Below are 41,103 nucleotides of genomic sequence, written 5' to 3' on the forward strand. Positions count from 1 at the left end.
CGAATTTGAAGTTCCTATCAGTATCGCGGCACGTTCATAATAGGAACTTCAAATTCAAAGTCGCACCAGAAACCGATATTTTGCCAGAGCTCCTTTGATTCCGGAGTTCGCATCAGAGGTTGCCGCAATCATTTGCGAACTCCGGAATCGGAGCTCTGGGTTGCCTACTGCGTTGCCCGCTGGATGCTTGCCTCGGATACCCCGACCTCACGGGCGGTGTTGACGATGGCAGCCCAGGTATCGTCCGGCAGGGGAATGCCGTTTTGGGTTCGCTCGGCCCGCATCTTGCGCTCGACGTCGCCGGGGATCAGGACCGGCTCGCCGGCCGCAACCGGCTTGGTGCCGCGGATAAAGTCCACATAGCGCGAGACCTCGCCGTCGAAGAAATGCGAAGGGTCGACCACCTTCGGATCGATGTAGAAGGCGAGCATGCCGTTGGCGAAACGCCGGTTGGGCGCGGTCGCGCCGGTGCCCGTCAGTGCGCCGCCAAGCAGCTCGCACATGAACGCAAGGCCTGATCCCTTGTGATCGCCGAAGGCGCGGATCGCGCCGGTCCCCTTGGTATGGTCGCGCGGACCGTCGGGCGTGTAGGGCCCATAGAGCACATGCGGATCTTCGCTTAAGCTTCCGTCGGCATCGATCAGCGCGCCCTTCGGCAGCTTCTTGCCGCCGCGGCTTGCGACCAGGCACTTGCCTTCCGCGACGATCGAGGTGGCGAAGTCCAAGATAATCGGGTCCTGCCCCTCGCGCGGCACGCCGACGCAATAAGGCGCGGTCGACAACCGCTTCTCGACGCCGCCGTAAGGCGCAACCAGCAGCGAACCGGCGGCATTGACGAAGTGCACGGAAACCAGCCCCTCGGCCGCAGCCGCCTCGGCCCAGTCGCCGACACGGCCGATATGCCCGGCATTGCGCAGCGCGACGGCGGCAAGCCCCGCCTTCTTGCATTTCTCGATGCCGATCTTCACCGCCACCGGTGCCACGGTCTGACCGTAGCCGAACTTGCCATCGACCACCGCGAGTGACGGCGTATCGACGACGACCTCCGCGGTCTGGTTCGGAACGATCGAGCCCATCTTCTTCCAGCGAATGTAGACGGGAACGCGGATCACGCCGTGGCTGTCATGGCCGGTGAGATTGGCCGTGGTCAGATAGGTCGCGATGCGCCGCGCCTCTTCTGTCGAGGATTCGGAATGGCTGAAGACATCGGCAACAAAGTCGATGAGATTTGAAAGCTTGATCGTGACCATTTTAGTCGCTGCTCTTGTTGGTTTGGCGCTTGAGTCGCAGGGCGCTTACGCGCTCGCTTTGGCGTGTCCGCCGAGATAGGCGGCGCGGATGGCTTCATTGCCCCAGAGATCGTCGGGCTTGCCGCCAAGCACGATCCGCCCCGTCTCCAGGACGTAGCCGTGATCGGCCACCGACAATCCCATGCGCGCGTTCTGCTCGACAAGCAAGACGGTGGTGGTGCGCCGGATTTCCGAGATGATCCGGAACACCGCCTGCACGATGACCGGCGCGAGACCGAGCGACGGCTCGTCGAGCAGCAGCAGCCGGGGCTTGGCCATCAGACCGCGCGCAACCGCCACCATCTGCAACTGGCCGCCCGACAGCGTCCAGCCGAGTGCGTTGGCGAAGCTTCTGATGTCCGGAAACAGGTCGAACATGGCATCCGCCTCGCGCGACAGTTCGGCTTTGCCGGCGCGGCGGTTCGAACCGCCCAGCATGATGTTTTCCTTGACTGTGAGGCCGGGAAAGACCCGCCGCCCTTCCGGCACGTGTGAGATGCCGAGCCGCACGATCGCCTCGGGCCCAAGGCCCGCGATCGGCTTGCCGTCGAACAGGATTTCGCCGGAGGCGGGCCTTGTCAGGCCGGAAATCGCCCGCAGCGTCGTCGATTTGCCGGCGCCATTGGCGCCGAGCAACGTCACGACCTGGCCTTGATCGACCGCGAGCGAGACGCCGCGCAAGGCTTCGATTTCGCCATAGCGCACCACCAGATCGTTGATTTGAAGCAGCGCCATTATTCGGTTCCAAGATAGGCGGAGACGACGTCGGGATGGCGCAGCACAGCCAAAGATTCGCCATCGGCGATGCGTTTGCCGAAATTCAAGACCGTGATGTGCTGCGCGGCTTCGCTGACCAGCGTCATGTCGTGGTCGATAATCAGGATGGTGAGGCCCTGGGCGGCGATGCGCTTGAGTAGCGCATGCAATTCGAGCTTCTCGCTGGAGTTCAATCCGGCCGCAGGCTCGTCGAGCAGCAGCAATGTCGGATTGGCGGCGAGCGCACGTGCGATTTCGATCAGGCGCTGGTGCCCATAGGAAAAGCTCGAAATCAATTCATTGGCGCGCGGGCCTAGTCCGACGAAGGTCAAGGCCGACATCGCCCGCGCGGTGAGCGCGGCATCGTCGCCCTTGCCGGCCAGCGTGTTGCCGGGCCGCTCGGCGCCGATCACGACATTTTCCAGCGCCGTCATCGAGCGAAACAGGCGGATGTTCTGGAAGGTGCGGCCAAGGCCCGCGGCGGCGCGCTGGTGCGGCGGCATATCGGTAATGTCGGTGCCGTCGAGCATCACCTTGCCGCTGGTCGCCTTGTAGATGCCGGAGAGCACGTTGAGCGTCGTGGTCTTGCCGGAACCGTTCGGCCCGATCAGCGCGTGAACGCCGCCGCGCCTGACGTCGATGTCGACATTGTCGACGGCCTTGAGGCCACCGAAGTGCTTGGAGAGGCCGCGTACGGAAAGCACGATATTGCCGCCGACCGTTGCCGGCGCCAGTTGCAGCGCAGGTCCGGCCGCAAGCGCCCTCGCCTTCAGCCACCACCGCTCGGTCGCGAGTTTGACAAAGCCCCAGATGCCATCGGGCATGTAGCGGATGATCAGGATCACCGACAGGCCGTAAATGGCTAAATAGAGCCCCGGCACGCTCTTGAGGAAGCGCAGCCATTCCGGGATCAGGATCAACAGGCCGGTGCCGATCGCCGATCCGATCGGCGACGCCACGCCGCCGAGCAGCGACATGGTCAGGAACACGACGGACTCGGCAAAAGAGAACTGATCCGGGCTGACATAGGCGAAGCCACCGGCGAACAGCCCGCCCGCCAGACCACCGAGCACGGCGCACAGCGCGAATGCGAGCACCTTGGTGCGGAACACGTCGATGCCGACCACGCCGGCCGCAAGTTCATTGTCGCGTACCGCCCGCATGGCGCGGCCAAGCCTGGTGTCGGCGAGATGCCAGACGATGTAACCGACCAGCGCCAGCATCGCGACACAGAACGCCAGATAAGACTGCGAGGATTGAAACAGGTCCGGCCGGCCGATGCGCGACACACCATCGGGTCCGTGCGTCAGCCAGATCGAGTTGATCATGACGAGCGTGACGATCTGCTGGAACGAAATCGTCACCATCGCAAGGTAATGGCCGCCGAGCCGCAGCGTCGACATGCCGAGAAAGGCGCCGGCGAGCAGCGCGATCACGCAGCCGCCCGCAAGGCAGAGCCAGTAGCTCAAATGATAGTCGGCGGTGCCCAGCCCGACCGCATAGGCGCCGAGCCCGAAGAACGCCGCCTGCGCCAGGTTGATCTGGCCGCACAGGCCGAGCACGACCGAGAGACCGAAGACCGCAATCGCGAACGTCGTCGCCTGCATCAGGATGTTATGAATGTAGCCGTCGAACTGAACCGTCGCGGCTAGCGCGACCAGAATGGCGCAGCCGGCAAAGTACGGCAGATGCCGCAGCCACAGCGGTCTTGCACGCACCGCGGCGGCCGCCATCGGCATGTTTTCGCTCGGTGCGCTCATGCCTTCTCCGCGACGCGTTCGCCGAAGATACCCTGCGGCCGGAATACCAGGAAGGCGACCAGCACCAGAAAGGCAAAGCCGTCTTTATAAGGTACCGAAACATAGGCCGCGCCGAAGGTTTCGATGATGCCCAGCGCAAGCCCGCCGATGATCGCGCCGGCGACATCGCCGAAGCCGCCGATGATGGTCGCCGCGAACGCTTTCAGCGCGATCGTCGAGCCCATCTGGATCGACACGAACAGCACCGGCGCCACCAGAATGCCGGCGAGCCCGCCGAGCACCGCCGAATAGATGAAGGTGATCATGATCATGGCCGAGACGGAAATGCCGAGCAGCGAGGCCATTTCCTTGTCCTGCGAGGTCGCCTGCAATTTCTTGCCCAGCATCGTGTGTTCGAAGAACCAGTAATTGAAGATCACGAGCGCGATAGTCACCGCGATGATGAGAAGATACTGACTGTCGAGATAGACCGGGCCGAGCTGAATGCCTGGTGTATCGAACCAGCCTTCCAGCACCTGCGGCTGCGGCCCGTAGATCGCCAGCACCGAGTTGGCGAGCAGGATCGATGCGCCGATGGTTGCGATGATGACAGGCAGAAAGGTGCGATGGCGCAGCGGATAATAGACGCCGAGATTGAAGATCACCCCGAGTAGCGCCATGCCGGCAAGCGCGAGCAGGAACGACAGCCAGTAAGGCCAGCCGAGATCGACTGCGAACACCACCATCAGGTAGGCCGCGACCATCGAGAACTCGCCTTGCGCGAAATTCACCACATTGGTGGCGCGAAAGATCAACACGAAGCCGAGCGCGACCAGCGCATAGACCGCGCCGATGCCGATGCCGGTAAAGAGCAGTTGCAGAATGAGGTCCATGAAGGTGCGGGCCACTCTGGAGGCAAACGAAGAAGCGGCCTCCCCGTTTTGCCGGGGAAGCCGCGTCAAGCGATCAATCGTTGAATTCGATGTGCTTGTCGAAAACGATCGTGCCTTTCTCGTTCCGCACGACGTTATAGCCGTGCAGGCCGTCACCGTTCTGGTCGAAGTTGTATTCGCCCTCGGCGCCTGGGAATTTCTTCAGCCCGAGAATGGCCTCGCGGATCTTGCCGGGATCGGTCGAGCCCGCCTTGTTGATCGCGGCCGAAAGCACGGTCACGGCGTCGTAAGTCCAGGAGCTCTGCAGGTCCGGCGCGGTCTTGTAGGCCTCGCGATAGGCTTTGCCGAACGCCTTTGACGCCTCGCTGGACTCTTCGGCGTAGTCGGCGACGCCATAGGTGCCGTAAAGCGCGGGTCCCGCGAGCTTGGTTGCGGAGACCGCAACGGTCGACGGCGAGCCGACCCAGGGGATGTTGACGCCAAGCTGTTTGAGCTGCCGCGCAAAAATGCCGATGTCGTTTTCGAAGGTGAAGTAGGATCCGAGCACGTCGGCGCCTGACTGCTTCACCGCGAGCACGACCGGCGTGAAGTCCTGGCTCTGGTTCGCATAGCCCTGATCCAGCACCGGCGGCGTTCCCATTTTCTCCAGCGCCGCCGACAACGCCTTGCCGCCCGCCGTTCCGAACGCGTCGGTCGAATGCACGATCGCCCACTTCTTCTTGCCGAGCGTGTTGGCGCCGAAATCGGCGATCACGCGCGCCGAGTAGGTGTCATTTGGCCGAAAGCGGAACAGCCATTGATTGCCCATATGCGTGAGAGTGGGATCGGTGCCGCCGATCATCACGGGCTTGCCGAGCTTGAGCACATCCGGCGCCATCGCATGGACCTGGGTCGAGCGGACCGAACCGAGAAAGCCCACGATGTCGGATTGTGCCGCCAGTTTGGAGAAGGCGAGCACGACGCCCGGGTTGGTGGTCTGATCGTCCTCGATGACGAGTTCGACCTGCTTGCCAAGAACGCCGCCGGCCTTGTTGACCGCCGCAAGCGCGAGCTTGGCGCCGTTTTGCGCCCAAAGCCCCTGCTCGGCGGCCGGCCCGGTCACGGGCGCGCACATGCCGATCTTGATCGTCGAAGCCTGCGCGTTCGCGCGTGTGATGATAGAGGGCGCCGCAATCGTCGCCGTAATGCCCGCCGCGAATTCGCGTCTCGTCAGTTTCATACAATCCCTCCCTGGAACCGTGCTTTTTGCCGGCTCTCGTTGGTTATCGCGCCGCACGCGAGAAAGTGCGGCGCACCGTCTGGTACTTACGAAGTCTTGAAGCGCGAGTAAATTGATATTGCAGCGATTTAGACCGCCGGCTCAAGCCTGCGGGACGCAATGGCATCTCCTTGTCCTGCAATGGGCCATCATCGGTGCCTATTTGCGCGGCACGATGTAAATGTTGCCTATCGCGCGTCTTCTGAAGGCGCCACCTCGGTAACGTGGAGTGTCGCCAGACTGCTCTCGAGCGAGGCCAGCATATTCTGCAGTTCGGCCAGTTTCTGAGCGCCGTAGCGCTCGGCAATGGCCGCGTAAATGAATTCCGACGTGGGCGCGACGAGTTCGATCAAGCGCAATCCCTTTTGGGAAATCGACACGACGCCTCGCCGCAAATCGGCCTTGGCGGCGCGGCGCTCGATCAACTGGCGCGCCTCGAGATCGCGCAAGATCCGCGACAGGCTGGGACCAAGAAGGCAAGCGCTGCGGGCCAGTTCCGTCACCTCGATGGCATCGACGGCCGACAATGCCCGCAAGATCCGCCATTGCTGCTCGGTCAGTCCATGACGGCGCAACGAGGGGCGAAACTGCCGCATCACGGCTTCCCGCGCGCGCAGCAGCGACATCGGCAGCGATTTGGAAAAATCGCGCATCGGAATCCGGCGCTCGGGCGGCGCGTCGCGGTCGGCGGATTTTTTCGGCGTTGCCATTCGAATATTCGTTTGCGTTGCACAAATTTTCGGTCGATTGCTGACAAGAACTTAACATGTTAATCAAATCCCGGCACGCGGATTTTGCGAACAGCGCCCGCGACCTTGGCGACCCAACCGGTGCCGATCGGGACTGCCTGGTGTCCGCGGGCAGCCGTGATCAGTGCCAAAGTGAGGTGATTCCGATGCCGCATTTCACGATCGAGTACTCCGCCAATCTCGATACCCGCATCGACATGGCAAAGGTGGTCGAGGTCGTCCGCAAGGCCGCGGTCGAGACCGGCATCTTTCCACTTGGCGGCATCCGCGTGCGTGCGGTGCGGTGCGAGCATTACGCGATCGGCGACGGCAATCCGGAATTTGCCTTCCTCGACATGCTGCTCCGGCTCGGCGAGGGTCGTGATCTCAAGACCCGAAAAGCGGCGGGCGAGCACGTCTTCCGTGCGCTTTCCGCCTATCTCGATCCGGTTTTCGCCGATGGCCTCTTTGCTTTGTCATTTGACATGCAGATCAATGACAAGGAAACCAGTTGGAAGCGCAACAACATTCATGAAGCCTTGAAGACGGCGACCGCCCATGGATAAAGGACCACCAGCAAATGTAGGTTTGTAGTGGAGTTTAGCATTTGACGCTTGGTTGTCGGGCTGGGCAGCCAGCGAGTGTCAAATCCACCCCACGAGCCGGCAAGAGATTTCCTGATGCCCGTTCCGCAACACATCTTCGATCCGCCCTTCAACATCATCCGAAGCAGCCACGTGGTGCTCGATGTGGTGGATTTGAAGGCGAGCAGCGAATTCTACGAGAACGCCGTCGGCCTGCACGTCGAGGAGCGCGGCAACACGACCATCTACTTGCGCGCCTGCGAGGAGCAGCAACATCACTCGCTGGTGCTGCGCAAGTCGCCGCACCCCGCCTGCCGACGGCTCGGCTTCAAGGTCGGTAATGAAGAGGACCTCGACAAGGCGGCGGCGTTCTTCTCGGACAATGGCATTGCACATGCCTTCGCCGATCAGCCGTTTCAGGGACGGACGTTGCAGTTTTCCGATCCGTTCGGCTTTCAGATCGAGCTCTATGCGACGATGGACAAGCGCCCGCACCTGCTGCGCCGCTACGATCTTTATAAGGGTTGCCATCCGCAGCGGCTCGACCATTTCAACGTCTTCGCCGCCGAAGTTCAAGACACGGTCGACTTCTATGCCCGGCTCGGCTTCCGCCTGACCGAATATGCCGAAGAGGATGGCGAGAATGGGCGGATCGCGGCCGCCTGGCTGCATCGCAAAGGCAACGTTCACGACTTCGCCATCACCAACGGCAAGGGCCCTCGCCTGCACCACTTCGCCTATTGGGTGCCGACCGCGATGAACATTCTGCACCTGTGCGACGTGATGGCTACCAGCGGATATCTGAAGAACATCGAGCGCGGCCCCGGGCGGCACGGCATTTCGAATGCATTCTTCCTCTATGTCCGCGATCCCGACGGCCATCGCCTTGAACTCTACACCAGCGATTATTTCACCGGCGACCACGACCATGCCCCTCAGCGCTGGTCGCTGAACGATCCGCGCCGCCAGACGCTGTGGGGCGCGCCTGCCCCGCGCTCCTGGTTCGAGCAGGGATCGCCCTTTCCGGATCAGGCTGTGCGCGAACCACAGTTTGTCGCCGATGTCACAGTTGCCGATTGAAGCACGGATCGAACTACGGAGAACTCATGAAGATGTCCTTGATCGTCGCAGCCGCGTCCATGCTGGGCCTTGCGCCCGGCGTGTCAGCGATCGGCGGCGCGCATGCCGCCGAGTTGAAGGTGCTGGCGGGAGGATCGCTGCGAAGCGTGCTGACCGAACTCGCGCCGCAATTCGAACGCGCCTCCGGCCACAAGCTGGTCATCGACTTCGACACCACGCCCAACCTGATCAAGGCGGCGACATCGGGCGAGCCGTTCGATCTCGGCGTGGTCCCGATCGATGTTTTCTATGACGCCGCCGCCAAGGCTCACTTCACCCCGCCGATCCAGTTTGCGCGGGTCGGATACGGTGTCGCGGTGAAGGCAGGTGCGCCGCGGCCGGATATCAGCACGCCGGAGGCGTTCAAGAAGACGCTGTTGGAGGCCAAATCCATCACGTTCCTGCCGGCGAGCGCGGCCGGCTCCTACATTCTGAAAATGTTCGAACGGCTCGGCATTGCCGAAGCGATGAAGGCCAAGACCATCGTGCAACATCAGCCGACCGGAATCGTGCCGGCCGTGGTCTCCGGTCAGGCCGAGCTTGCGGTGTTCGTGAACAATGTGCTGACCGCGCCTGGCGTCGACATCGTCGGTCCGTTCCCGCCGGGACTGCAGCAGGAGCTGGTTTTCCCGGCCGCGCTTGCCGTCGACACCAAGCACAAGGACGCTGCCAAGGCCTTTATCGATTTTCTGATGTCGCCCGAGGCCACGGCCGTCGTCAAATCCAAGGGCATGACTCCGGGCCAAGGCTGAGCGACGTCGAAATCGCTGGAGGATCCATGGCGCCATCCCGTATCGCCACATTCGCCGCCAACAACGGCACCACCGGCTACGGCGCCGTGACGGAGCGCGGGATCGTCGATCTCTCCGCGCGCTGGGGCACGGAGTTTCCGACCTTGCGCGAGGTGATCGCGGCGGGCGCCTTGCGAAGACTTGCGGAAGAGGCAGCACGCTACCCGACCGACTACGCGCTCGACGCGGTCACTTGGCTACCGCCCATTCCCGCGCCGGACAAAATCATCTGCATCGGCGTCAACTATCCCGACCGCAACGCCGAATATAAAGACGGCTCCGACGCGCCCAAATATCCGAGCATGTTCTTCCGCACGGCACGTTCTTTCGTCGGGCACAAGGCTCCGCTGGTCCGGCCGAAGGCATCGCCACAGCTCGACTATGAAGGCGAACTGGCGTTGGTGATCGGCAAAGCCGGCCGGCACATTGCGGAACGCGACGCGCTCGATCATATCGCAGCCGTCACGCTCTGTAATGAGGGCACCATCCGCGACTGGGTGCGTCACGCCAAGTTCAATGTCACTCAGGGCAAGAATTTCGATTCCACCGGCAGCCTCGGCCCGTGGCTTGTCCCCTACGTCGATGAATCCCAGATCGCCGACATCAGGCTGACCACGCGGGTCAATGGCGAGAGCCGACAGGACGACCGCACCTCGCGGCTAATCTTCGGCTTCCGCTATCTGATCAATTATATCTCGACATTCACGACGCTGGTGCCAGGCGACGTCATCGTTACGGGCACCCCGACCGGCGCGGGCGCGCGGTTCGACCCGCCGCGCTTTCTGAAGCCCGGCGACGTGATCGAGGTGGAGGCCGAAAATATCGGCGTGCTCGAGAACGGCGTGGTCGACGAAGCATCATGATACGGGACCACACATGCCCCTAAACTCCGGCGGCGAAGCCATTGTCAGCAGTCTGGTCGCGCACGGCGTCGACACCGTATTCGGTCTGCCGGGCGCGCAGATCTACGGCCTGTTCGACGCCTTCCATCAGGCGCAACTGAAGGTGATTGGCGCGCGGCACGAGCAGGCCTGCGGCTACATGGCGTTCGGCTACGCGCGATCGACCGGCAGGCCCGGTGTTTTCAGCGTGGTGCCCGGGCCGGGGGTGCTGAACGCCGGCGCGGCGCTGCTGACGGCGTTCGGCGGCAACGAGCCGGTGCTCTGCCTGACCGGGCAGGTGCCGACGGCTTTTCTTGGCAAGGGCCGCGGCCACCTGCACGAAATGCCGGACCAGCTCACGACCTTGCGCACCTTCGTCAAATGGGCCGATCGGATCGAATATCCGGCGAGCGCCCCTGCCCTCGTCGCCCGCGCGTTTCAGGAGATGCTGTCGGGGCGACGCGGCCCTGCGTCCCTGGAAATGCCCTGGGACGTGTTCACGGAGAGGTGCGAGGTCGGCTCACCCCAGATTTACGATCGCTTTCCGGCGCCGCAGCCCGATCCCGATCGCATCAAATCGGCGGCAGGCCTGATCGCGGCCAGCAAGGCGCCGATGATCTTTGTCGGCTCCGGCGCGATCGACGCCGGCGATGAAATCCTTGAACTCGCCGAGCTGATCGATGCGCCGGTGGTCGCCTTCCGCAGCGGCCGCGGCATCGTCTCCAACGCCCACGAACTCGGGCTGACCATGGCTGCGGCCTACCGGCTGTGGCCAACGACCGACCTGATGATCGGCATCGGCACGCGGCTGGAATTGCCGGCGATGACGCGCTGGCCGTTCCGCCCCGATGGGCTGAAGTCGATCCGCATCGATATCGATCCGGTCGAGATGCGACGTTACGCGCCGGATGCTGCCGTTATCGCCGATGCCAAAGCGGGAACGTCGGAGCTGGCGGCTGCGGTCAATAAGATCGGCTACACCAGAAGCAGCGCGCGGCGCACGGCGATCCGCGAGGCCTCGGCGGCAGCGTTGAAAGAGATCCAGACCATCCAGCCGCAGATGGCATACTTGAACATCTTGCGCGAAGTGCTGCCGCCGAACGCGATCGTCACCGACGAACTATCGCAGGTCGGTTTCGCGTCCTGGTACGGCTTTCCGGTCTATGAGCCACGGACGTTCATCAGTTCGGGCTACCAGGGCACGCTCGGCTCAGGCTTTCCCACTGCGCTCGGCGCCAAGATCGCGCATCCCACCCGGCCGGTGGTGGCCATCACCGGCGACGGCGGCTTCATGTTCGGCGTCCAGGAACTGTCGACCGCCGTGCAATTCAAGATCGGCGTCGTCGTACTCGTCTTCAACAACAATTCCTACGGCAATGTGCGCCGCGATCAGCGCGAGCGCTTCGATGGGCGGGTGGTGGCGTCGGACCTGGTCAATCCGGATTTCGTCAAGCTTGCGGAGTCCTTCGGCGTCGGCGCCGCGCGCGTCACCTCGCCCGATCACTTCCGCACCTCGCTGGAGAAGGCGCTGGCCGACGGCGGTCCCTATCTGATCGACATCGAAGTGCCGCGCGATTCCGAAGTCAGCCCCTGGGCTTTCATTCACCCGCCGAAGCCTTAAGCCCGGGTTCCACACCCCTCAACTTGTACCAATGGACGACCGGATCTGATGACGTTGTCATCTGGCCGTCGTCCGCGGTTGGTATTCGGGTTTATCGAACAGAGCGGAACTTTGTTCGGAAAATTGGATCAGCCGGTCCCAAAGGCGATCCGCCGCGAGACCTCACCGATGCTGCGATTGCACGACATTGCAGTAACCTTTCCAAACGGCGTGCGGGCTGTACTGCCCGTCAACCTGTCGGTGCCGAAAGGCCAGTTTCTGGTGCTGCTTGGCCCTTCCGGTGCCGGCAAATCGACGCTGCTTCGTTGCCTCAACGGGCTGGTGAAGCCGACGCAAGGCGACGTCACGGTCGAAGGCCTCGGCTCGATCTTTGGGGATGCGCGCACTTTGCGCGAACATCGCACCCACACGGGCATGATCTTCCAGCAGCATCATCTGATCGGCCGCCTCACCGCTCTGCAAAACGTCATGATCGGCCGGCTCAGCGCCCACAGCACCTTGCGATCCTTCTTTCCGCTGCCCAGGGCAGACCGGCTGCTCGCCCTGCAATCGCTCGAACGGGTAGGCCTGATCGACCGTGCGCTTGATCGGGCAGACCAGCTTTCAGGCGGTCAGCAGCAGCGCGTCGGGATCGCGAGAGCGATGGCGCAGCAGCCGCAGATCGTCCTCGCCGACGAACCCGTCGCCAGCCTCGATCCCGCAACCGCCGAACACGTGCTCGCCGATCTCCACCGCATCTGCCGGGAAGACGGCATCACGGCGATCGTCAGCCTCCACCAGATCGATCTTGCCCGCCAGTTCGCCGATCGGGTGATCGGCCTCGCCAACGGCCGCATCGTCTTCGAGGGCACGCCCTCACAACTGAGCCAGAGCATCCTCGATCAAATCTATCTCGCCGCTCCTTCCCGGAAGGCGGCAGCCTGAACGACAACGCCAGCGCATCGGATTGGATGAATCATGGAACGCAGAACTTTCTTATTTGCCGCCACGGTCGGCGCCCTGTCTCTTCGCTTCGGCGCCGCTTCGGCCCAACCGGCGCCCAACCCGGCCAGACTGCGCGTCGCGCTTCTCCCTGACGAGAACGCATCCACGATCATTCAGAATGCGGCGCCGTTGAAAGCCTATCTGGAGCACACCCTCGCCAAGGACATCGAGCTCGTCGTCACCACCGACTATTCCTCGATGATCGAGGCGATGCGCTTCGGGCGCATCGAGGTCGCGTATTTCGGCCCGCTCTCCTACGTGCTGGCCAAATCGAAGGCTCCCGAGATCGAACCATTTGCCGTCGGCGTCTCGAAGGGATCGCCGACCTACAAGAGCGTCATTATCGCGCGGACCGATGGCGGCGTGAAATCGCTCGCCGACATCAAGGGAAAACTGGTTGGATTTGGCGACTTCGCCTCCACCTCCAGCCACCTGATTCCGCGGGCGTTGCTCGCGCGTAACGGGCTGATCGGCGACACCGACTACAAATATGTTCTGCTCGGCGCCCATGATGCGGTCGCACGCGCGGTCCAGTCGGGCCAGGTTCAGGCCGGCGGGCTGAGCCAGGAGATTTTCAAATCGCTGGTCGCCAAAGGCTCGATCGACGGCGACAAACTGATCGTGCTGGCGGAAAGCGATCCCATTCCGAACTATCCGATCACCATGCAGGGATACCTTGCTCCCGAGCTCAAGTCCGCCATCAAGAAGGCGTTCCTCGAACTTAACGACAAGGACATTCTGAAAACGTTCCGCGCGGAAGCCTTCGTGGCGACGAACGACCACGCCTACGACATCCTGCGCGAAACCGCCAAGCTGCTCGAACTCGATCTGGCAAAGTTCAAGGGATGAGCGCCTCCGCCTCCTCGCTCTACGACGCCATCCTGGCGCGCGACGGCACGATCCGGCTCAAACGCGGCGCCGCTGTTCTCGTCGTCGTAGCAATGATTGTCGTCGCGATGGCGCTGACCGGCCTGCTCGATCCCCGGCGTTTTTCGGACGCCTGGCCGGCCATCAGGCAATTATCCAGCGAAATGTTTCCGCCGGATTTCAGGCGATATCAGCATTGGCTCAGGCCGCTCGCCGATACGCTGGCGATGTCGGTCGCGGGCACTGCGCTTGCCGTCTCGCTTTCGACGGTGCTGGCGCTGTTTGCGGCGCGCAACACCACGCCCAACATCGCCGTCTACCACGCCACACGCGCGCTCCTGAACCTGCTGCGGTCGATCCCGGAACTCATCATGGGCATTATCTTTGTCGCCATGGTCGGCTTCGGGGCGCTGCCGGGCGTGCTCGCGGTCGGCATTCACTCGGTGGGAATGATCGGAAAATTCTTCGCCGAAAGCATCGAGCATGTCGATCCGAAGCCGGTCGAGGCCGCGCGCGCCGCCGGCGCTTCGCCCCTGCAGGTGGTTTTTCATGCGGTGCTGCCCCAGGTGCTGCCGCAACTCGCGGATACGGCGATCTATCGCTGGGAATATAATTTTCGCGCCTCGACCGTGCTCGGCGCGGTCGGCGCCGGTGGCATCGGCTTCGAACTGATCGCGGCGCTGCGCGTGCTGGAATACGCGCAGGTGTCGGCTCTTCTCATCTGCATCCTGATCTGCGTGACTGTTGTCGACGGCATCGGCGGTGCGCTGCGAAACTATCTGAAATGAACGAGCAAGCCTTGACCGGAAAACCGAAGATCGTCGCGACCAATCCTGTTTTTCCCGAAACACGCGCGTTGCTCGAACAACATGCAACGCTCGAGGTCAATCCCGCGCTCGAACCCTGGAGCCATGAGGAAATTCGAAGCCGATGCCGCGATGCGGCCGGACTGCTTGCCTTCATGACCGACAGCATCGACGCGGAATTCCTGCTCGCCTGCCCCAACCTTCGCGTCATCGGAGCCGCGCTCAAGGGCTTCGATAATATCGACGTTCAGGCGGCGACCGATGCCGGGGTCTGGCTCACCATCGTGCCGGATCTGTTGACCGTGCCGACCGCGGAGCTCACGATCGGTTTGATGCTTTCGCTCGGAAGAAACATCGTGGCCGGCGATCGCAGCATCAAGCAGAACGGCTTTCACGGCTGGCGCGCCGAGCTCTATGGCGCGGGGCTGGCCGGCGCCACCGTCGGCGTCATCGGCTTTGGGCTTGTTGGACGCGCGATCGCCCAGCGCCTTGCCGGATTTGAATGTCGGTTGCTGGCCTATGACCAATCGATATCGCGAGAATTGGAAGAGACGCTTCCGCCTCAAGTCACCTTGGCGAGCTTCCAGGATCTGATCACGCGTTCCGACTACATCGTGCTGGCATTGCCGCTCACGGCCGAGACCAGGCACATCATCAACTCAAAAACCATCGAAGAAATGAAAGCCGGCGTCAGGATCGTCAATCCGGCGCGTGGATCACTGGTCGATGAGGCCGCCATCGCGGACGCGATCGACCGCGGTCACGTGTCGGGCTACGCCGCGGACGTATTCGAATGCGAGGACTGGGCATTGAAGGACCGCCCGACCGGCATCGACCCGCGGCTCACCAATGCATCGGCTCCGACCGTATTCACACCGCATATCGGATCGGGCGTGACGGAGATCAGACGCCAGATCGAGCTCTCGGCCGCGCGCAGCATCCTGGATGCGCTTGCCGGCCGCGTTCCGTTTGGCGCCGTCAATCATCCGGTCAACCAATTCCGTCATGCTCAATCTGGTGCACGCTAACACCTTTCTTGCGGTTCTCCGCGAGCGCGGCTTTCGGGCTGCGGCGCGCGACCTCAAGCTGTCGCCCTCGACTGTTGTCGAGCACATCAAGCAGCTCGAGCAGGACCTCGCCGCGCCTTTGCTCGTACGCCGCAACGGCGTCGTCGAACCGACCTCCCACGGCGCGGCGTTTGCGCCGCTGGCCCGGGCGATGCTCGACACCGCCGAGCGCAGCCGAAGCATCATTGCTCAGGCCAGCTTACGCATCGCCGCGTCCAGCAACATCGGCACCTATCTGCTGCAATCAATTCTGGCGGCCTTCCAGGCCTCCGATCCGCTTTCGATTGATCTGTGGATCGGCGCCAATCCCGACGTCGCGGAACGTCTGACGAATGGCCGCGCCGATGTGGCGCTGATGGAATGGTGGGGCGATCGGCCGGGCTTTTCGCCCTATAGCTGGCGGAAGGAGCCGCTGGTCGTCATCGTGGCTCCCGATCACCCATGGGCTACCCGCACCTCGGTCGGGGTTACGGAACTCACGGGCCAGATCTTGTTGGGGGGCGAATCCGGTACGGGGACCAACACCGTTCTGAGACAACAACTCGGCGCCCTCGCTTATCGTCTCACTGCGGTCGGCGGCCTGGGCAATACCGAGGCCGTCAAGCGCGCTGTCCGCGCCGGCCGGGGGATTTCGCTGGTGATCGGCGCGGCCGTTGCCGATGAAGTCAGGTCCGGATCGCTGGTGGCTTTGCCGCTCGATGGCGTCGAGCTCACGAAGGAGCTGAAAATCATCTCACCGGCGGGACTGCCCGACGCCGCGCCGGCGTCGCGGTTTGTCAGCCACGTTCTCGGCAGCGCCCGATAATGGCAGCCAGATCAATCAGCGGATTTTGCGGAACGTCAGGTTGAGACGCTGCGGCCCCATGACGGGATGATTGCCTTCGGCGAGCGGAGCCACGCCGTGATAATACAGCCGCGACGGCCCGCCCCACACCGCGACGTCGCCGTGCTCCAGCCGAAACCGGCCCGGCTTGTCTGTGCGTTTCAATCCTCCAAACATGAAGATGGCGGGCAGTCCCAACGACACCGAAACGATCGGCGCGGTGAAGTCCAGTTCGTCCTTGTCCTGATGCAGCGACATCCTCGCACCGGGCACGTAGCGGTTGATAAGGCAAACGTCAGGCGCGAAATTCGAAAACCCGCCGCTTTCGGCGGCGCGACCCGCGAGCTCACGAAGCAGCGACGGCATCGCGGGCCAGGGTTTGCCGGTTTCGGGATCGTCAGGACGATAGCGATAACCGCTGCGATCGGTGACCCAGCCGGCAGTGCCGCAGTTGGTCATCGCGACCGACATCTGATGGCCGCCCGGCGTGTGCATCCGGCGAAACGGCGCGGCCGCCACGATCTCGCGCAGCGCTGCGATCAGCGCCGCTTCGGTCCTGCCGACGAAGTCGCGCAAGAGCACCGCGCCTTCGGCCATCTGCTCGCGCGAGGCACGCACCGCAGGAAAGCAAGCAAACAAATCCGCCGTCAACGCAACAAATCTCCGTTTGGTTTACTTGGCGTCATGGAAGATCACGCCGACCGTGTGACGCCGGCCCGAACGAAGCCGGCTCACGCCGTGGCGCATATTGACACGATAGACGCCGCGCGTCCCCTGCACCGGGCGGACATGCACCGCGAACGCGACGCCGTCGCCCTGGGCAAGCGGCACCACTTCGGCACGTGACTGCATCCGCGGCCGCTGTTCGGTCAGCACGAACTCACCGCCTTCGAAATCGCGGCGCGGCTCCGACAGCAGGATCGCGACCTGCAGCGGAAAGACGTGTTCGCCATAGAGGTCCTGATGCAGGCAGTTGTAGTCGCCCTCGTCATATTGCAACAGCAGCGGCGTCGGTCGGAGCTGGCCCGCTTTGTGGCAGCGATCCAGAAATGCCTGATGGCTTTCGGGATAGCGGATATCGATTCCCATCGCCTCGTTCCAGCGATTGGCGATCGGTTGAAGACCCGCATAAAGCCGCGGGCGCAGTTCCGCGATTACCTGCGGCAGCGGATAGGCGAAATATTTGTATTCGCCGCGGCCGAAACCGAGGCGGCCCATGACAATGCGGCTGCGGAACAGCTTGTCATCCGGATAGAGCGCGGCCAGCGCGCGGCATTGGTCCGGCGTGAGCAGGCCCTTCAGGATCGTGCAACCCTGTGCGTCCAGGTCGGTTGCGGCCTGCGTCCAGTCGATATCAGCCACGCCGGCGGCAACGTCGGATTCAACCTGGGTCGTGATCTTTTGTGCTGATGTTTTCATGCGAGCACCATCGCAAACCAGCGACGCCGCAGCCACCCGATTTCCGGCTAACCCAACACCGGCAGCTCGATCACATCATAAGCGTGGCGGATGGTGCGCTTCAGCACGGGATCCTCGAGCTCGCATTCGAACCGGCTGGAGGGCCGGATGCCGCCTTTGGCCGCAAAGGTGCCGCCGAACATCGCACAGCCGTCCGGCAGCTTTCCGCCGGCAAAGCCGCGTGACAGCAGGTCGGAGACCGGCAGCATCGCGTCCAACGTGCCCTCCTGATAGAGTTCCCGCTTGCCGCCGATCCAGGCGTGCGCGCGCAGGATCAGGCGATCCCAATGGGCGATAACTTCCTCGAGTTCCCACAACGTCGAGGCGATCGGCTTGTCGCACATCTGTTTCGAGACGGTGACGCTGTAGCCTTCCACCTTGCGGTCGGTGTGGTCGGAGCCGAGGCCGACGAAGGTGCGCCCCTGCCAGCCGATCAATATGAACTCGACCTCGCCGCTGGAATGTCCGCCGCAGACCTCGATGCTGTCTTCCTGGGTCAAGCGCCGCGCCGAGCAACGGTAATAGATCGGCGTGGTCGCCGGCCTTGCAATACCGATCGCTTCGAGCTCCGCGATATGCTTGTCACGCGCCACGGGATCGCGTCCCGTCCAACCGGCGATCACCGCCTGGTCGACTGCAAGCGTCAGCGGCGTGGTGCCGCCGGTTTTAGTCTCGACGGTGAAGGTCAGGTCAAACATGGAGTGCGGCCTCCACGCCGGCGGCGAGCTCGAAGATGCGGCGATCCGAACCGCCGGTCGCGCTCAGCATGAATCCGACCGGCGCCTCGCCGTGACGATGGCAAGGCAGCGAAATGGAGCAGCCGTCCATCATGTTGATCAGGGTGCAGTTGCGCAGCGACAGCAGGTTGGCCTTGGTGAACGCATGATCATCGGCGAGATCCGATATCCGCGGCGGCACGATCACACTGGTCGGCATCACCACGGCATCGTACGGCGCAAAGCGGGCGTTCGCGCGCGCGATCATCGATTTGCGCGCCTGAAGAATGTCGATGTAGTCCGCCGCCGTAATGGCCTCGCCGCGCACGATGCGCGATGAAACGCGGGGGTCATAGACGCCGCCATGGCTTTCGAGCAGATAGCGGTGCCAGGCGTAGCTTTCCGCTGCGGCAAACCCGCCCTTCTTGTTGATGACGGCGACATCGAGAAATTCCGGCATCTCAATCCGCTCGATCGATGCGCCCAGCCGCGACAGCTTTTCGAGCGTCCGCTCGAAAGCTTTCGCCACCTGATCGTCAACATCATCGAGTGCGACCGTCGTCGGCACCGCGAAGCGCATTCCTTTGACCGGGCGTGGTTGCAGCGGCCGCACCGGCTCATCGGCGAGAACCGCATCAAGCACCGCGCAACACTCGACGGTGCGCCCGAGCGGCCCGAAACTGTCGAGCGTGAACGAGAGCGGTATGCCACCCTCGCGCGGAATGCGCTGCTGCGTCGGCTTGTAGCCGACGATTCCGTTATAGGCCGCCGGAATCCGGCACGAACCACCGGTATCGGAACCAAGCGCGCCATGGGCCATGCCATCGGCAACCGACACCGCCGCTCCCGATGACGAGCCGCCGGGCACATGCCCGGCCTCGCGCTGCCAGACGCTCTTCGGCGTGCCGTAATGCGGATTGATGCCGATGCCCGAATAGGCGAATTCGGTCATGTTGGTGCGGCCGATCAGGATGAAGCCGGCGCGACGCAGCCGCGACACGACAGGCGCATCAGCCTCCGCCGGCGGTGAATCATCGAGCGCCCGCGAACCGGCGCGCGTGACCTGGCCCTTGATGTCGAACAGGTCCTTGATCGAGATCGGAATGCCGGCAAAGCGCGACGGCGCGGCGCGAACTTCGCGAAGCCGGTCCATCGCCTTCGCCGCCTCGATCGCGGCCTCGACCTCGACATGCACGAAGGCGCGACCGCCCTCGCCCGACTTGTCGGCAATCCTATCGAGGCATTCGTCGACGAGCTTGCGCGCGTTGGTGCGGCCGCTTTCAAGATCGGCCGCAAGTGACATCAGTGTCGGGGTCTTTTGCATGTTCTAGTGCCCACTTTCCGAAGTTCGTGTTAAGTCTCAGCACCCACCTTTCACGAACTTCGGAAAGGCATGGGCAGTAGCAACATTTGCGATTCTAGTGCCGCTTTCTGTTTGAAGTTCCTGAATCGAATTCGTCGCTTGCTCTGCAGGAACTTCAAACAGGCGGCGCTAGTGCTCTCGTCAGTCGTCTGAATTTATCGGGTAAGCGTCGATCTCCAGATCGAGCAAGGCAGAGCTCAGCGACTTGCCATGCGCATCGAGCGCCAGCGACCGCGTTACCCCGCCTCCCAGCGCCTTGTCCATCACGAAGTTGAGCGCAAATATTTTGGGCAGCTCGTAGCGAACGACCTCGCCTTCGACGACGCCGGCAAGATGCGCCTTGACGCGGGCAGCAGTCACCTCGGCGAGCAGCAGCGGATAGTGCTTCGGGTCGTACGCGATCACGGAAATATTGGAGATATTGCCCTTGTCGCCGGTGCGGGAATGAGCGATCTCGCGCAGCTTCATCGCAATTCCTCGCCGACGAACTGCACCTGCGGCTTTGCCAGTTCGCGCGGCAACAGCACGGACGCGACCGCAACGACGTCGCGTGCAGACCTGAAGGCCCCGCCGCCGCCGGCCGGACCGTTGGTGTAGAGCGTCTCGACCTCGTTGCCGATCCGGATCGCCTCGCCAAGATTATCGGTGCGCCCGGTGACGCGAACGCGCACCTCGTAGGGCTCGTTGGCATGGGCCGAGACATGAGCCCCATGCAGGGAATCGACCCCGATCAGATCGAACCGCAATTCGCTCGTGGCGACACCCGTGAGCTTCAGCCGCTCGCGGACGATGTCGAGCGCCAGCCGGCCGCGCGCCAGCGCGCCGGGGCCGGCATAAGACATCTGCCCTTCGCCGATGAAACTGTCGACATAACCGACGGAGACCTTCAGCGTCGGCGGACGTTCACGCCCCCCGGCACCGCTGATCCGCACGCGATCCTTGCCGATCTCCGCGATCTCGACTTGCGAGAAATCCGCAATCACATCCGGCTGCAGGTAGCTGGTCGGATCGTGCACTTCATAGAGCAACTGCTCCTTGCAGGTTTGCGCGGTGACCGCACCGCCGGAACCTTCGACCTTGGTAATGACGAGGCTGCCGTCCTCGCTTACCTCGCCGATCGGAAAACCCAGGCGCGCGAGATTTTCGACGTCCTTGAACGCGGGATCGGCAAAGTAGCCGCCGGTGACTTGCCCTGCACATTCCAGCATGTGACCGGCAACGATGCCCTTGCCGAGCAGGTTCCAATTGTCCAGCGGCCAGCCGAAGGCATGGATCAGCGGCGCGAGGAACAACGCCGGGTCGGAGGCGCGGCCTGTGATGACGATATCGGCGCCGCCGCTCAGGGCTTGCGCCATCGGCGCGGCGCCCAGATAGGCGTTGGCCGAGACCAGGCGGTTGCCAAGCTGGCGGATCGAACCGTCGAATTCCATGATCGGAAGGTCGCGTTCCTTGCAGGCGTCGAGGACATCATCGCCCATGACCGCCGCGACTTTCAGGGACAACCCCATGGATTTGGCGATCGCCAAGGTTTTGCGGGCGGCCGCGAGCGGGTTGGCCGCCCCCATGTTGGTGACGATTTTGATGCCTCGAGACGCGCACAGCGGCAACACGGCGCGCATCCGCTCCTCGAGCAGCGGATCGAAACCGCTTTCCGGATTCTTCAGCCGCGCCTGCTGGGCCAGCGCCACGGTACGCTCGCCCAGGCATTCGAACACCAGGTATTGAATGTCGCCCTTTTCAGCGAGTTCTACCGCGGGCTCGATGCGATCGCCCGAGTAACCCGCGCCTGACCCGATCCGGATGGTTCGCATCACTTCAGTCCGAAATACGCCCGCCGCAACGCCTCGTTGTCGGTCATTTCGGCCACCGTTCCGGAAAACCGGATACGGCCGCCTTCGAGCACGAAGACGCGGGTCGCAACCTCAAGGAAGCCGATATTCTGCTCGGCGATCAGCAAAGCCAATCCCCTCTTGCGCAGGTCACTCAGGATGCGAATGACTTCCTTGACGAATAATGGCGACAATCCGGCGGAGGGCTCGTCCATTACCAAAAGGCGAGGTTCGGCCGCCAAGGCTTTGGCGATCCCCAGCATTTTCCGCTGTCCTCCGGAAAGGCTCGACGCCGGGTTCCGCCGCTTGTCGCGCAGGACCGGGAAGGTCTCGTAGAGATCGTCGATCTTGGGATTGGGATGCCCGAGCGCCTGGGCGCCAATGCGGATATTTTCCTCGATCGAGAGGTCTGGGAAAACCGCGAGCTCGGACATGTAGGTCATCCCGAGCCGCATCCGCTCGCTGGAGCGCATCCGTGTCACGTCCGCTCCGCCCAACCGGATGCTGCCCTGCCGCGCCTCGATCAGTCCGACCAGCGACTTGAGGAAAGTCGTCTTGCCGGCGCCGTTGGTTCCAAGCAGCAGCACTGTTTCGCCGGCGCGAACGTCGAGATCGACGCCCCACAGCACCTGCATGGTGCCGTAGCCGGCATCGACGCCCTCGGCTTTCAGGAGAGGCGCGGTCTCAGGCGGCATGCTCGCCTCCCAAAAACACCTCGATCACCTGCGGAACCTTGACCGCGACGGCCAGCTTGCCCTCGAAGATCTCCTTGCCGGCGTTCAGGACGATGACGCGATCGGTGATGTGCTCGATGAAGCCCATGAGGTGTTCGACCACGATGATCGCCATACCGCTTTTGGCCAGGCCCTTGATGCGCTCGGCGATCCAATCGAGTTCCGCCGGGTTGAGGCCCGCCGCGAGTTCGTCGAGCAGAAGCAGCCGCGGACGCGTCGCCAGCGCGCGCACCAGATCCAGCATCTTCTGCTGCGAGCTGTTGAGATCGGCCGCCGGACGGTCGGCGACCTCGGCAAGACGGTACTCGTGCAGCAGTTCGGCAAGGTCGGGCGCTTCCGCCGCCCCGCCATAGGCCAGCGCGACCTCGGCATTCTGCCGCACCGTCAGCGACAGGAACGGCTTTGGAATCTGGAAGGTGCGGTTGATGCCGCGATGGACGAGCTTGTGCGAGGCGACGCCGCCGATCGAGGCCCTTTCGAACACGATTTCGCCGCCGTCAGGGGCATAGAGGCCCGAGATGACGTTGATCGCCGTGGTCTTGCCGGAGCCATTGGGACCTACAAGTCCCAGGATTTCACCCGAGGCGACATGAAAGCTCAGACCATCCAGCGCGTAGAAACCGCCGAAGCGCTTGACGAGCTTGGAGACGTTGAGAAGCGGCGCGTGCTCAGGGGACATGCCACCCCCTGCGCGTTGCGAGCGACACCAGCCCGGCGGGCAAGAACAGCACGAGGCCCATGATCAAAAGACCATAGATGAGCTGAAAGTATTGCGGCGTGGTAAAGCCGATCAGGTTGTAGATGCCATAGAGGATGATGACCCCGACGATCGGTCCCGAAATCGAAGCGACCCCGCCAAACAGCGCGAACACGATGGCGAAGATGCTGAACTCGCCGCTGAAGACGTTGTCGGGATAGAACACCGAGACGTACCAGGCATAGACGCCGCCGGCGAGGCCGGCGACCAGCGCCGAGGTCAGCCAGGCGATAACGCGCATGCGCACGACGTTGACGCCCGCCATTGCGGCGCTGACGGAATCCTCGCGCACCGCCTGCAAGGCCAGACCAAAGCGTGAATTCTTCAGAAACACCACCGCAGCCAGTGTCAGCGCCAGCACGACAATCGCCGCCGCATAGGCGTAGGTCGGATTGAAGGTGCCGGTGAGCGAGACGCCGTAAGGCCCGCGGGTGATCGGTTCAAGCGCCGGATTGGCGATGAAATGCAGCACCGCCAACGACGCCGCCAGGTTGGCGATCGCGAAGTAGGCGCCCGAAAGCCGCAGCAAGGGCGTGAGCAACAGCCCCAGCGCGACGCCGACGAGGCCAGCGACGAGCACCGCGACGACCGCCGGGGCCTGGAAGTGCATCACTACAACCGCAAAGCCATAGGCGCCGGCGCCGAAGAAGCCGACATAACCGAACGGCAGATAGCCGGTGAAGCCGTAAATGATGTTCACGCCCTGGGCGAGGATCAGGAAGATCACGAAATTGAACAGCAGAAGATGGTTTTGATAGACGCCCGGCAACACTGCGAAGATCACGACCAAGGGCAAGGCGACGAACAGCGTATGCTTGAGTGAGTTAGGCAACGCGCACCCGCCTTCCGAGCAGACCGCTCGGGCGCAGCAGCAAGATGCAGATCAAGAGCACATAGGGCAACAGATCGGCCCAGGAACTGAGATAAGTCTGCACCACCATGTAGCAGATGCCGTAGACGACGCCGCCAAGTGCGGTGCCCAGGGGGTTGCCGAGCGAGCCCAGCACCACGATCGTGAAGGAGGTGACGGTGGCGTCCGCGCCAAAGGCCGGCGTCACCGAGCCGAACATGAAGGGGGCAAAGATCCCCGCGACCGCGGCCAGGCCCAATCCTATGCCGAACGCCGCGGCCGAGACCCGATCGACATCGATCCCGGTCGAGAATGCCTCATCGCGCCGCGACATCACCGCACGCGTCAGCGTGCCGAGGCGCGTCTGGTAAAGATAGACATAGACGAGGCCGATCGCGATCAGGCTGGTAATGGCCGCAATCACCCAGGGCGCCGGAAAGCCCTGCCCCAGAATCTGTATCGGGCCGCTGCCTTCCTTGCCGCCGAACCATTTGACCTTGATCGTGGAAAACACCGTGCCGAGCATGCGGCTTGGTATCGAACGTTCGCTGGTACCGAGGAAGATCGTCGTCACCGCCTCGATCACCTGCGACAGTCCAAAGAACAGAATGATCGACAGCATTTCGGGATTGGCCGAACCCTGCAGCCGCGGCACCAGCACCCAATAGAGCAGTAGCCCCGCAATCAGGAACACCACGAAAGCCAGCGGCACCGCGAACAGCGGATCGATTCCCGCCAGACTCACGAGACCGACCGCAATGAACGCACCCAGCATCAGGCAGTCGCCATGCGCGAGATTGACGATGCGCATGACGCCGAACACGAGATTGAGACCAATCCCGACCAGGCTGAAATACAAACCAAAGAGAACGCCGGCGACCAGCGCATAAGTCAGCATCGTCGCTTCACCCCCGAGAAGCTACCGCAAACAGCGCAACGTTCATGGACGCGGATAGACCGGCTTGCCGGTGGCGACCTCATGCGGATAGATCGACACAAATTTGAGATGGCCGTGGTCGTCCATCTCAAGCTGTCCGAGCGGCGTCAACTCGCCGATCTGGCCTCCCATCTCGTCGAGCGCAAACGGGCCGCACAGCGTCTTGAGCTGGCCAGACAGGCTGAACACGGCGCGGTGCAGTTCGAGCTGGTCGAGGCTGGTCGCCACCGACAACGCCTTCTCGATCACGAGCCCCGTGGTGTAGCCGGCAATCGCGTTGAGGCCGAATTCAAGCTTGCCGTCGGTATACTTCTTGTCCCACGCCGCCCGGTAATCCTTCAGATTCATGCCAAAGTTGACCGGATATTCCAGATCGGACGGCGGCACGTAGGTGAACACGTGTTCGAGACCCTTGTCGCCGACGTTCTTCTCGAGCAGTTCCTTCTCCAGGCCGGCATAGATCACAAACAGCATTTTGAACTTGACGCCGACATCCGCGACGTTGCGCAGGAAGGCGATGTCGTTCGGCGCATAGCCGAACGTAAACACCGCATCCGGCTGCGCATTGACGATGTTGTTGATGATGACGGTGTAGTTGCTGGTTTCGGTCGGCACGCCCTGATCGTAGACGATCTCGATCGGCAAGCCGGAATCCTTGATGAACTTGCGGAATGCGTTGGCCTGGGTGCCGGTGAATTCGTTGGTCGAGTAGAGAATGGCGATCTTCTTGATGCCGAGCGCCGGGCCGTCGTGGATCACGAAATCCGCGATCGGCTTCGGCCAGATGGTGGAGACCGGATCGGCCATCAGCGCGATATAGGGATTGTCCTTCGAAAAGAAGCTCGCGCCGGTACCGGTCTGGTCGAACAGGAACATCTTGTGGTCGCGCGCGATGGTGACGGCCGGCGCGGTCAGCACCGAACCCGAATCCGCCACCAGCAGGTCGACCTTATCCTGTGTGACAAGCTGATTATAAAGTGTCGATGCGGTTGCGGTATTGCTCTGATCGTCATAGGCGACGAGCTTCACCGGCAGCTTCTTGTCGAAGGCCTTCACATAGACGCCGCCGTCGGCATTTTTCAGATCAACCCATAGCTTGAGCGAGCTGTAGACCGGCATTGAGATCGAGGCGAACCGACCGGACGAGGCGTAGAGGGTACCGATCTTGATTTCCGACGGCGCATCCGCGGCATAGGCCTGGGCGATAAAGACCAACCCGGCAACCGCTGCGCCCAATACCCTCAACATAATGTCCTCCCGGCTTTTTTTAAAATTCTGCCGGACCATAGCCCGGGGGATCGCTGCGATACAAGCACCCTCACCTCAGCAATAAATATTAGGGAATAGGGACTTAGCGGGCTGCCCGGGAAGTCCATCCGTCTCGCATGGCGGAATGCGCGGCGGCGGGACGAACTTGCTTGGAACGCAGCATCGAAGCCGCCGTTGTGCGACACGCGGTCGCTCGTCAAGCACCCTTGCGATCTACGAACGGCAGGGCAGCCATTCATCGACCTGGGGTTGTCTCGCCTGCATTACGCCGGATTTCCGGCGGAGCTTTCGCGCGATAAGAAAATCCGGAGGAAAACATGACAAACAAACCACGCCTTCAAGACAAACTCGAAGGCGACGGCATCGATCGCCGTCACCTGCTCCGCGGTGCCGCGGCCGTTGCCGCGCTATCGGCCGTAGCCGGCGACGCCTCCGCGCGCAACTACGGGCGCGGTGCCGAGCCTGAGCGCTATCCCGATCCCGATATCGTCGTGATCGATCCCAAGCGCTTCAAGGCCAAGGTCGGCAATACCTCGATCAAGCGCCTGTACACGGGTTGTCTGTGGGCCGAAGGACCGGCATGGAATGCGCAGGGTCAGTATCTGGTCTGGAGCGATATTCCGGCCAACCGTCAGCTCCGCTATCTCGACGACGACGGCCATATATCCGAGCAGTTCCACAAACCGTCCAACGAAGCCAACGGCAACACCTTCGATTTCGAGGGCCGGCAGATCACCGCAGAGCGGACACGGCTGGTGCGGTTCGAGCATAACGGCTCGATCACCTCGCTCGCCGAGCAGGCCAACGGCAAGCCGCTGAACGGACCCAACGACATGGTCGTGCATCCCAACGATGGCTCGATCTGGTTCACCGATCCCGGCTACGGCGCCATCAGCATCTACGAAGGCCAGAAGGCCAATACCGGCTCGGTGCAGCCTTATCAGAAAGAGGCGGTCTACCGGCTCGATGCCAAGAGCGGCCAGTTGACGAAGGTGGCCGACGAGCCGTTCAAGCCGAACGGCATCGCCTTCAGCCACGACTACAAGAAGGTCTATGTCTGCGACACCGGCACCACGCATTATCCGGAAGCCAAGAACATCGTCTGGCAATACGACCTGAATGGCGACAAGCTGTCGAACCCGCGCACCCTGATCGATATGACGCTGGACGGCAAATCGGGATTCCCCGACGGTCTGCGCGTCGACACCGAAGGCAATATCTGGGTCGGCGCCGGATGGGTCGGCGACGGCTATGACGGCGTCCAGGTTTTCGCGCCGGACGGAGAGCGGATCGGCCAGATCCGCCTACCGGAAACCTGCGCCAATCTCTGCTTCGGCGGCAAGAAGCGAAACCGCCTGTTCATGGCCGCAAGCCAATCGCTGTATGCGGTCTATGTCGAAACGCAGGGCGCGCATAATTGCTGATGTCGGCCCTTTCGCGCTAGCTTGGACATTCGGGACGCCTCGCCGCGTCCCGAATGCGCCGAGACAAGTGCGGAGGAAAAATGACTGACGAGCGAGGGCCCCTTCATCGCGACTTCGGGCCCAACGCCCCGCCGCAGCGCTATCCCGATCCGGACATCGTCGTCATCGACCCCAAGCGCTTCAAGGCGAAGGTCGGCAATACCGCGATCAAGCGGCTCTTTACCGGCTGCCTGTGGGCCGAAGGCCCCGCCTGGAACGCGCAGGGCCAATATCTCGTCTGGAGCGATATTCCGAACAATCGCCAGCTTCGCTATCTCGAGGATGGCGGCGGATTTATCTCCGAGCACTTCCGCAAGCCCACCAACGAAGCCAACGGCAACACGTTCGATTTCCAGGGACGGCAAATCACCTGCGAGCGAACGCGCGTGGTCCGTTTCGAGCATGACGGATCAACGACGGTGCTTGCCGAGCGCGCCAACGGCAAGCCCTTGAATGGGCCCAACGACGTGGTGGTTCATCCCAATGACGGTTCGATCTGGTTCACCGATCCCGGCTACGGCGCCATCGTTCTTTACGAGGGGCAACGGACCACCGGCGGCGCGGTCCAGCCCTACCAGAAGGAAGCAGTGTATCGCGTGGATGCGCAGACCGGCGAAATCACGAAAGTCGCCGACGATGCCTTCAAGCCGAACGGCGTCGCTTTCAGCGCCGATTACCGCAAGGTCTATATTTGCGACAGCGGCATCACGCACTACCCGCAAGCCAAGAACGTGGTCTGGCAATACGATCTCGATGGCGGCAAGCTCTCAAAACCGCGCCCACTGATTGACATGGCGATGGGCGACAGATCGGGTTTCCCTGACGGTCTTCGCGTCGACACCGAAGGCAATATCTGGGTCGGCGCCGGATGGGTGGGCGAAGGCTATGACGGCGTTCAGGTCTTTGCGCCCGACGACGGCCAGCGGATCGGCCAGATCTGCCTGCCGGAATGCTGCGCCAATCTTTGCTTCGGCGGCAAGAAACGAAACCGCCTGTTCATGACCGCGAGCCAATCGCTCTATGCGGTCTATGTCGAGACGCAAGGCGCGCACAACTGCTGAAGAAGCGAATGGCGAGTAGCGAATAGCGAATGGAAATTTCCCTATTCGCTACTCCCTATTCGCCTATTTACTAGCCGCTGTTGCGCAAGCCCGCCGAAATGCCGTTGATCGTGATCTGGATGCCGCGCAGCACCTGCTCGTCGACGTTCTGCGCCCTGTGCTCCTTCAGAAGCTCGACCTGCACGTGGTTCAGCGGATCGATATAGGGAAAGCGATTGCGGATCGATCGCTCGAGCAGCGGATTGCTTTCCAACAGCCGGGTCTGACCGGTGATCTCCAATAGCTTGTCGATCGAGCATTGCCACTCCCGCCGGATGCGCTCGAAAATCTTTTCGCGAAGCGCGACATCGGGCACGAGTTCGGCATAGCGCGAAGCGATCGCGATCGAGCTTTTGGCCAGAACCATATCCATGTTCGACAGCAACGTTCGAAAGAACGGCCATTCCCGATACAGCTCTTTCAGGAAGCCCATGCCGCTATCGGGATTTTCCTTCAGCCATGCTTCGACCGCGCTGCCAAAGCCGTACCACCCCGGCAGCATCAGGCGGCATTGCGCCCAGCTGAACACCCATGGAATGGCACGAAGATCCTCGATCTCGCGCGTCTTCTTGCGCGAGGCCGGCCGGCTGCCGATGTTCAGCGTGGCGATTTCGGTGATGACGGTCGAGGCCCAGAAATAGTCGGCGAAACCCTCGGTCTCGTAGACCAGGCCGCGATAGGCCTTGAAGGCATGCGCCGACAATTGTTCCATCGCCTTCAGATATTCGGCACGCGGCGCGCTTTGCCTCGGGTGCAACAGGCTGGCTTCCAGCGTCGCGGCGGCCAGAACTTCGAGATTATCGAGGCCGACATCCGCATTGGCGTATTTGCTGGAGATAATCTCGCCCTGCTCGGTGATGCGGATCTGACCGTTCACGGCGCCGCCGGGCTGGGCGACGATCGCATCGTAGCTCGGGCCGCCGCCGCGGCCGACCGAGCCGCCGCGGCCATGAAAGAGCCGCAGCCGCACATGGTGCCGCTCGAAAACTTCGACCAGCCCGATCTCGGCCTTGTAGAGCTCCCAGCCCGAGGTGACGAAGCCGCCATCCTTGTTGCTGTCGGAATAGCCGAGCATCACCTCCTGCACCGCGCCGCGGCTGTCGACCAGCCTGCGATAGTCGTGCATCGACAGGATGCGATCCATGATGCCGCTTGAGGCCTGCAGATCCTCGATGGTCTCGAACAGCGGCACGATATTGATCGCGCTGCGGCCGGAGGGATCGACCAGACCGACCTCCTTCAGCAGCACCGCGACCTCCAGCATGTCGGAAACGCCCTTGCACATCGAGATGATGCACTGGGAAATCGCCTCCGTGCCGTATCTGGCATGGGCTTCGGCGGCGGCACGGAACACGGCGAGTTCGCCGACGGTCTCCTCGCTGTATTTGACGAAGGCCGATGTCAGCGGACGGGCGTTGCGGAGTTCGCTGGTCAAAAGCGCGATGCGCGCCTCCTCGCCCAGCGCGGAATAGGATTTTCCCGGCATTGCCGCATCGATCAATTCGGCGACCGTGCGCTCATGCACGGCCGAGTTCTGCCGGATGTCGAGCCGTGCTAGATGAAAGCCGAAGCAATCCGCGGCCCGCCTGAGGTGGCGCAAGCGGCCGCGGGCGATCACCCGCGAATTGTTTGCCGTGAGCGAACGGGCGAGAATGTCGAGATCGGCCTTGAATTCGGCGGCGCTGGCATAGGGTGCGGCCTCGCCCACCGCAGGCCGCGTGGTCTCGACCTCAAGCCGCGCGGCGGTCGCCGTCAACCTGGCAAAGATGCCGGAAACCGCCAGACGATACGGCTCACCGCTGCGATGCGGCGAGGTGTCGGGGGACTGTTCGGCAAGCGCCCGCAGGTCCTTGGAGACATCGGCAAGATGCGCGGCGAGCGAAAGCTCGGAGCCGAGGATATGCAGCTCGTCGAGATAGAAGCGAATGATTCGGCTCGACTGCATCTTCAGCGTACCGCGCATCACCTCGGCCGTGACAAACGGATTGCCGTCGCGGTCGCCGCCGATCCAGCTTCCCATCCTGAGGAAGGATGCCAGTTCGCCCTGAGCCACACCCTCCCCCTCGTTCAGCCGGTCTTCCAGACGGCAATGCAGCCGAGGGACCTCATACAGGAAGGTGTAGTCGTAGAAAGACAGGCCATTGGCGACCTCGTCGAGCACGGTCAGGCGGGTGCGGCGCAACAGATTGGTTTGCCACAACGTCAGGACGGCGCGCCGCAATTGTTCGTCGCTGGCCGAAAGCTCCTCCGGCGTAAGCTGGACCCGCTCGCGGCGGTCGAGAACGGCCGCGATCTCCATCTCGCGATCGATGGTGCTCTTGCGGCGGACCTCGGTCGGATGCGCTGTGAGGACCGGGCTGACCAAAGCGGAGGCAAAAAACTTGCGCAGGTTGGTCGCGGTAATGCCGGCCGCGCGCGCATCCAACAGCGTTCGCGCCAGCGTGCCCTGCCGCGGCGCTTCGCCGGCCTTCGAGCTTAGCCGCATCCGGCGGATGTTGTTCTGGTCCTCGGCGATATTGGCGAGGTGCGAGAAATAGCTGAAGGCGCGCACGATGCGCAGCGTCTGGCTGATCGACATGCTGTCGAGAATGAGCTCGAGTTCGCCCCTGGCCGCCGTATCATCGCCGCGATGAAACCGGATCGAGGTCTGGCGGATGCGCTCGACCAGGTCGAAAACGTCGGCGCCTTCCTGGTCACGGACGGTATCGCCCAGGATCCGCCCGAGCAGGCGGATGTCGTTTCGCAGGCGGACGTCTTCTTCGAGGGCGGCGTTTTCCTCGCTGCGGCCGGGGTCGAGCCCGGTTTCGGAAAGCACGATCTGAGAAGACATTGCGTAAAATGCTCCAAAGGCAGCCGGCCTCCTTTGAGTCGCAATTTTTGCGCCGCAGCGCAAGGCCAAGAAACGGGCGGGTTGCTTAGGGTTCGACGCAAGTCGAGCAGCGGATGCGGCCGAATGTGATAAACCGCCATAGCTGCATCGTGCCGTTTACGGCGCGACAGGCGCTTTACACGAAGGCCCGTCCGGTCTTAGTCGCCGACGACGGACGACAAGAAGGAACCCGTCATGTTCAGCGAAAAACTTCTCGCAAACCGCCGCATCCTGGTCACAGGCGGCGGCACCGGTCTCGGCAAAGCCATGGCCGCCCGCTTCCTTCAGCTCGGCGCCGAAGTTCACATCTGTGGACGCCGCAAAAGCGTCTGCGACGAGACCGCAACCGAACTGATGGACCTTCATGGCGGCCGGGTCACCAGCCATGGTGTCGATATCCGTAACGCGCTCGCGGTCGACGAAATGGTCGAACTGATCTTCAAGGACGCGCCGCTGACCGACCTGATCAACAATGCGGCCGGCAATTTCATCGCCCGCACCGAAGAGCTTTCACCGCGCGGTTTCGATGCGGTTGCCAATATCGTCATGCATGGCACGTTCTATGTCACCCATGCCGTCGGGCGGCGCTGGATCGCCAGCAAGCTGCCCGGCAATGTGGTGTCCATCACCGTCACCTGGGTCCGCAACGGCAGCCCCTATGTCGTGCCCTCGGCGATGAGCAAGTCGGCGGTCCACGCCATGACGATGTCGCTGGCCGCCGAATGGGGCCATTACGGCATCCGGCTCAACACGATTGCGCCGGGCGAAATTCCGACCGAAGGCATGAGCAAGCGCATCAAGCCCGGCGACGAAGCTGGCGCCCGCACCAAGGCGATGAATCCGATGGGCCGCGTCGGCACCATGGAAGAACTGCAAAACCTCGCGGTGTTCCTTATTTCGGGCGGCTGCGACTGGATCAATGGCGAGACCATCGCCATGGATGGCGGCCAGGCGCTCGCCATGGGCGGCAACTTCTATCAATTGCGCGACTGGTCCGACGCCGACTGGAACCAGGCCAAGGAAGCGATCAAGGCGCAGAACGAAAAAGACCGCGCCGCGCGCGGGTAAGAGGCGAGAACGCACGAACGGGGGAAGAAGATGCCGGGTCCTGGTCGGCTGCGCTTCGGACGGAGCATTTTTCTGCTTGCGCTGCTTCTGGCGACACTGCCTTGGCCCGCAAGCGCCGGCGATTATCCGGAGCGCACCATCAAGATCGTCGTGCCCTTCCCCGCCGGCGGGCCGACCGATGTGGCGGCGCGGCTGATCGCACAATCGCTCGCAACCAAATTCGGCAAAGGCGTCGTGGTGGAAAACCATCCCGGCGCCGGCGGCCGGATCGGCGCCAAGCTCGTCGCCTCCGCGACGCCTGACGGTTACACCCTGCTGCTCGGCGGCACCAACGTCAATGCGATCGGGGCGATCTTCACCGATCTCGGCTTCGATCCGGTCAAATCTTTTGCGCCGATTGCGGTGGTCTGCGTCGATTCGCTGGCGATTGCGCTCTCTCCGCGTGTGCCCGCTGATAACTTCAAGGACTTCGTGGTTTACGCAAAGGACCACCCCGGAAAACTCAAATACGGCGCCTCGCCCGGAATCTATACGCAATTCGCCGGCGAATATTTCAAGCTGAAGACCGGCACCGACATCCTGTTCGTGCCTTACAAGGGTGGCGCGCCGGCCGTGACCGATGCGCTCGGCGGTCATATTGAAATGGTCGTCAACAACAAGTCCAATCTCCTGCCGCAATTCAGGGACGGCAAGCTCAAGGCGCTCGCGGTCACGAGCAAGGAACGGTGGCCGGAATTGCCGCAAACCCCGACCATGCGCGAAGTCGGCATTCTTGGCTTTCCGGAGGAAGTTCTGTTCGGCCTGCTCGCCCCCGCCGGGACGCCGCAGGCGATCGTGATGAAGCTCAACAGCGCGGTGAACGAAGCGCTTCAGTCGGCCGACGTGCGAACCAGTCTCGACGGCATCGGCGTCGACGCGCGAGCTACAACGCCGCAAGAGTTCGCGGCCGCGCTCGATCAACAGGCCCGCGAATGGAAGCGCGTAATTGAGGAGACGGGCATTCAGGTCGAGTGAGGGCTACGACCCTACGCAACCCCTGCACGCTCTCCCCCCGTCATCGCAAAACCCCGATAGCCTTCGGCTGCGACCTCGTCGCAGATGCGGCGATAGGCGCCGACACCCCCGATATAGGGCATGAAGATCCGCGGCTTGCCCGGGATATTGGCGCCCATGTACCAGGAATTGGCCTGCGGATAGAGCGTCATCCCCGCCACCTCGTTGACATGCGCGACCCATTTCTCTTCGGCCTCGCACGAGGGCTCGATGATCCTGCGGTTTTGCTTGCGCATGAACGCGAGACAGTCGGCAATCCAGTCGACATGCTGCTCGATCGAGACGATCATGTTGGAAAGCACCGACGGGCTGCCGGGACCGGTAATGATGAAGAGATTGGGAAAGCTCTCGCTCATCAGGCCGAGATAGGTCTTGGGACCTGCAGCCCATTTCTGGTTCAAGGTCACGCCACCGCGGCCGCGAATATCGATCTTGGCGACCGAGCCTGTCATCGCATCAAAGCCGGTCGCCAGCACCAGCGCATCGATCTCGTAATCGGCACCGCCCGCGCGCACGGCATTGGGCTGAACTTCTTCGATACCCGCGGCACGAATATCGACCAGGGTCACGTTCGGCCGGTTGAACGTTGCGTAGTAATCCGTATCGACGCAGATGCGCTTGGTGCCGATCGGGTGATTGTCGGGTTGCAGCCTTTTGGCTGTTTCGCCATCCTTGACGATCTCCGCAATTTTCGAGCGGACGAAGTCGGCGGCGGTCTCGTTGGCGTCTTTATCGAGAACGAGATTGTTATAGGCGACCATGAACGTGAGTCCGCCCTTGAGCCAACGATCTTCATAGCGGGCTCGTCTTGCATTCTCGCCGTCGTCGAAGGCGCCTCGGTCGGGAAGTTCGGTATAGATGCCGTTGCGGGTATTCTCGCGGGCAAAGCGGCGGATCTCCGCATAGTCCTTGCGAAACGCATCGCGTGCGTCATCGCTCAACGGCGCGTTGCGGGCCGGTATCGAAAAGTTCGGCGTGCGCTGAAATACGTAGAGATGCTGCGCCTGCGCAGCGATCACGGGAATGGCCTGGATCGCCGAAGATCCGGTGCCGATCACCGCGACGCGCTTGTCCGTGAAGTCGACTTTCTGATGCGGCCAGTGGCCGGTGTGATAGATCGGCCCCTTGAAATCGGACAACCCCTTGATGTCGGGAATTCTGGCGTTGGACAGACATCCCGTCGCCAGCACGATAAAGCTCGCACGCACCAGGCGGCCGGTGGACGTTGCGATCGTCCATGTGCCGGTCGCCGCGTCGAACTCCGCGCGCTCGATCCGCGTGTTGAGCGAGATGGCCTCGCGCAGGCCGAAACGATCGGCGACGTGGTTGGCGTATTCGAGAATCTCCGGCTGCGACGCGTAGCGCTCGCTCCAATCCCATTCCTGCTGCAACTCCTGCGAAAACGAATAGGAGTACTGCATGCTTTCGACGTCGCAACGCGCGCCGGGATACCGGTTCCAGTACCAGGTGCCGCCGACGCCGCCGCCCTGTTCATAGACGTGAACTGAAAATCCGAGCCCACGCAGCCGGTGAAGCATATACATTCCGGCAAAACCGGCGCCAACCACCACGACGTCGAAGGTCGCCCCTCGGTCTGAAACCGACGCTTCGCCAGACATCAAGACACTCCCTCCAATTCGTTGAGCGAGAGCATTCTCCCGACGCGGCGAAATCGCAAGGGAGAAATGGCCGGATATTCTGCGTGGCGAAACGCGCATCCTTCTTCACGGCGTAACGACGTGATACATGCTGACAGGGAGGAAACCTGACATGAAATCCCCTCCATCCGCCGATCGCATTCCCGTCATCGTTGGCGCCGGCGAAATCACCGACCGTCCCAACGAAATCGTCGACGGGCTGGAGCCGCTGGCGCTGCTGGTCGAAGCGCTCAAGCGCGCGCAAGCCGACAGCGGCGCCAAGCTGTTGCACGAGATCGGTTCGCTCGACGTCGTCAATTTTTTGAGCTGGCGCTATCGTGAACCGGAAAAGCTGCTTTCGGCGCGGCTCGGCATCCAGCCGAGGCACGCTTATTACGGGCCGGTCGGCGGCGAAAGCCCGATCCGCTATCTGCACGAGGCGGCGCAGCGCATCGCGCGCGGCGAGTGCAGCATAGCTGCAGTCTGCGGCGCGGAAGCGCAGAGCACGGCAACGCGCGCCGAGCGGGCCGGCATCGCCCTGCCGTGGACGCCATTCGCCCATGATGTCGAGGAGCCCAAACGCGGTGCGGCCTATCAGAAGCCGCTGGCCGTCAAGCTCGGCGTATTCCGCCCGGTCAGCGTTTATCCCTTCTACGAAGCGGCGACATCAGCGCATTGGGGCCAGACCCCGCGCGAGGCGATGACCGAATCCGGCGCGCTATGGTCGGCCTATTCGCGCGTCGCGAGCAATAATCCGAATAGCTGGCTGAAGCGGAGCTTCACGCCAGAAGAAATCACGACGCCATCGGCCGACAACCGGCTGATCGCCTGGCCCTATACCAAACTCATGGTCGCCAATCCGACGGTCAATATGGGCGGTGCGGTCTTGCTGACGAGCCTCGCTAAGGCGCGCGCGGCCGGGATACCCGAAGACAAACTGGTCTACTTCGTCGGCGGTGCGTCGGCGGAGGAGCCGCGCGACTATCTCGAGCGCGACCAGTTCGTGCAAAGCCACGCGCAGGATGCGGTGCTGAAGGCGGCGCTGGGCCTGGCTGATGGCCGTGCCTTCGACGCGGTCGAGCTTTACAGTTGCTTCCCCTGCGTGCCGAAAATGGCGCGGCGAACACTCGGGCTTGGCTCCGATGTCACGCCGACCGTCACCGGCGGCCTGACGTTTTTCGGCGCACCGCTCAACACCTACATGACGCATGCGGCATGCGCGATGGTTCGCAAGCTCCGCGCTGGTGATGCCTCGCTCGGTCTGCTCTACGGCCAGGGCGGCTTCGTCACCAAGCACCATGCGCTGCTACTGTCGCGGCAGGCACCGTCTGAGCCGCTGGCGCAAGAGACCAGCGTTCAGCGCGAGGCCGATCGCTATCGCGCACCAGCGCCGCCGTTCGTAACGGAAGCTACCGGCCAGGGCATCATCGAGAGCTTCACCGCGCTCTATGGGCGCAACAACGAGATCGAGCACGGCGTGGTGATGCTGCGGACGGAGGACAACGCGCGTACACTGGCGCGCGTCCCCGCCACCGATCAGCAGACGCTCGCTTATCTCCTGAATATGGAGCGCAGTCCAATCGGCTCGTCGGGTGCGATTTCGCGCGCCGAGGATGGAATCTTGGAATGGCGGATGGGGTAACGTCGTGTCCCGGACGCGATGCAGGGTCTTCCGCGCTGCGCCGCAGAGCCGGGACCTACGACCATGCTATCCCGCCAATGTGGACCCCGGATCAGCAGCGCATCGTTTCACGCTGCGCCGCATCCGGGGCACGGCAGGAGCCGCTCTAACCCTTCTCGCCCTGCTTGGCGGTCGCGGTCGCCGGACGGCCCTTGGTGCTGACGACGCGAACCGGATCGCCGTCGACGATGCCGTCGGGCGGCGTGCTGATGACGCGGTCTTCGACCGTGACGCCGCCGGCTAGCTCGATGTCGCGGCCGAGGTCGCGCGCGATCGTGACCGGCTTGAACAGGATCTTGTTGTCGGGCGTCACGGTTGCCACGCGCAGGCCCTTCTGGTCGAAGATCAGAGCGCTGGAGGGAATGTGCAGAGGCACGTTGTCGCCGCGTTGAAGGACCAGCTTCACATTGGCAAAGCCGCCCGGCATCAACTCGCCGGCGATATTGTCGAGGCCAAGCTGCATCTGCGTCGTGCCGGAGGTGACGTCGACCGCTTGCGAAGACGCTTCGACGGTCGCCTCAAAGGACCGGGTCGGATACTCCGGCACGGAAATCTTTGCGTGGCCGCCAATCTTCACCATCGGCACGTAGGTCTGCGGCACGTTGACGTAGACGCGCAGCTTCTTGATGTCGGAAATGATGAACATCGGCGGGCCGCTGCCGCCGCCGGCGTTGATCAGCGCGCCGACGTCGGTGTTGCGTGCGGTCACGATCCCGTCGAACGGGGCGGTGATCTTCTTGTAGCCGGCGAGCGCCTCGAGCCGCTCCACATTGGCCTGGCTCGAATTGACGGCCGCGTTCTTGTTGGAGAGGTCGGCGGTGCGCTCGTCGATTTCCTGCATCGAAACGAAATTCGAGGCGATCAGGGTCTTGCGGCGCGCCAGCGTCACTTCCGAAAGCTTCGCGCTCGCCTGCTGATTGGCCAGATCGGCGCGCGCCTGCAAGAGTTGCTGGTCGAGATCCGGCGCATCGATTTCGGCGATCACATCGCCCGCCTTGACCCGCGCGCCGATATCGGCGCTCCAGCTCTTCAGATAGCCGTTGACGCGCGCGAAGATCGGGGCGCGGTAATAGGCTTCGAGACGGCCCGGCAGATCGATGGTTGCGGTCAACGCGCCCGGATCGGGATAGATCACGGCAACGGCCGGCACGGCCTGGTCGTCCGTCCATTCCTTCAGCTTGGCGTTGGTGTCCTCCCGCGCGCGGATGCCGCTGACGACCAGGGTCAGCGCACCGGCGACAGCGAGGACGGCGAAAATGCCCAGTTTTCGGCGAGAAACCGGCATGTGTGCTTCAGTGGGCATTCTCGGTCTCCGATTGGACGGCGGCTTTGGCGTCCTGCTTTTTGTGCAGCATACTAAAAACCACAGGAACGAACATCAACGTCGCGGCGGTTGAGAACAACAATCCGCCGATCACGGCGCGGCCGAGAGGCGCGTTGGCCTCGCCACCTTCGCCGAGCCCAAGCGACATCGGCAGCATGCCGATGATCATCGCGAGCGCGGTCATCAGGACCGGGCGGATACGCACGAAGCCGGCCTCGATGGCGGCGGCGACGGGATCGCCCAGTTCATCGTAGCGCTCGCGGGCAAAACTGATGACGAGCACGCTGTTGGCGGTCGCAACGCCCATGCACATGATCGCGCCGGTCAGAGCCGGAACGGACATCGTGGTATGCGTAGTAAACAGCATCCAGACGATGCCTGCGAGTGCCGCCGGCAGCGCCGTGATGATCACGAACGGGTCGGACCAGGACTGGAAGTTCACGACGATCAGGAAATAGACCAGCACGATCGCGCCGAGCAGGCCGAACAGCAATCCGGTGAACGAGCTGTTCATGGTCTGCACCTGGCCGGACAGCACGACCGTCGAGCCCTTTGGCACGTCCTTGGCGGTCGCCGCGATCAGCTTGTTGACGTCGCGGGCGACACCGCCGAGGTCCCGCCCCTGCGTGGTCGCGAAGATCTGCACCATCGGCTGAATGTCATATTGGGAAACCATCGCGCTCGACGTGGTGCGCGAAATGCTGGCGATGCCGCCGAGAATCGGCGCCTGCGCCGGCACGTTGGACGTGATCGGCAATGTTTGCAGCGCGCTTAAGGAATCGACCTGGTACTGCGGCGTCTGCATCACGACCGCATAGTTCACGCCGTTATCCGGATTGAGGTAATAGGTCGGCGCGACCTGCCCGCTGCCCGACAGGTTGACGGTGAGGCTGTTGACGACGTCGCGCTCGGTCAGGCCGACATATTGCGCCCGCGTCCGGTCCACATCGATGTTGAAGGTCGGATTCTTCGTCGACTGCTGAATGCGCGCGTCGGCGACGCCGGGAATCTGACGGATCTGCCTCAGCAGTTCGAATGCGTAGTCGAAGTTCGCGTTCAAATTGTTGCCGCGGATCTGCAAATCGATCGGTGCGGGTGCGCCAAAGTTCAGGATCTGGTTGACGATGTCGGCAGGAAGAAAAGCAAAACTCGTTCCGGGGAAAAGCCGAGGCAGTTCTTCCCGCATCGCCTTGATGTAGTTCTCCGTCGGCGGATGATCCTCTTTCAGCTTGATCTGGATGTCGCCGTCCTGCGGTCCCATCACGCCGGTATTGTTATAGGTCGTATTGATGCCCGAGATCGGCATGCCGATGTTGTCGGTCATGGTCTCGATCTGGTCCGGCGGGATGATCTTCTTGATCGCCTTCTGAATGTCCGCGAAGTGATAGGCGTTTTCCTCCAGCCGCGTACCGACCTGGCTGCGCACATGCATCAGGATCTGACCGGCATCGACCGACGGAAAGAAGTTCTGCCCTAGATAAGGAACCATCGCGAACGAGGCGATCACAAACGCCAGGAAACAGACCACGAAGGTCGGACGGTGGCGCAGCGCAAGTGTCAGCAGGTCGCGATAGCCGCTGCGGAACCGTTCGAATCCCGCCTCGAAGCCCCGCTGGAACATGACCAGCGGATTGCGTGTCGGCGGCAATGCCGCGCCGTGCTCGTGCTGGTGCGGCTTCAGGAGATACATCGCCATGGTCGGGACCAGCGTGCGCGACAGGATGAACGACCAGATCATCGCGAAGATCACCGCTTCGGCCATCGGCACGAACAGGAAGCGCGGAATGCCCTGCAGGAAGAACATCGGGATGAACACGATGCAAATGCAGAGCAGCGACACGAACGCCGGCACCACGATCTGCTGCGCACCGTCGAGGATCGCCGGGCGCACTTCCTTGCCCTGCTCCAGATGCCAGTTGATGTTCTCGATCGTCACCGTGGCTTCGTCGACGAGAATACCGACTGCCAGCGCGAGGCCGCCGAGCGTCATGATGTTGAGGGTCTCGCCGATCGCCGCCAGCATGATGATCGAACCGAACACCGCGAGCGGGATCGAGGTCGCAATGATGATTGTCGAACGCCAGCTTCCCAGAAACAGCAGGATCATGACGCTGGTCAGCACGGCGGCGATGACGCCTTCGCGCACCACGCCTTCGATAGAGGCGGCGACGAACACGCCCTGGTCGCCGACGAAGCCTATCTTCAGCGTATCGGGAAGCGAATCCTTGTAGGCAGCAGCCTTCTTCTTGATGCCGGCGATGATATCGAGCGTCGAGATATACCCGTTCTTCAACACCATCATCAGCACGGAGCGGTTGCCGTTGACGTGGACGACGTTTTGTTGCGGCGGATTGCCGTCGCGCACGGTGGCGACGTCGCGGATATAGACCGTGGCGCCGTTGACGACCTTGATCGGCAGGTCGCCCAGGTCGCCGGCCTTCAGCGGCGAGTTGTTGACCTGGATCACGTATTCGAAGCTGCCGATCTTCGAGGTGCCGGCCGGCTGAATCAGGTTCTGCGCGGCAAGCGCTGTGGCGACGTCCGCCCCAGACAGCCCCAGCGACTGCAGCTTCTGCGGATCGACGTCGATCTGGATCTGGCGCTGCTTGCCGCCATAAGGGTACGGAATGGCCGCGCCCGGCACGGTCACCAGCGGCGTGCGCAACTGATTGATGGCGATATCGCCGAGAATTTGTTCTGTAAGGCCCTCGCCCGATAGCGCGAGCTGGATGATCGGAACCGTCGAGGCGCTGTAATTGATGATCAACGGCGGCGTCGCGCCGGGCGGC

36 protein-coding genes are annotated in these 41,103 nt (G+C 62.6%); 15 read left to right on the top strand and 21 right to left on the bottom strand.

What is annotated here, in order from left to right:
* Nucleotides 1–164 precede the first annotated feature (164 nt).
* The 6 genes from VFL62_RS22150 to hpaR form a co-directional block, all read right to left on the bottom strand.
* Nucleotides 165–1,250, bottom strand: coding sequence for a malate/lactate/ureidoglycolate dehydrogenase (locus VFL62_RS22150; RefSeq protein WP_325174529.1), 1,086 nt, complete (start codon nucleotides 1,248–1,250; stop codon nucleotides 165–167).
* A 45-nt stretch (nucleotides 1,251–1,295) separates the two neighbouring features.
* The gene (locus tag VFL62_RS22155; protein WP_325174530.1) at nucleotides 1,296–2,024 is read right to left on the bottom strand and encodes an ABC transporter ATP-binding protein; all 729 of its coding nucleotides are present in this window, start codon (nucleotides 2,022–2,024) and stop codon (nucleotides 1,296–1,298) included.
* On the bottom strand, nucleotides 2,024–3,805 hold the full coding sequence (locus tag VFL62_RS22160; RefSeq protein ID WP_325174531.1) for a branched-chain amino acid ABC transporter ATP-binding protein/permease: 1,782 nt from the start codon (nucleotides 3,803–3,805) through the stop codon (nucleotides 2,024–2,026). Before VFL62_RS22160 ends, VFL62_RS22155 begins: the two co-directional genes overlap by 1 nt.
* Nucleotides 3,802–4,677, bottom strand: a complete 876-nt coding sequence (locus tag VFL62_RS22165; protein WP_325174564.1) for a branched-chain amino acid ABC transporter permease — start codon at nucleotides 4,675–4,677, stop codon at nucleotides 3,802–3,804. Before VFL62_RS22165 ends, VFL62_RS22160 begins: the two co-directional genes overlap by 4 nt.
* 73 nt (nucleotides 4,678–4,750) lie before the next feature.
* The gene (locus tag VFL62_RS22170; RefSeq protein WP_325174532.1) at nucleotides 4,751–5,896 is read right to left on the bottom strand and encodes an ABC transporter substrate-binding protein; all 1,146 of its coding nucleotides are present in this window, start codon (nucleotides 5,894–5,896) and stop codon (nucleotides 4,751–4,753) included.
* Between the two features lie 227 nt (nucleotides 5,897–6,123).
* Nucleotides 6,124–6,645, bottom strand: a complete 522-nt coding sequence (gene hpaR / locus VFL62_RS22175) for a homoprotocatechuate degradation operon regulator HpaR (RefSeq protein WP_325174533.1) — start codon at nucleotides 6,643–6,645, stop codon at nucleotides 6,124–6,126.
* A gap of 185 nt (nucleotides 6,646–6,830) precedes the next feature.
* Between hpaR and VFL62_RS22180 the strand changes: the two genes are divergently transcribed.
* The 10 genes from VFL62_RS22180 (at nucleotide 6,831) to VFL62_RS22225 (ending at nucleotide 16,188) form a co-directional block, all read left to right on the top strand.
* Nucleotides 6,831–7,229, top strand: a complete 399-nt coding sequence (locus tag VFL62_RS22180; protein ID WP_325174534.1) for a 5-carboxymethyl-2-hydroxymuconate Delta-isomerase — start codon at nucleotides 6,831–6,833, stop codon at nucleotides 7,227–7,229.
* A 114-nt stretch (nucleotides 7,230–7,343) separates the two neighbouring features.
* On the top strand, nucleotides 7,344–8,327 hold the full coding sequence (hpaD, locus tag VFL62_RS22185; protein ID WP_325174535.1) for a 3,4-dihydroxyphenylacetate 2,3-dioxygenase: 984 nt from the start codon (nucleotides 7,344–7,346) through the stop codon (nucleotides 8,325–8,327).
* 26 nt (nucleotides 8,328–8,353) lie between these two features.
* Nucleotides 8,354–9,118 (top strand): substrate-binding domain-containing protein, encoded by a 765-nt coding sequence (locus tag VFL62_RS22190; protein ID WP_325174536.1) that lies wholly within the window; start codon nucleotides 8,354–8,356, stop codon nucleotides 9,116–9,118.
* Nucleotides 9,119–9,144: 26 nt separating this feature from the next.
* Nucleotides 9,145–10,020, top strand: coding sequence for a fumarylacetoacetate hydrolase family protein (locus VFL62_RS22195; protein WP_325174537.1), 876 nt, complete (start codon nucleotides 9,145–9,147; stop codon nucleotides 10,018–10,020).
* A gap of 13 nt (nucleotides 10,021–10,033) precedes the next feature.
* Nucleotides 10,034–11,659 carry a thiamine pyrophosphate-dependent enzyme gene (locus tag VFL62_RS22200; protein WP_325174538.1) on the top strand — a complete coding sequence of 542 codons (1,626 nt, stop codon included), beginning with the start codon at nucleotides 10,034–10,036 and terminating at the stop codon, nucleotides 11,657–11,659.
* A 168-nt stretch (nucleotides 11,660–11,827) separates the two neighbouring features.
* The gene (phnC, locus tag VFL62_RS22205) at nucleotides 11,828–12,583 is read left to right on the top strand and encodes a phosphonate ABC transporter ATP-binding protein (protein WP_325174539.1); all 756 of its coding nucleotides are present in this window, start codon (nucleotides 11,828–11,830) and stop codon (nucleotides 12,581–12,583) included.
* A gap of 30 nt (nucleotides 12,584–12,613) precedes the next feature.
* Nucleotides 12,614–13,492, top strand: coding sequence for a phosphate/phosphite/phosphonate ABC transporter substrate-binding protein (phnD, locus tag VFL62_RS22210; RefSeq protein WP_422652954.1), 879 nt, complete (start codon nucleotides 12,614–12,616; stop codon nucleotides 13,490–13,492).
* The gene (gene phnE, locus VFL62_RS22215; protein WP_325174541.1) at nucleotides 13,489–14,298 is read left to right on the top strand and encodes a phosphonate ABC transporter, permease protein PhnE; all 810 of its coding nucleotides are present in this window, start codon (nucleotides 13,489–13,491) and stop codon (nucleotides 14,296–14,298) included. The genes phnD and phnE overlap by 4 nt, the downstream gene beginning before the upstream one ends.
* On the top strand, nucleotides 14,295–15,344 hold the full coding sequence (locus VFL62_RS22220; protein ID WP_325174542.1) for a phosphonate dehydrogenase: 1,050 nt from the start codon (nucleotides 14,295–14,297) through the stop codon (nucleotides 15,342–15,344). Before phnE ends, VFL62_RS22220 begins: the two co-directional genes overlap by 4 nt.
* Nucleotides 15,322–16,188: a LysR family transcriptional regulator gene (locus tag VFL62_RS22225; protein ID WP_325174543.1), complete on the top strand. Its 867-nt coding sequence runs from the start codon at nucleotides 15,322–15,324 to the stop codon at nucleotides 16,186–16,188. Before VFL62_RS22220 ends, VFL62_RS22225 begins: the two co-directional genes overlap by 23 nt.
* A 15-nt stretch (nucleotides 16,189–16,203) precedes the next feature.
* On the opposite strand, the gene alkB is transcribed toward VFL62_RS22225, so the two are convergent.
* The 11 genes from alkB to VFL62_RS22280 form a co-directional block, all read right to left on the bottom strand.
* On the bottom strand, nucleotides 16,204–16,857 hold the full coding sequence (gene alkB / locus VFL62_RS22230; protein WP_325174544.1) for a DNA oxidative demethylase AlkB: 654 nt from the start codon (nucleotides 16,855–16,857) through the stop codon (nucleotides 16,204–16,206).
* Nucleotides 16,858–16,878: 21 nt separating this feature from the next.
* Nucleotides 16,879–17,625 (bottom strand): 2OG-Fe(II) oxygenase, encoded by a 747-nt coding sequence (locus VFL62_RS22235; RefSeq protein ID WP_325174545.1) that lies wholly within the window; start codon nucleotides 17,623–17,625, stop codon nucleotides 16,879–16,881.
* A 47-nt stretch (nucleotides 17,626–17,672) separates the two neighbouring features.
* Nucleotides 17,673–18,362 (bottom strand): DUF2848 domain-containing protein, encoded by a 690-nt coding sequence (locus VFL62_RS22240; protein WP_325174546.1) that lies wholly within the window; start codon nucleotides 18,360–18,362, stop codon nucleotides 17,673–17,675.
* On the bottom strand, nucleotides 18,355–19,704 hold the full coding sequence (locus VFL62_RS22245) for an amidase (RefSeq protein ID WP_325174547.1): 1,350 nt from the start codon (nucleotides 19,702–19,704) through the stop codon (nucleotides 18,355–18,357). Before VFL62_RS22245 ends, VFL62_RS22240 begins: the two co-directional genes overlap by 8 nt.
* 180 nt (nucleotides 19,705–19,884) lie before the next feature.
* On the bottom strand, nucleotides 19,885–20,211 hold the full coding sequence (locus VFL62_RS22250; protein ID WP_325174548.1) for an AtuA-related protein: 327 nt from the start codon (nucleotides 20,209–20,211) through the stop codon (nucleotides 19,885–19,887).
* Complete coding sequence (locus VFL62_RS22255) at nucleotides 20,208–21,554, bottom strand: acyclic terpene utilization AtuA family protein (RefSeq protein WP_325174549.1); 1,347 nt, start codon at nucleotides 21,552–21,554, stop codon at nucleotides 20,208–20,210. The genes VFL62_RS22250 and VFL62_RS22255 overlap by 4 nt, the downstream gene beginning before the upstream one ends.
* On the bottom strand, nucleotides 21,554–22,267 hold the full coding sequence (locus tag VFL62_RS22260; protein WP_325174550.1) for an ABC transporter ATP-binding protein: 714 nt from the start codon (nucleotides 22,265–22,267) through the stop codon (nucleotides 21,554–21,556). Before VFL62_RS22260 ends, VFL62_RS22255 begins: the two co-directional genes overlap by 1 nt.
* Entirely contained in the window at nucleotides 22,257–22,985 is a 729-nt protein-coding gene (locus VFL62_RS22265; protein WP_325174551.1) for an ABC transporter ATP-binding protein, read from the bottom strand. Before VFL62_RS22265 ends, VFL62_RS22260 begins: the two co-directional genes overlap by 11 nt.
* Nucleotides 22,975–23,895, bottom strand: coding sequence for a branched-chain amino acid ABC transporter permease (locus VFL62_RS22270; protein WP_325174552.1), 921 nt, complete (start codon nucleotides 23,893–23,895; stop codon nucleotides 22,975–22,977). Before VFL62_RS22270 ends, VFL62_RS22265 begins: the two co-directional genes overlap by 11 nt.
* Entirely contained in the window at nucleotides 23,888–24,811 is a 924-nt protein-coding gene (locus VFL62_RS22275) for a branched-chain amino acid ABC transporter permease (RefSeq protein ID WP_325174553.1), read from the bottom strand. The genes VFL62_RS22270 and VFL62_RS22275 overlap by 8 nt, the downstream gene beginning before the upstream one ends.
* A gap of 42 nt (nucleotides 24,812–24,853) precedes the next feature.
* Nucleotides 24,854–26,098: an amino acid ABC transporter substrate-binding protein gene (locus tag VFL62_RS22280; protein WP_325174554.1), complete on the bottom strand. Its 1,245-nt coding sequence runs from the start codon at nucleotides 26,096–26,098 to the stop codon at nucleotides 24,854–24,856.
* A 338-nt stretch (nucleotides 26,099–26,436) separates the two neighbouring features.
* Between VFL62_RS22280 and VFL62_RS22285 the strand changes: the two genes are divergently transcribed.
* Nucleotides 26,437–27,543 carry an SMP-30/gluconolactonase/LRE family protein gene (locus VFL62_RS22285; protein WP_325174555.1) on the top strand — a complete coding sequence of 369 codons (1,107 nt, stop codon included), beginning with the start codon at nucleotides 26,437–26,439 and terminating at the stop codon, nucleotides 27,541–27,543.
* 80 nt (nucleotides 27,544–27,623) lie between these two features.
* Nucleotides 27,624–28,643, top strand: a complete 1,020-nt coding sequence (locus tag VFL62_RS22290; protein ID WP_325174556.1) for an SMP-30/gluconolactonase/LRE family protein — start codon at nucleotides 27,624–27,626, stop codon at nucleotides 28,641–28,643.
* A gap of 70 nt (nucleotides 28,644–28,713) precedes the next feature.
* Here the strand turns inward: VFL62_RS22290 and ppc are convergent, their stop codons facing one another.
* Nucleotides 28,714–31,512, bottom strand: coding sequence for a phosphoenolpyruvate carboxylase (ppc, locus tag VFL62_RS22295; protein WP_325174557.1), 2,799 nt, complete (start codon nucleotides 31,510–31,512; stop codon nucleotides 28,714–28,716).
* 234 nt (nucleotides 31,513–31,746) lie between these two features.
* On the opposite strand from ppc, the gene VFL62_RS22300 reads away from it, so the two are divergent.
* Together VFL62_RS22300 and VFL62_RS22305 are read left to right on the top strand one after the other, a co-directional pair.
* Nucleotides 31,747–32,619 carry an SDR family oxidoreductase gene (locus VFL62_RS22300; RefSeq protein WP_325174558.1) on the top strand — a complete coding sequence of 291 codons (873 nt, stop codon included), beginning with the start codon at nucleotides 31,747–31,749 and terminating at the stop codon, nucleotides 32,617–32,619.
* 30 nt (nucleotides 32,620–32,649) lie between these two features.
* Nucleotides 32,650–33,633, top strand: a complete 984-nt coding sequence (locus tag VFL62_RS22305; protein WP_325174559.1) for a tripartite tricarboxylate transporter substrate binding protein — start codon at nucleotides 32,650–32,652, stop codon at nucleotides 33,631–33,633.
* Between the two features lie 11 nt (nucleotides 33,634–33,644).
* On the opposite strand, the gene VFL62_RS22310 is transcribed toward VFL62_RS22305, so the two are convergent.
* Nucleotides 33,645–35,291, bottom strand: a complete 1,647-nt coding sequence (locus VFL62_RS22310; protein ID WP_325174560.1) for an NAD(P)/FAD-dependent oxidoreductase — start codon at nucleotides 35,289–35,291, stop codon at nucleotides 33,645–33,647.
* A gap of 151 nt (nucleotides 35,292–35,442) precedes the next feature.
* Between VFL62_RS22310 and VFL62_RS22315 the strand changes: the two genes are divergently transcribed.
* Nucleotides 35,443–36,951, top strand: coding sequence for an acetyl-CoA acetyltransferase (locus VFL62_RS22315; RefSeq protein ID WP_325174561.1), 1,509 nt, complete (start codon nucleotides 35,443–35,445; stop codon nucleotides 36,949–36,951).
* A gap of 145 nt (nucleotides 36,952–37,096) precedes the next feature.
* Here the strand turns inward: VFL62_RS22315 and VFL62_RS22320 are convergent, their stop codons facing one another.
* A complete protein-coding gene (locus tag VFL62_RS22320; protein ID WP_325174562.1) occupies nucleotides 37,097–38,293 on the bottom strand; it encodes an efflux RND transporter periplasmic adaptor subunit in 1,197 nt (398 codons plus the stop codon).
* The coding region (locus tag VFL62_RS22325; RefSeq protein WP_325174563.1) for an efflux RND transporter permease subunit at nucleotides 38,283–41,103 on the bottom strand (2,821 nt) is incomplete at its 5' end. The genes VFL62_RS22320 and VFL62_RS22325, both read right to left, overlap by 11 nt.

The sequence above is a fragment of the Bradyrhizobium sp. genome (genome assembly GCF_035701725.1).
Lineage (GTDB): Bacteria > Pseudomonadota > Alphaproteobacteria > Rhizobiales > Xanthobacteraceae > Bradyrhizobium.

Bases quoted from the DNA above. Each gene is read 5' to 3' on its own strand.
- VFL62_RS22150 (WP_325174529.1), bottom strand. From the start codon at position 1,250: ATGGTCACGATCAAGCTTTCAAATCTCATCGACTTTGTTGCCGATGTC.
- VFL62_RS22155 (WP_325174530.1), bottom strand. From the start codon at position 2,024: ATGGCGCTGCTTCAAATCAACGATCTGGTGGTGCGCTATGGCGAAATC.
- VFL62_RS22160 (WP_325174531.1), bottom strand. From the start codon at position 3,805: ATGAGCGCACCGAGCGAAAACATGCCGATGGCGGCCGCCGCGGTGCGT.
- VFL62_RS22165 (WP_325174564.1), bottom strand. From the start codon at position 4,677: ATGGACCTCATTCTGCAACTGCTCTTTACCGGCATCGGCATCGGCGCG.
- VFL62_RS22170 (WP_325174532.1), bottom strand. From the start codon at position 5,896: ATGAAACTGACGAGACGCGAATTCGCGGCGGGCATTACGGCGACGATT.
- hpaR (WP_325174533.1), bottom strand. From the start codon at position 6,645: ATGGCAACGCCGAAAAAATCCGCCGACCGCGACGCGCCGCCCGAGCGC.
- VFL62_RS22180 (WP_325174534.1), top strand. From the start codon at position 6,831: ATGCCGCATTTCACGATCGAGTACTCCGCCAATCTCGATACCCGCATC.
- hpaD (WP_325174535.1), top strand. From the start codon at position 7,344: ATGCCCGTTCCGCAACACATCTTCGATCCGCCCTTCAACATCATCCGA.
- VFL62_RS22190 (WP_325174536.1), top strand. From the start codon at position 8,354: ATGAAGATGTCCTTGATCGTCGCAGCCGCGTCCATGCTGGGCCTTGCG.
- VFL62_RS22195 (WP_325174537.1), top strand. From the start codon at position 9,145: ATGGCGCCATCCCGTATCGCCACATTCGCCGCCAACAACGGCACCACC.
- VFL62_RS22200 (WP_325174538.1), top strand. From the start codon at position 10,034: ATGCCCCTAAACTCCGGCGGCGAAGCCATTGTCAGCAGTCTGGTCGCG.
- phnC (WP_325174539.1), top strand. From the start codon at position 11,828: ATGCTGCGATTGCACGACATTGCAGTAACCTTTCCAAACGGCGTGCGG.
- phnE (WP_325174541.1), top strand. From the start codon at position 13,489: ATGAGCGCCTCCGCCTCCTCGCTCTACGACGCCATCCTGGCGCGCGAC.
- VFL62_RS22220 (WP_325174542.1), top strand. From the start codon at position 14,295: ATGAACGAGCAAGCCTTGACCGGAAAACCGAAGATCGTCGCGACCAAT.
- VFL62_RS22225 (WP_325174543.1), top strand. From the start codon at position 15,322: ATGCTCAATCTGGTGCACGCTAACACCTTTCTTGCGGTTCTCCGCGAG.
- VFL62_RS22235 (WP_325174545.1), bottom strand. From the start codon at position 17,625: ATGAAAACATCAGCACAAAAGATCACGACCCAGGTTGAATCCGACGTT.
- VFL62_RS22240 (WP_325174546.1), bottom strand. From the start codon at position 18,362: ATGTTTGACCTGACCTTCACCGTCGAGACTAAAACCGGCGGCACCACG.
- VFL62_RS22245 (WP_325174547.1), bottom strand. From the start codon at position 19,704: ATGCAAAAGACCCCGACACTGATGTCACTTGCGGCCGATCTTGAAAGC.
- VFL62_RS22250 (WP_325174548.1), bottom strand. From the start codon at position 20,211: ATGAAGCTGCGCGAGATCGCTCATTCCCGCACCGGCGACAAGGGCAAT.
- VFL62_RS22255 (WP_325174549.1), bottom strand. From the start codon at position 21,554: ATGCGAACCATCCGGATCGGGTCAGGCGCGGGTTACTCGGGCGATCGC.
- VFL62_RS22260 (WP_325174550.1), bottom strand. From the start codon at position 22,267: ATGCCGCCTGAGACCGCGCCTCTCCTGAAAGCCGAGGGCGTCGATGCC.
- VFL62_RS22265 (WP_325174551.1), bottom strand. From the start codon at position 22,985: ATGTCCCCTGAGCACGCGCCGCTTCTCAACGTCTCCAAGCTCGTCAAG.
- VFL62_RS22275 (WP_325174553.1), bottom strand. From the start codon at position 24,811: ATGCTGACTTATGCGCTGGTCGCCGGCGTTCTCTTTGGTTTGTATTTC.
- VFL62_RS22280 (WP_325174554.1), bottom strand. From the start codon at position 26,098: ATGTTGAGGGTATTGGGCGCAGCGGTTGCCGGGTTGGTCTTTATCGCC.
- VFL62_RS22285 (WP_325174555.1), top strand. From the start codon at position 26,437: ATGACAAACAAACCACGCCTTCAAGACAAACTCGAAGGCGACGGCATC.
- VFL62_RS22290 (WP_325174556.1), top strand. From the start codon at position 27,624: ATGACTGACGAGCGAGGGCCCCTTCATCGCGACTTCGGGCCCAACGCC.
- ppc (WP_325174557.1), bottom strand. From the start codon at position 31,512: ATGTCTTCTCAGATCGTGCTTTCCGAAACCGGGCTCGACCCCGGCCGC.
- VFL62_RS22300 (WP_325174558.1), top strand. From the start codon at position 31,747: ATGTTCAGCGAAAAACTTCTCGCAAACCGCCGCATCCTGGTCACAGGC.
- VFL62_RS22305 (WP_325174559.1), top strand. From the start codon at position 32,650: ATGCCGGGTCCTGGTCGGCTGCGCTTCGGACGGAGCATTTTTCTGCTT.
- VFL62_RS22310 (WP_325174560.1), bottom strand. From the start codon at position 35,291: ATGTCTGGCGAAGCGTCGGTTTCAGACCGAGGGGCGACCTTCGACGTC.
- VFL62_RS22315 (WP_325174561.1), top strand. From the start codon at position 35,443: ATGAAATCCCCTCCATCCGCCGATCGCATTCCCGTCATCGTTGGCGCC.
- VFL62_RS22320 (WP_325174562.1), bottom strand. From the start codon at position 38,293: ATGCCCACTGAAGCACACATGCCGGTTTCTCGCCGAAAACTGGGCATT.